The 57,671-nt window shown below is 61.9% G+C and carries 32 protein-coding genes (1 of these 32 only partly in view); 12 read left to right on the plus strand and 20 right to left on the minus strand.

What is annotated here, in order from left to right:
• The 8 genes from J3U87_RS15460 to modC all read left to right on the plus strand — a co-directional run.
• Window positions 1-418, plus strand: partial view of a glycosyltransferase family 4 protein gene (locus J3U87_RS15460; RefSeq protein WP_237383953.1) — the end only. It extends 803 nt beyond the left edge of the window; only the last 418 of its 1,221 coding nucleotides appear in the window; the start codon falls outside the window, past its left edge; the stop codon is at window positions 416-418.
• Between the two features lie 10 nt (window positions 419-428).
• A complete protein-coding gene (locus J3U87_RS15465) occupies window positions 429-1,376 on the plus strand; it encodes an NAD-dependent epimerase/dehydratase family protein (protein ID WP_237383954.1) in 948 nt (315 codons plus the stop codon).
• The gene (locus J3U87_RS15470; RefSeq protein WP_237383955.1) at window positions 1,366-2,406 is read left to right on the plus strand and encodes an MraY family glycosyltransferase; all 1,041 of its coding nucleotides are present in this window, start codon (window positions 1,366-1,368) and stop codon (window positions 2,404-2,406) included. The genes J3U87_RS15465 and J3U87_RS15470 overlap by 11 nt, the downstream gene beginning before the upstream one ends.
• Window positions 2,407-2,718: 312 nt before the next feature.
• Window positions 2,719-4,152 (plus strand): mannose-1-phosphate guanylyltransferase/mannose-6-phosphate isomerase, encoded by a 1,434-nt coding sequence (locus tag J3U87_RS15475; protein WP_237383956.1) that lies wholly within the window; start codon window positions 2,719-2,721, stop codon window positions 4,150-4,152.
• A gap of 226 nt (window positions 4,153-4,378) precedes the next feature.
• Complete coding sequence (locus J3U87_RS15480; RefSeq protein ID WP_237383957.1) at window positions 4,379-5,749, plus strand: nucleotide sugar dehydrogenase; 1,371 nt, start codon at window positions 4,379-4,381, stop codon at window positions 5,747-5,749.
• A gap of 307 nt (window positions 5,750-6,056) precedes the next feature.
• Window positions 6,057-6,806 carry a molybdate ABC transporter substrate-binding protein gene (modA, locus tag J3U87_RS15485; protein WP_420038269.1) on the plus strand — a complete coding sequence of 250 codons (750 nt, stop codon included), beginning with the start codon at window positions 6,057-6,059 and terminating at the stop codon, window positions 6,804-6,806.
• 13 nt (window positions 6,807-6,819) lie between these two features.
• Window positions 6,820-7,515, plus strand: a complete 696-nt coding sequence (gene modB / locus J3U87_RS15490; RefSeq protein ID WP_237383959.1) for a molybdate ABC transporter permease subunit — start codon at window positions 6,820-6,822, stop codon at window positions 7,513-7,515.
• 2 nt (window positions 7,516-7,517) lie between these two features.
• Window positions 7,518-8,627: a molybdenum ABC transporter ATP-binding protein gene (gene modC, locus J3U87_RS15495; RefSeq protein WP_237383960.1), complete on the plus strand. Its 1,110-nt coding sequence runs from the start codon at window positions 7,518-7,520 to the stop codon at window positions 8,625-8,627.
• A 102-nt stretch (window positions 8,628-8,729) separates the two neighbouring features.
• Here modC and J3U87_RS15500 read toward each other — a convergent pair whose 3' ends face one another.
• The 12 genes from J3U87_RS15500 to J3U87_RS15550 form a co-directional block, all read right to left on the minus strand.
• Window positions 8,730-9,200, minus strand: coding sequence for an Imm26 family immunity protein (locus tag J3U87_RS15500; RefSeq protein ID WP_237383961.1), 471 nt, complete (start codon window positions 9,198-9,200; stop codon window positions 8,730-8,732).
• Window positions 9,200-12,145 (minus strand): RHS repeat domain-containing protein, encoded by a 2,946-nt coding sequence (locus J3U87_RS35115; RefSeq protein WP_337249573.1) that lies wholly within the window; start codon window positions 12,143-12,145, stop codon window positions 9,200-9,202. The genes J3U87_RS15500 and J3U87_RS35115 overlap by 1 nt, the downstream gene beginning before the upstream one ends.
• 656 nt (window positions 12,146-12,801) lie before the next feature.
• Window positions 12,802-14,493, minus strand: a complete 1,692-nt coding sequence (locus J3U87_RS15510; protein ID WP_237383962.1) for a hypothetical protein — start codon at window positions 14,491-14,493, stop codon at window positions 12,802-12,804.
• 349 nt (window positions 14,494-14,842) lie between these two features.
• Entirely contained in the window at window positions 14,843-16,924 is a 2,082-nt protein-coding gene (locus tag J3U87_RS15515; protein ID WP_237383963.1) for a tetratricopeptide repeat protein, read from the minus strand.
• 235 nt (window positions 16,925-17,159) lie between these two features.
• Complete coding sequence (locus tag J3U87_RS15520) at window positions 17,160-17,885, minus strand: flagellar basal body L-ring protein FlgH (RefSeq protein ID WP_237383964.1); 726 nt, start codon at window positions 17,883-17,885, stop codon at window positions 17,160-17,162.
• 29 nt (window positions 17,886-17,914) lie between these two features.
• Window positions 17,915-18,853: a flagellar basal body P-ring formation chaperone FlgA gene (gene flgA, locus J3U87_RS15525; protein WP_237383965.1), complete on the minus strand. Its 939-nt coding sequence runs from the start codon at window positions 18,851-18,853 to the stop codon at window positions 17,915-17,917.
• Between the two features lie 15 nt (window positions 18,854-18,868).
• Window positions 18,869-19,654 carry a flagellar basal-body rod protein FlgG gene (flgG, locus tag J3U87_RS15530; protein ID WP_237383966.1) on the minus strand — a complete coding sequence of 262 codons (786 nt, stop codon included), beginning with the start codon at window positions 19,652-19,654 and terminating at the stop codon, window positions 18,869-18,871.
• A 40-nt stretch (window positions 19,655-19,694) separates the two neighbouring features.
• Window positions 19,695-20,474: a flagellar basal-body rod protein FlgF gene (flgF, locus tag J3U87_RS15535; protein WP_237383967.1), complete on the minus strand. Its 780-nt coding sequence runs from the start codon at window positions 20,472-20,474 to the stop codon at window positions 19,695-19,697.
• A 281-nt stretch (window positions 20,475-20,755) separates the two neighbouring features.
• Window positions 20,756-22,168 carry a leucyl aminopeptidase family protein gene (locus J3U87_RS15540; RefSeq protein ID WP_237383968.1) on the minus strand — a complete coding sequence of 471 codons (1,413 nt, stop codon included), beginning with the start codon at window positions 22,166-22,168 and terminating at the stop codon, window positions 20,756-20,758.
• Between the two features lie 231 nt (window positions 22,169-22,399).
• Window positions 22,400-22,954: an NUDIX domain-containing protein gene (locus J3U87_RS15545; RefSeq protein ID WP_237383969.1), complete on the minus strand. Its 555-nt coding sequence runs from the start codon at window positions 22,952-22,954 to the stop codon at window positions 22,400-22,402.
• Window positions 22,923-23,144, minus strand: a complete 222-nt coding sequence (locus tag J3U87_RS35120; RefSeq protein ID WP_474198108.1) for a SelT/SelW/SelH family protein — start codon at window positions 23,142-23,144, stop codon at window positions 22,923-22,925. Before J3U87_RS35120 ends, J3U87_RS15545 begins: the two co-directional genes overlap by 32 nt.
• Before the next feature lie 127 nt (window positions 23,145-23,271).
• Complete coding sequence (locus J3U87_RS15550) at window positions 23,272-23,760, minus strand: hypothetical protein (protein ID WP_237383970.1); 489 nt, start codon at window positions 23,758-23,760, stop codon at window positions 23,272-23,274.
• Between the two features lie 456 nt (window positions 23,761-24,216).
• On the opposite strand from J3U87_RS15550, the gene J3U87_RS15555 reads away from it, so the two are divergent.
• On the plus strand, window positions 24,217-24,870 hold the full coding sequence (locus tag J3U87_RS15555) for a glutathione S-transferase family protein (protein ID WP_237383971.1): 654 nt from the start codon (window positions 24,217-24,219) through the stop codon (window positions 24,868-24,870).
• A 95-nt stretch (window positions 24,871-24,965) separates the two neighbouring features.
• Here the strand turns inward: J3U87_RS15555 and J3U87_RS15560 are convergent, their stop codons facing one another.
• Window positions 24,966-26,564, minus strand: a complete 1,599-nt coding sequence (locus J3U87_RS15560) for a DUF1565 domain-containing protein (RefSeq protein WP_237383972.1) — start codon at window positions 26,562-26,564, stop codon at window positions 24,966-24,968.
• 933 nt (window positions 26,565-27,497) lie between these two features.
• Here J3U87_RS15560 and J3U87_RS15565 point away from each other — a divergent pair.
• Window positions 27,498-28,199 (plus strand): PQQ-binding-like beta-propeller repeat protein, encoded by a 702-nt coding sequence (locus tag J3U87_RS15565; protein WP_237383973.1) that lies wholly within the window; start codon window positions 27,498-27,500, stop codon window positions 28,197-28,199.
• A gap of 83 nt (window positions 28,200-28,282) precedes the next feature.
• On the opposite strand, the gene J3U87_RS15570 is transcribed toward J3U87_RS15565, so the two are convergent.
• The 3 genes from J3U87_RS15570 to J3U87_RS15580 form a co-directional block, all read right to left on the minus strand.
• Window positions 28,283-29,170 (minus strand): substrate-binding periplasmic protein, encoded by an 888-nt coding sequence (locus J3U87_RS15570; RefSeq protein ID WP_237383974.1) that lies wholly within the window; start codon window positions 29,168-29,170, stop codon window positions 28,283-28,285.
• A gap of 399 nt (window positions 29,171-29,569) precedes the next feature.
• On the minus strand, window positions 29,570-31,534 hold the full coding sequence (acs, locus tag J3U87_RS15575) for an acetate--CoA ligase (protein WP_237383975.1): 1,965 nt from the start codon (window positions 31,532-31,534) through the stop codon (window positions 29,570-29,572).
• 515 nt (window positions 31,535-32,049) lie between these two features.
• Complete coding sequence (locus tag J3U87_RS15580) at window positions 32,050-32,922, minus strand: DUF1684 domain-containing protein (RefSeq protein ID WP_237383976.1); 873 nt, start codon at window positions 32,920-32,922, stop codon at window positions 32,050-32,052.
• Between the two features lie 464 nt (window positions 32,923-33,386).
• On the opposite strand from J3U87_RS15580, the gene J3U87_RS15585 reads away from it, so the two are divergent.
• Window positions 33,387-35,873, plus strand: a complete 2,487-nt coding sequence (locus J3U87_RS15585; protein ID WP_237383977.1) for a TonB-dependent receptor — start codon at window positions 33,387-33,389, stop codon at window positions 35,871-35,873.
• A gap of 318 nt (window positions 35,874-36,191) precedes the next feature.
• Here the strand turns inward: J3U87_RS15585 and J3U87_RS15590 are convergent, their stop codons facing one another.
• On the minus strand, window positions 36,192-36,545 hold the full coding sequence (locus tag J3U87_RS15590) for a PEGA domain-containing protein (protein WP_237383978.1): 354 nt from the start codon (window positions 36,543-36,545) through the stop codon (window positions 36,192-36,194).
• 420 nt (window positions 36,546-36,965) lie between these two features.
• On the opposite strand from J3U87_RS15590, the gene J3U87_RS15595 reads away from it, so the two are divergent.
• Window positions 36,966-40,031, plus strand: coding sequence for a serine/threonine-protein kinase (locus J3U87_RS15595; RefSeq protein WP_237383979.1), 3,066 nt, complete (start codon window positions 36,966-36,968; stop codon window positions 40,029-40,031).
• 541 nt (window positions 40,032-40,572) lie between these two features.
• On the opposite strand, the gene J3U87_RS15600 is transcribed toward J3U87_RS15595, so the two are convergent.
• From J3U87_RS15600 to J3U87_RS15610, 3 genes are all read right to left on the minus strand, one after another.
• Window positions 40,573-48,381, minus strand: coding sequence for a beta-ketoacyl synthase N-terminal-like domain-containing protein (locus J3U87_RS15600; protein ID WP_237383980.1), 7,809 nt, complete (start codon window positions 48,379-48,381; stop codon window positions 40,573-40,575).
• Between the two features lie 77 nt (window positions 48,382-48,458).
• Window positions 48,459-55,808, minus strand: a complete 7,350-nt coding sequence (locus J3U87_RS15605) for a type I polyketide synthase (protein WP_237383981.1) — start codon at window positions 55,806-55,808, stop codon at window positions 48,459-48,461.
• A 38-nt stretch (window positions 55,809-55,846) separates the two neighbouring features.
• On the minus strand, window positions 55,847-57,481 hold the full coding sequence (locus J3U87_RS15610) for a PfaD family polyunsaturated fatty acid/polyketide biosynthesis protein (RefSeq protein WP_237383982.1): 1,635 nt from the start codon (window positions 57,479-57,481) through the stop codon (window positions 55,847-55,849).
• Window positions 57,482-57,671: the final 190 nt, after the last annotated feature.

The raw sequence follows: 57,671 nt of genomic DNA on the forward strand, positions 1-57,671 counted from the left end.
GTCGCTGCAACGGCTCGCCGAGGATTTGGACACCCTGGTGGTGCTGGGGCCGCGACCGAAAAGGGAGGTGGTGTTCTGGTTGCGGCGGGCCCTGGCCGCTTTGGTACCCCTGGCCGATGCGCCGATCCTGGCCACCTCGTCGCCCAACAAGCTGTTCGAGGCGCTGGCCGCCGGCGTGCCCGTCATTCAGACCACCGACGGTTGGATCGCCGAGCTCCTGGCCGATCACCGCTGCGGCTACACCGTACCGCCCCAGGATCCGGATGCTGTCATCGAGGCCTTGCGCCGCTTGGCCGACGATCCCGAAGCCCGCCGTGCCGCCGGGCGACGCGCCCGGACTCTGGCCCGCGAACAGTTCGATTTGGAGAAGCTGGCCGATCGCTATCTGGCCAGTTTGCACGAAGCCTATGGGAGCTGAGGTCTCTTCCGTGGTTCTTTCCGGCGCATCGGGGTTCCTGGGCGGATACCTTCGTCACGCCCTGGCTCGCGAGGGGCTGCCTTTGGTGACGGTCGGGCGTCGCTCGATCGCGCCGTCTTCGCCCCGAGACCGCCACATCTCCTGTGATTTGGGGAAGTCGGCACCCGAGCTGGCGTTGTCGGGCGCGGTCTATGCCGTCCACAATGCCGGCCTGGCTCATCGCCGTGCCCATTCGGACGCGGAGCGCGCGGCCTTTTTCGAGATCAACCGCGAGGGTACCCGGCGATTCCTCGCGGGATTGGATACGGGCCAGGCGCGGGTGTGCGGCCTCGTTCTGATCAGTACGGTCGCGGTCTACGGCCTGGAGGAGGGCCGCGGCATCGACGAGGACCAGTCTCTGGAAGCCGATGACCCATACGGTCGCAGCAAATGCGAGGCGGAACGACTGGCCGCAGAATGGGCCGGGGCGCGTGACGTGCCGCTCTGTATTCTGCGCTTGCCGCTCGTCGCCGGAACCCGACCTCCCGGCAACCTGGGCGCGATGATCCGGGCCATTCGTCGCGGCTACTACCTTCGCATCGGTGCCGGTAGCGGCCGGCGCTCCTGGGTCTGGGCGGCCGACGTGGCCGCATTGCTTCCGCGCGCATTGGGCCGGGCGGGGGTGTATCATCTCACCGATGGCGCGCATCCGGACTTTCTGGAAATCGAAACCGCCCTGCGCGCGCATCTGGCCAAGCCGCGGGGGCTGGCCCTGCCTGGTGGTCCCGCGCGCATGCTTGCGAAACTGGGGGACGGATTGCATCGCCTCGGCGTTCATCGTTTCCCGTTCGATGGCCACCGATTGCGTAAAATGGAGGCCCACCTCGTGTTCAGCGATGCCCGTGCCCGGCACGAACTGGCCTGGCAGCCCCGCGAGGTTTTGCCGCACGTCGCTCAGGTGTTTGGTGATGATGAATGAATGGATGATTCCCTCGATGGTCTTTGTGGTGTCCATGCTGGGCACCGGCTGGTTGGCGGTGTTCCTGCGTCGCCGGGGCCAGGTGGATGTGCCGAACGAACGCTCCTCCCACCGGGTGCCGACCCCGCGCGGCGGTGGATTGGCCGTGATTTTCGCCCTGGTCCTGGGCTTCGAAGTCACCCGCTTCGTCGATCAACTGCCGTTCGACGGCTTTTTCTATGTCGCCCTGGCCCTGGTCAGTTTGATGGGCTACCTGGACGACAAATACCGGCTCTCACCGATGTTGCGGTTGGTGATCTATTTCTCCGCCGCCGCCATCATCACCTTCTCGCGCAGTTGGATCGATCTCATTCCCCTGCCGCCGCCGTTCAACCTCGACTGGGGCTGGTGGCGTTATCCCATGTCCATGATCTGGATCGTGGGTGTCCTGAACCTCACCAACTTCCTCGACGGCATCGACGGCTATCTCGGGGTTCAAACCGTGATCGTCGGTTTGGGCCTGTGCCTGCTCTTCCAAACCGAGACCGCGCTTCAGATCGGCATGATCCTGATAGCCGCGGCACTGGGGTTCCTGGTCCACAACTGGCACCCGGCCAAAATTTTCCTGGGCGACGTGGGTTCGGTTTCCCTGGGCTTCATCTTTGCCGTAACTCCCTTTTATCTCGGCGGTGGGCCGATCGAGTATCGCGTCTTTCTGGTGGGCATGCTGCTCTGGTTTTTCCTGTCCGATGGAACCTTCACCATCGTGCGCCGGCTCATCGCGGGCGAAAAGATCTGGAACCCCCACCACAAGCACCTCTACCAGCGATTGACCGAGGTCGGCTGGAGCCATCGCCGCATCGTGGCGGTCGTGTTGGCGATGCAGGTGACGGTTCTCGTCAGCCTGCAGCATTTCGCCGCCCGGCCAGGATTTGGTCAATGGTGGGTGGTGGCCTTGGTCTTCGTGTTGTTTGGATGCTATTTCGGTCTCGTGCTGGCGGTCGAAGCCCGTCACAAGCGCCGCAAAAAGGTGGCCGATTCAGGGTCCTAGCGCGGCGTGAATCGAAACGGTCGCGGTCCATCGCGATCCGCTTTTTCACTCCCGCGGTGGGACGGGTGCAACCGTGCGGGCTTCGTGTTAGCATAATTTCTCCCGGAATTTCCAACTTCAAACGGTCCGCGGCCCGATGGGCCAGGCGATTCCGGCGTTGCGACAGAAATATGGAAGCCCTCGGATTCGGGATACGTTTCGTTCCAAAGAACCCGGGTTTTCTCACCAGGGATTTCACGCTCTCTTCGCCGCACCAAGTTGTCGAGTGCCGGTCGCGGCGATCGAGCGATTCAGATCACGGGATGGTAGGTCATGGCTTTTTATTCGGTGGTATTGGCGGGCGGAGGTGGAACGCGGCTCTGGCCGGTTTCCACACGGCACGCGCCCAAACCGTTCCGGTCTTTTTTGGGTCCCGACAGGCCCACGCTGTTTCGGATGACGATCGATCGCGCCTTGCGAAGTGCCGTCCCGAAAGCGCTGCGGGTCGTGTGTGCGCCCCATCTCAGTCCCCTGGTCGGCTTCGAGCTGGAACAACTGGGTTTCGCCTCGTCCTCGGTGGTCATCGAGGAGCCGGAACCGCGCAACACCGGTCCGGCCGTGTTGTTGGCCGCGTTGCACCTGGTAAGCCAGGATCCCCAGGCGGTGATGGCCGTGTTGCCGGCCGATCACCTCATTCGCCGCGAGGCCGACTACGACCGCGCCATCGCGCTCGCCGCCCGCGCGGCCGAGGATCGCAGGGTGGTTTTGCTGGGTCTGGTGCCCGACCGGCCCGAGACCGGCTTCGGCTACATCGAGAGCGAGCCCGGCGCGGCGCCGTTTCAACCCGTTCCGGTGCGGCGCTTCGTGGAGAAGCCGGACGCCCAAAAGGCTCGCGCCTTCGTGGAGTCGGGGCACTATTTCTGGAATTCGGGCATCTTCGTTTTTCGGGCCGATGTGGTCATCGAAGAGTTCGCGCGCTTCCAACCGGACATGGTCCGTGCGATGAAGGCCTTTTTGGCGGGCGACACATCGGCCTTCGCCCGGTGCGTCGACCTGTCCTTCGATTACGCGGTCCTCGAGCACAGCGAGCGGGTCACCGTCATCCCGGTGGACCTGGGCTGGAGCGACGTGGGCAACTGGTGGGCGGTTCACGAGCAATTTCCCCTGGACGAGTCCGGCAACAGCGCCCGCGGGTCGGTGGTGTCGCGCGACAGCCGCAATTGTCACCTGCACGCCGAGACGCGACCACTGGTAGTGCTGGGCATGGAGAATGCCGTGGTGGTGGAAAGCCAGGCGGGTGTCCTCGTCGCGGGTTCCCAGTGGATGCAGGAGGTGCGCGAGGCCGTCGACGACCTGCCGGTGGCGACGCCGTCTTCGGAGCCCGACGACGCGCCGGTCATCGAAGGAGAACACTGTCGACCCTGGGGTCGGTTTCGTATCCTGGATCAGGGTCCTGGCTTTAAAACCAAGCGGTTGGACGTGCTGCCCGGTCGCCGCACGTCGCTGCAGAAACACGACTATCGAGCCGAGAACTGGATCGTCACCTCCGGCCTGGCTCGGGTCACGCGCGGTGACGAGGTCTTCGAACTGAAAACCGGCGAAACCACCCACATTCCGGTCGGGTGCATTCACCGCATCGAGAATCCCGGGCAGGAGATGCTGTCCCTCGTCGAGGTTCAGGCCGGCGAACGGCTGCTGGAAAGCGACGTGCACCGCATTGCCGACGATTACGGTCGGGCCCCGGCGGAATGTGCCACATCCTCTTGATTTCCTGTCGGCTTCGCAGGGTTCCGCGTTCGTGTGAGATCTCCGTGAAAAAGCGGTGCGTGCCTTGAAATGGATCGCGAAACGCGGAGAGAATACGAGCGGCTTAACGGCTCCAGGCCTTGAACAACAAGATCTGGGCGGCCTTTCACACGCCTGGCGGTAGTGACGGAAAGCCAATGGCGCGCACGCGTCGTTTTACCCGATTGCGAAGAGGAGTACCGAGAAGATGCTGAACATCCTGGGAATTGGGGCCGGGTACGTGGGGGGTCCCACGATGGCGGTCATCGCCGACAAGTGCCCGGAACACAAGGTGACCGTGGTCGATATCAACGCCGAAAAGATTGCGGCGTGGAATTCCGATCACCTGCCGATCTTCGAGCCGGGACTCGATGCTCTCATCGAACGGGTGCGTGGGCGCAACCTGTTCTTTTCTACCGAGATCGATGAAGAAATCCGCAAGGCCGACTTGATTTTCGTGTCGGTCAACACCCCGACCAAGACCTACGGACAGGGTGCCGGCCTGGCGGCCGACCTGATGTACTGGGAGAAGACCGCGCGTCAGATTCGCGCGAATGCGACCGGCCCCAAGATCGTCATCGAGAAATCGACCGTGCCGGTGCGGACGGCCGTCGCCATGGAGCGGATTCTCAACGAAAAGGATTCGCCCATTCACTTCGACGTCTTGTCCTGCCCCGAATTTTTGGCGGAAGGTACCGCGATCCGCGATTTGGAAGTACCCGATCGCGTGTTGATCGGCGGACGCCACGACACCGACTCCGGCCGCGAGGCCATGAAGAAGCTGAGCGATATCTTTCGTCACTGGGTGCCCGAGGAGCGCATCATCCACTCCAACATTTGGAGTGCGGAGCTTTCCAAGCTGGCCTCCAACGCCTTTTTGGCGCAACGCGTGTCCTCGATCAACGCGATTTCCGCGATTTGCGAGAAGACCGAAGCCGACATCAACGAGGTCAGCCGCGCCATCGGTTTGGATCAGCGCATCGGCCCGCATTTTCTCAAGTCCTCGGTCGGCTTCGGCGGTAGCTGTTTCAAGAAGGACCTGCTCAACCTGGTGTACCTCTGCCAGTTTTACGGGTTGGAGGAAGCGGCCGAGTACTGGATGTGGGTCGTGAAATTCAACGATCACCAGATGAACCGGTTCGTCGACCGCATCCTCAAAAAGATGTTCAACACCATCAACGGCAAGCGAATCGTGCTGTTCGGCTTCGCGTTCAAGGCCAACACCGGCGACACGCGGGAATCGCCCGCGATCTACGTGACCAAACGCCTGCTGGAGGAGCGCGCCGAGGTGGTCGTCACCGATCCCCGTGCGTTGGACAACGCGCGACGGGATTTGGAGGGCATGCCCGTCACCTTCGCCGAAGACCCCTACGAGGCCGTGCGTGGGGCCCATGCGATCGCGGTCATGACCGAGTGGGATCTCTACAGGGACTTGGACTACCAGCGCATCTACGATGTCATGGAAAAACCGGCCTTCGTATTCGATGGTCGAAACATCTTGGATCACAAGGGTTTGTACGAGATGGGCTACCACGTCTTTCCCATCGGCAAAAAGGCCCTCAGCCATTTCGATCGTTGAGGGACCTGGCATCCCGACACCCTGAACGCCGAGGGGCGGGGCACTCCGAATGCAGGGGCCCGGTCTCGGATCGTGCGATGGTGCGATCCGGGTCGCACGCGGGTCCCAACCGGCATGGAACCCAGCCCTTTGGCGCCACACCGAGTTGAGCCTCGAAAGGACGTCGCGTGCGGGCCCCGGCGCCCCGGCAATCGGGGCTTGTGATGAAGCGCGGTATACTCCATCATAGTGCGAATGAACGCAAACCCTTGCGCTGGAGTGGGACGCGTAGCGGAGCCGGGGGATATCGATGATGGCGCGAAAACGAATGCTCCTTGTCGTGTTTTTGGTGGTTGGCTGCCCGTGGATCCTTGCCGGAGAAATCAAGGTGGCGGTGGCCTCCAACTTCACGGCTCCGATGAAGGAGATCGCGGCGGCCTTCGAACGATCTTCCGGCCATCGAGTGACCTTGTCGTTCGGATCCTCTGGTAAATTTTTCGCGCAGATCAAACACGGTGCCCCCTTTCAGGTGTTTTTCTCGGCCGATCGGGCCAAGCCGGAAGCGCTGGAGAAGGCGGGGCTGGTCGTCCCGGAAAGCCGGTTTACCTACGCCGTGGGAGCCCTCGCGCTTTGGTCGGTCAGGCCTGGATACGTCGACGATGACTCGGCCCGATTGAAAAAGGGGGACTTCCGGAAACTGGCGCTGGCCAATCCCAAGCTGGCCCCCTACGGGATGGCCGCCGTGGAAGTCCTGCAAAACCTGAAGCTGAAAGAGGCCACCCAGGCGAAGTGGGTCTACGGCGAGAACATTTCGCAAACCTACCAATTCGTGGGCTCGGGCAATGCCGAGCTGGGCTTTGTGGCCGTTTCGCAGATCATGGATAAAGGGCGGATCGCCAAGGGTTTCGCTTGGATCGTTCCCGGTGAACTGCACGATCCGATCCGCCAGGATGCGGTCCTCCTGAAGCGAGGTGCCCACAGCGATGCGGCGCGCGCGCTGTTGCATTTTGTTCGCGGCGAAAAAGCGGCGCAGATCCTCCAATCCTACGGCTACAAGACCCTGGCCGACGTGAATTGATCCAGGTGGGCCCATGAGTTTTTCCGAAGCGGATATCGCTGCCATCTGGCTGACCCTGCGTTTGGCCACCACCGTGACCCTCGTGTTGATGGTCATCGGCACCCCGATCGCCTGGTGGTTGGCGCGAACCCGGTCCTGGTGGAAAGGGCCCGTGGGTGCCGTGGTGGCCTTGCCGCTGGTGCTGCCGCCGACGGTGTTGGGATTCTATCTCCTGGTGGCCATGGGACCGAACGGGCCCATCGGGCAGGTGACCCAAAGCCTGGGATTGGGTACCTTGCCCTTCACCTTCTGGGGCCTGGTGGTGGGATCGGTGTTTTATTCCATGCCCTTTGTCGTGCAACCGATTCAAAACGCCATCGAGGCCTTGGGTGAACGCCCGTTGGAAGTGGCAGCCACCCTCAGGGCCGGGCCTTGGGACCGTTTTTTTACCGTCGTCCTACCCCTGGCCAAGCCAGGCTTCCTGACGGCGGCCATTCTCGGGTTCGCCCACACCGTCGGTGAGTTCGGGGTCGTCTTGATGATCGGCGGCAACATTCCGGGCGAGACCCGCGTGGTGTCGGTTCAGATCTACGACCACGTCGAAGCGCTGGAATACGCGCAGGCCCACGCCCTTTCCGGTGCGATGGTGATCTTTTCCTTTGTGGTGCTGCTGGTGGTTTATGGGTACCAGCGCATGCAGGCGCCACTGGGCATGAAGTACAGGGTTTGATCTTGAACACGCCTTCGGTGGACGCGAACAGGATTCACGCGCGCTTCTCCTTGGATTACCCCGACGCGAAAGGGCCCGCCTTTTCTCTCGACGTGGATGTGACGGTGCCAGGGAATGGGATCACGATCATTTTCGGCCAGTCGGGCTCGGGAAAAACCACGTTTCTTCGTTGCGTGGCCGGCCTGGAAAAACCGGATCGGGGACGGTTGGCGGTCAATGGAGACATCTGGCAGAGCGAGACCACCTTCTTGCCCACCCACAAACGTCCATTGGGTTATGTCTTTCAGGAATCCAGCCTCTTTCCCCACCTGACGGCCAAGGGCAACCTGGCCTATGCCCTGAAACGTTCCGGATCGGCGGTCACGAGCGAGCTGTACGATCGCGTCATGGGCATCATGGGGATCGAGCCCGTGCTGCAGCGCTATCCCGATCGGTTGTCCGGCGGGGAGCGCCAGCGGGTGGCGATCGCCCGGGCACTGCTGATTCAGCCTCGGCTGTTGCTGATGGACGAGCCCTTGGCCTCCCTCGATGCCGCCCGCAAACAGGAGATTCTGCCCTACCTGGAACGGCTGCGATCCACTTTCGACATCCCCGTGCTCTACGTCAGCCACGCGATGGACGAAGTGGCGCGATTGGCTGACCACACGGTGGTGTTGGATCAGGGGCGGGTCGTCGCCCAGGGCAATCTGACCGAGGTGTTTTCCCGCATCGATTTGCCGATGCGCTTCGGCGACGAAACCGGCGTCGTTCTGAAAGGCCGCGTGGTTGAACGGGATACTCGGTGGCATTTGAGTCGGGTCGCCTTCGACGGCGGCGAGCTATGGGTTCGCGACGGCGGCGATGCGCTCGACCGGTGGGTCCGGGTTCGGGTGTTGGCCAAGGATGTGAGCCTGGCTTTGGCGTCTCACGGCGACACCAGTATCCTCAACCGGCTTCCGGTCGAGGTGGCGGAGTTGTCGCAGGACCAGGACGAAGCGATCGCGCTGGTTCGTTTGAAGACGGGGCCGGCGTACCTGATCGCCCGCGTCACCCAAAGATCCGTGCACCAATTGAAGCTCGAACCCGGCAAACGCCTGTGGGCCCAGATCAAATCGGTGGCCATCGTTCGGTAGGCTGGTGCCTGTAGGTGGTGGAAAATTTTTATAGCCGACCAACTATTCAAAATGGGAAAAGGGCGGCAGGTATCGATTTGCTTACCGCCCTCTGCCTATAGATCATGCATCGAGCAGGTTTGAGAGCCGGATTTCGAGTGCACCGTAGCCGGAAATCCCATCTTCTGGTAGTAATTCGGCCTCGGCTTTTTCAATCAAACTGCATTCGATTTCCTGGTCTAAATCATGTTCGGAGTAAGTTATTCGATAATGTTTTCCTGAGATATCGTCAGTTCGCACGAACGACGGGACAGGCCAGTCCGCTCGGTTCCAGGATGGAATTGGTCCGATGACATGCCAATCTCCGTTGAAAAAACCTAAGTCTCCAAAATGCCTTATCCAAAATGCGTCATGAGGTTTCTTATCCTGAACTTCGGATAGGGCCGGAACTGTTTGGTACTTTCCCGGAAAGAAATAACCCAAAATGCCTCCGACTTTTACGGTCCTGACAACAAGGCCGGTACCATATCCAGACGTTCGAAGTGGGACCGCGAAAAAATCGCCCTCTTTATAAGGTACCTTTCTCCTCGGCATTATGGGTTCCTCATTTGTCGTTCCGCCTCGAGATATTCAGTTCTTCGGGGGTTTCGGTCACTGATCGGATTGCGCTTGTTCATTGGCGGGTTGTAATGATCATGTATCACCTGCTCTCTTCCTCGCTGTTCTGGGTAACTATCAGTTCGTCTATCCACCTTGAAGTCAAGATCTTTTGTTTCTGAATGCCTCCGGTGCTCACCTTCACGACGTTTTAGGTTTTTGCTTCGCCCGGTCCTCATAACTTCACCTGTTTCTGGGTCCTTTAAAACGTAGGTTCCACCTTTGGCGGAATCCGCCGCATCATCGACCTTGTCCAGGGCTTTGGCTGTATCCCCCGCATTATCCAATGTATTGGCCGCTTTGCGAAGGTCATTTGCCGTGTCGGTCTTCGTCGCGGCATTCGCCATCATCTTCCCGGCCCGCAACACCTTGATCGCCGTTCCCGCGCCGCCAGGCACGACTGGAACCGCTGCCGCCAAGGTGTCGACCACCACACCGCCGGCATCGATCGTGGCATCGAGCCAGTTGCCTTCGCGCGCATTGTGGACGAACGAGGCCACGCCGATGCCGATGTTGGCCACGTCCCATACGGTTTCCAGGGCCTGGCCGTCCGGGTCCACCGCGTTCACCGGGTTTTGGTGGGTGTAGGCGTACAGGTTGTAACTGTTTGGCTGGTATGGATTAAAATCACGGCCCGGATCTGGTTCTGTGAAGCAGCCGGCCACCGGGTCGTAGAACCGGGCTTTCATGTAGATCAGCCCGTTCGGATCTTCGTCGTGGCCCGTGAAGCCGTGTGCGCCCTTGTGACGGGCTTCGGCGATGAACGGCTGCCCGTAGGGTTCGTAGGCTGAGGTCGTGGCCTCGTTGGTTTCTCCATCCCAGGTCACGACTGGGTTGCCCAACCGATCGCGGAAAAAGTGGGTCTTTTCCTTGTTCACGAGCTTGCCGTTCTCGAAGTCTTCCTTTTCGAGATAGATGGCCTTGCCTTGCAAGGCGACGTACTGGCGCCGTTGCTTCAGCGCATCGGTTGTTCCTAGGGCGAAGTCTTCCTCGGTGATGATCCGGCCGTCTGCGTGGCGGATCGAGTACGTCACCCTTCCGGTATCCTCGCGGACGGCGGCAACCCGCTGGCCGAAGGCGTCATACAGGAAGAACTGTTCACCCGATCCCAAACGGTTCCCGTTGAGGCGCCGACTTGCCGTGATCCGGAAAACCTGGCCGGCTTGGTTGTACTGGACCTGATGGTTCGGTGTGTCCGTCAACCGGCCTTGCACATCGTAGGTGTAACCACCGTCTCGGTGAAACGGATTCCCCTGGCTGTAAGTGGCTGCATGGGCACCCACGGCCAACGTCGCATGCCCGGTGTGATAGCTCAGCGCGGTTCGGTTGGTGAGGTTCCCGACCAGGTCGTAGCCGTAGGTGATCGACGCGTTCCCGACGGCGAACGACTGCAACTGGCCCAGCTCGGTGTAGCCGTGACGAACCTCCGTCGCGGAAGGGAACAACCGGTCGTTCCGGGTGTAGGACGCCATGAAGCCCCACTCGTTGTAGGTGGTGAAGACACGTCGGTACAAGTGCCCCATGCTTCCGCGAAGCTCGCAGGTGGCCGAGCGACCCAGGGTGTCCGGCCACCAGTAGTTGAACAGCGAGGGACCCGTCCCCATGGCTTCCGCGGCAGCGACTTCGAGCGCGCCTTCATCGATCAACTGGTCCTCGGCAAGCGGGGGCCTGCTTCGCTCCTCGGCCGTGACCGGCTCCGCCATCCGCGCGAGTGCCGGCGCGCAGTTCCCCGACTGGCAATCGCCCAGATCCCAAATCGCCGCCAAAAGCTGACCGTTGTAGGGATTGTATTGGCCGTGATCGATCAGGTGTTCGAAGTCGGGGCCTTCGGGATGGTTGGGACCGAACCCATAGAACACGCCTCGTGGCGAACCGAAATAGTCGTAGGTGTAGGACTCGAAGGCCCCATGGGGATGCTGGAACCACCGTTCCCGGCCGATCTCGTCGTATGCCACATCGATTTCGTAAGCGCGAGTTCCTGAAAGCGCTTCAACTGAGAGGCCTCCGTTTTCCAGGCTGGAGCCATCCAACTGCGGCAAGGTGATCGTCATGCCCAAAAGCCGATTAGCACCGTCGAATGACTTGTACGTGTAGGTGACCGGTAACCCGCTGTCGGACACCTGAACCGCTTCGGTCAGGCGGTTGCGGGCATCGTAGGCGAAGGTCGACAGCAATGATTCGTTGGGTTCGTTTAGAAGGCGACCGTATGTCTCCCGCAATCGACCCAAGCCGTCGTAGACGAACCTGGTGGCGGCAGTGGGGTTCGCCTCGTCGCCTTGATACCGGCGCGCCAAGAGTCCGCGGTTGTCATAGGCGAATCGAACCGGCTCACCGATTTCGGGATGGGCCTCCTCGATCACCTGACCGAGCCAGGTGCGGATCGTCGTGCGGGCCAGCGCGCTATCTCCGAGGGGAAGAACCGTCGTCTTCAGACCCTTTGGATGCGCGGCGTACTGAAAAAACGTGCTTGATCCATTGGTGCCCGCCATGGTGATCCGACCCAGGAAATCGGTTTCCCGAACCCTTTCCAAGGTGCTGTCTGTGTCGTAGGCCGACACACGTTGGGATAGGACTGCGCCGCCATCGGCGGTTCGGCGATATCCGAACAGGGTGTCCTGCAGGATGCGGTTCGCTTCGGTCCAGGTGAAATAGATGCGGGTCGGCCGTCCGAAGGCGTCGTACTCGTAGGACCAATGGCCGCCGAGACCACTGGTCTTGCGCGCCACCAGGCCCAACAGCGTGTAGGTGGTGTCGCGTTCAAAGGTGATTCGGTCCAGCGTGGCAATGCTTTCGCGGGTTTCCCGACCCCACACGTCGAACTGCCGGAACAGAACCGGGATGGTGTAGCCCGACTTGGTCCGGGTCACGATGGGAAACGTCATCCCGGATCGTTCGTGCTCCGGCGCTTGAAGCCGGTAATAGCTCGTGATGTAGGGCGCTGTAGCCCCTGGCCGAGCGTATTCGGTCACCAGGTCGGCGGTGTCCGGCTGCTGGACCAGCACGACGCGGCCGTCATCGTCGTAATGGTAGGTCGTGGTGACGCCGTCGACGGTTTCGGTGGCCACCGAGCCGTCGGGGTTGAGGGTCCGGGTGGTGTCCACACCTTCGGGGTGATCGATGCGCGTCGGCACACCAAAGACGTAGTCGTGGAAACTGGTCAGGGCTCCGTTTTCACCACGAGTTTCCTGGAACGGCAATCCGCGGTCTGGGCCGCTCTGGTAATAGGTGAAGGTGTCGCGCTCGGATTCGGTCGTATGGCGCCAGCGCCGAACCTCCGTGGCGAAGGGAAAGGCCGCGTCTTGGTATCTGTAGGTGGTGCGGCCGATCGTTTCCGTGACCGCGCTTCGTTGGAACGTCTCGCGCTCCTCGGTAACAAGGCCGAGCACGTAGGGCGCGTCGAAGACGTGGTCGTGTTCGCCGAACTCCCGAACCACCCGGTGTGTGTAGTCAATCTCCCGGCGCAATTGGTGAGACCCGTTGCGTGCTTTGCGCGTGACGGCCGTCGGCTGCAGGAAATGCTGGTCGAAGTTCTGACCGTTCAGACCGTTCTCGTCAAACCAACTGTAGTGATAGTTGGTGTCGATCCAAACGCCATCCTCCAACTGGCTGTGCTGCCGCAGGGCATGAACCTGAATCGGGTCGCCGCCGGCATGGCCGCCGATGGTGCGTGGCGGCGTGTAGGTCCAAGCCTCCCGATAACTGGCATCGCTGAGGGTGACGGTGCGTTCACGCGGACGGCCGGCACATGGGCCTGGTCCCACGTCTGGAAGTAGGTTTCGAAGATGGGCGTGTTGACGTAACTGGTCACCCGCCGAAAGGTCTGGTCGCCATTGTGTTCCGTGACCGTGACGTCGATCCGGCCTTCCTGCTGCGGGTTGGTAGGTTCCTCGTTGGCCGTCCACTGGCGGTAGTCGAAGGTATAGCGACCACCGGCAAAGGTCATCTCGCTCAGGCGCACGTATGGCCGAGAAATGGTGTGGTAGACCTCGCAGCCGTCATCGCGAGGGGTGCGGCAATCACTGGTGTCTACCTCCAGGTGATGGAAGGCCTGAGAGGCGTAGTCGTACTGGACCGTGCCACCGGTGGGCAGGGCCATCGCGGTGACATAGGGAAAGCGTTGGCCGATGTCCTCGGTCGTGAAAACGGTCTCGTAGCCTTCGGGCGTGGTGACCTTGTGAAGGACCGTGAACGTCTGGTTTTCGATGTGAATGGACCGATACGCAAACGACTTCAGAAGTTTGGCGCCCTGGGCGGATTCGAGCGTGACCCGAATCAGTCGGTCGCCCTCATAGTGAAACTGCAATGCCCGACCAAAGGAGTCGGTGACGCGGTCGACCAGCGCCGAATCGGGCAAGGTCCCGTCGGGATCGCGGCCGCCAACATACGAAATGGAGATCGTGCGCTGGTTCGGAAGGCGGATTTCCACGGGGAAGAACTTGACCGCAGTCGCGTTGTGCCACTCGGTGACGCGCTGAACGGCCTGGAACTCGGTGCGCTGGCCGTTGGGGTCGAGCAGGTAGTAACTGTTTTGGGAAAACCCTTCGAGGGAAGTTCCGTCCAGCGTTCGCGCTCGTGTGATGCGGCGCAATTGGTCGTCGACGAAGTGGATGTCGGCATGGCGGGGCATGCAACCGTCGAAATCGCAAACGTCTTCGGGCCCTCCGTTTTCAGGATCGGCCTGAAACAGGTTGTCGCGGCCGAACACCGTGACGTTGCCAGCGGTATCGACGAAGCGAACGCGTTCCCAATCGACGGAGGCCGGACCGGTTCCGTTCCCGAACACGGCGTTGCGGGCCAGGATGTAGCCAAAGTTGAAGCGCCACCCGAAGCCCAAACCCTGGCCGGTCGGCGCCTCGTTCATGGGACATAGGCGGAAACCGCTTTCGTCGTCGCAGTACTTTTCCTGCGGCGACTTGTAGATGGGTTGCAGGTACATGCCCGGAACGCCGATGGGATCGAGTGCGATGTTGAGCTTGCCGGTAAACTCGTTGACGGTGGTGAAGGGCGCTGAAGTACCGAGGCCCAGACGATCGGAGTCCGAAGAAAGGGAGGCAACGCCATTTTGAGGCTCGGTCAAGGCAGGGTTGCGGCGGTTCGAGTCGTCGGCATCCGCGTCAGAGGCGGAGAGCGGGATGACCAGGAGGAAAAGAAATCCGGCAAGGGTGACGGCCATCGCCAGGCGACGAGATGAAGCAAATCGGTGGCGTTGAAGAAATGAATGGGAAGGCATGCTGTCAAACTCCCTTGAAAATCGATGGAATGAATGGAGGAGTTAAGGGCCGTGCAATGAGATAGATAAGGCTAAAGCCGGAAACGGTGGTTTCCGGGAGCTTGAAATCGCGATAGCGAAAGAATGGCTACGTCTCAAATCCAGAACCAAAAACGGGTAGACACAGGGCCTTACATAATGGGAGGCGGTGACTCGTCTGAAATGGTCTCGGGTGATCGAGAGTCCCCCCCAGATTCAGAAAACCGTGTCCTTCCTCATCTGAAATCGTTTGAGGTGACGAGAAAACCGGGGAATCGATGTCCAGCCATTGGCGTTGGGAGTGAAGCTAGGCGGCTTCGTGGATCGCTATTCACGCGTCAGGCGCGCCTTCGCGCGCCAGGCGGACCAGTGTTGCCTCGAATTCCTGGGCCGCTTGGGTGCAACGCAGCAGTTGCACCGATTTCGCCGCCACCGTTGCGCGCAGCTCTGCCCGTTTCTCCGCATCGTGGGCCAGCTCCAGGGCCAGTCGCAGCCAGTCGTCCTCGTCCTGTGCGATCGTTTCCGAAAAACCCATCTGGCGATAGCAGCCCAGCGTGAACCGCCCGCGGATGAATCGGCCCGGCAGCGTAACCACCGGCACACCCATCGCCACCGCTTCCATGCTGGTATTGCCGCCGCTGAAGTGCAGTGAATCCAACAGGACATCCGCTTCGCAAAGCAGGTTCAGGTAGTCGGAGTAACTCAGACGGGGGAGGAACACCAGCCGATCTCCGTCGACACCCAAGCGCTTTTCCAATCGGGTCCGCAAAAGGGTGGTCCAGTGATCGCGTTTTCCGCTGACCAGCACGAAACGGGCGTCCCGGTCTTCGGCTAGGAGCCGCGCGATCAGGTCGTCGAAGTCGGGATGGAGTTTGAACAGGTTTTGCGGGCAGAAGTAGAAAGGGGTGTCGGCGGGAAGCCCATAATGGGTCCTGGCCTTGCGCTGGTTCGGCTGCAGCACCGGCGGCTCGTAGGCACAAGGGATGTGGTCCAGCAAGATCAGCTTTTCGGTGTAATGCGCTTGGCCACCCGATTCCCAAAGCCTGCTGGAAAGGTAGGCGTCGATATTCGGCACGCCGGACGTCTCGCTGGTTCCCCAGGAGGTGCATTGAATCGGGGCCAACCGGAAAAAAGGCAGAAAGTAGTTCAGCGAGTCGGAGCCCACTTCCCAGAAATAGACCAAATCGAAGGCGGCTTGGCGAATGATTCGCACCGCGGCCGGCAAGTCTTCGGGAATGGCCAGCCATTGAAGCGCAGGAACCGGCTCCAGCGACGCGCGGATCTTTTCCAGGCTGGATGTGGGACCGACGATCGTCAAAACCGCGTCGCTAGCGCCCCATCGCTGGATGATGCCCTTGGTACAGCTCAGGAAAATACCCTCGTGACCGCGGGTCACCAGAAAGGCGATACGGGTGCGACCCGAGCGGTTGGCAACCAGGTTCTCGGGCTCCCGGTGATGGAACAGCTCGGCGTAGCGGCGTTTCAGGTCGCAATTGTCTTCCCCCTGATAGGCGAGGGGATACGGCGGGTGGGCGTTGCTTTTGGTGAGCTCCGCGGCGTACCGGCCCAGGTCGATCGGCGCGATCGAGCCCAGCGCTTTCTCGAATCGCTTGCGCCAATAGCCGATGGCCTTGCGGTTGGGCGGAATAACCGGACAGACCGCTTCCTTGCGGAGCTGCCACAAGTCGTGTTCGGGCCGCGTCTTCAGCGCTTGGGCGAACGAGCGCGTCGCCTCCTGGTATTTGCCCTGAAGTTGCTGGACCAGGCCCAGGTTGTTGAGGCTCTCCGTGGCGTTCGGCTGAACCGCGATCGCTTTTCGGAGCAGGAGCTCCGCCTCGTCCACCGCCTGCTCGCCCAGGTACACCGCCGCCAAATTGTTCAGGGCCCCGGCATCGCGAGGATTGAGCCGAATCGCGGTCAGGTAGCACTGTTTGGCCTGGTTCAGGTCGCCGCGGCCCCGGTACAGATTGCCCAGGTTGCTGTGGACCTCCGCGTAGTTGGGCTGTAGCGCCAAGGCCTGTTGGTAGGCCGCCATCGCTTCGTCGGCACGATCGAGAAAAACCAGCGCCGTGCCGCGGTGGTTGTGACCCTCGGGCAGGCGGGCATCCAGCGCCAGGGCTCGATCCGCCGCGGCCAGGGCCTCCTCGGCACGGCGCAACTCGAGCAACAGGGCGGCTCGGTTGGCGTGGAACAGGGCGACACGGGCGTTGGCCTCGATCGCCGTGTCGATCAGGCTCAGGGCTTCGTCGTGGTTTCCGCGGATACCTTCGATGCCGCCGAGCAGATGAAGCGCATCGGCATGCCGGGGCTGCCGTTCGAGAATGCGTCGATAGACTCGCTCCGCCTGTTCGAGTTCGCCCTTTTGATGGTGGGCCAGTCCCTGGCGCAGCCATATGTCGTGTGGTTCCGTCATGGTGCGGTGTCGAATCCTGCCGGTTTGATCACGTCGTTCATCATCCGGGCACGCGCCGTTCACGCGTGACTGAGAAAGGAGAGAAGCTTCCTGGGGGATGAGCGACGATGTGGATGCCTCATCCTACCCCTCCAGCCAATGTCGCGACCAGCGCAATTTTTGCCGGGTCCCTTCGGTGTACCGGTGCTGGGCGGTCAAGCAGGGGTTGTTCGGATCCGCTGCGATTGGATCGCTCTCAAAAGGGCCAGATGGCGTGCAGCACCCGCGAAAAGAAGCCGGGATTTTGCAGCCCGGAGACCACCCCGCGGCCGTGGTAATACACGTTCAAATCCGCGATCTGGCTGGACGTGATGCTGTTGTCCTTTTCCACCAGCAACGGATTGACGATCCCCGAAAGGTAGAATTGAACCTGTTCGCCGTTGACTCGCAAATGCTTCTGACCCTGGACCACCAGGTACCCGTTCGGCAAAACCCGGATGACGCGCCCGGCGACACTGCCCGTGAAGGTTTCGCTGCGTTGGGTGGAACCGTCGCCCGTGTGCGAGCTGTCGCTGGTGGCGCCCACCAGGGTTCCGTCGGTGGTCCCTTCGCCGAAGAACTGGGTGTGGGTTTTCTCGAGGCCCAACAGGTTCGGGATCTTCAACGACGCTTCGTTTTCCCGCGTCGTGGCGGTGCGCGCATTGGTCGTGGCGTTGAAGCTCTCCGCGATGCGGATCAAGATGATGTCGTTGAGGCGAAAGGCCTTGGTGTCCGAGATCATACCGGAGGCGATATTTTGATCGGTGAACAGCGAACCCGGGGCATAGATCTGTGGGCTGGGTGTTTCGTCGATCTCAAAGGGCTCGATGGTCGGGGGCGGACCGTCCAACAGGCCGTGATGGCGCATGCAGCCCGTGGTCATGAAGGTGCCCAGAAGCACGATGCCCCAGGTAATGAAGGTATTCGGTCTCGAGGTGATCATGAGCGGGCCTCCTTCCACAGGGTGCTACATCAAAGAGCCATGTCCACGTGGACCTGGCCGTCGCGGGCGACCTTGCCCACGAACATTTTTCCGGACTGCATGTTTTTCAACCGAACGGTCTCGCCGGCGCCGCCGTTGTCCAGCGACAACGCCTTCATGCGAATCGTCAACCCACCGGAGCGGGCGACGACCGTACAGGGTCGGTTGCGTTCCACCAGCGGAGTGATTTTGACGTGGTGTTGGGTCAGCATGGTGCCGGCACGAACCAGGGTCTTGGCGCTCAATCCGATGAAATCTTCCGGCGTCACCAGCGGTGCGGTCAGGCGATCCAGGCGTCGGTAGTCCCAAGAGACGTCCCGTTCCGTCAACGGCTGGCCTCGGTCGAGGTCGTGATTGACCGTCGCCACCAGCACTTCGGCACTGATGGTCGCCTGCACGATCAGGGTCTTGTGGATGTCGCCATCGATGATCAGGTCGACCGCCAGTGAATTGCGTCCGATCATTCCGCGATTCCCGCGCTGGCGAATGTCGAAACGCATCGAACCCTTGGGAATTTGGCGCAGGGAGGGCACCAGTACCCGTTCCAGGCGATAGGTATAATCGCCGTTTGATTGCGCATGCACCCAATCGCGAACCGCCGTTTCCAGGTGCGTCGAGGAAAAATCCATGCCCTTGCGGCTGACCAGGACGGCCTTGGCTCCGCGCCAGGCCACTTCCAGCGAGTGGCGCGTGCGGTTCAGGACCGTTTCGATCTGAATCGGTCGAATGACGCGCTTCTGTAGCACGGGCGGGCTGGGTGCGATGACCGGATTGCCGACGCCCTTGCGCTCGAGTGCGGCGAAGCTGGTATCCGAAACCAGGTCGCGCAGGTGAATTTCTTCGCCCTGGACGATCACTTCGCGTTTCAAATCCACTTCCACCGTCGCGCCGAAGGTGGTGAGGGTCAATAAAAGGGTCATCCACGTCATGGCCGCCTCACTTCTCTATCGCTTCAGGCTGGTGATCTCACCGAGTACCGTATCGGCTGTGCGCACGGACCGGGAGGTAACCTCGAAAGCACGCTGGCCGATGATCAGGTTGATCATTTCCTCGGCCACGTCCACGTTGGAACTCTCCAGGAAATTGGCTTGGATTTCGCCGGTGCCGGGGCTGCCCGGAACTGCGACGACCGCCGCACCCGAGGAGTTGGTTTCGGTGTAGATGTTGCCGCCCAGGGCTTTCAGGCCGCTGGGATTGATGAAGGTCGCCAACTGGATCTGGCCCGCGTTTTGGGGATCTGCTTCACCGATGTCGACCGTGACGGTACCGTCGGTGCCGATCACCACGCTTTTGGCTTCCTGGGGCAGGGTGATGTTGGGGGTCAGCAGGTATCCCTGGTTGTTGACGATCTGGCCGTTGGCATCCAGGGTGAAACTGCCGTCGCGCGTGTAGCCGGTGTTTCCGTCGGGCAGGGTCACTTGAAAAAAGCCCGGGCCGGTGATGGCCATGTCCAGCGATCGGTTGGTGTTCTTGAGGCTGCCCTGGTCGAACAGGCGGTTGGTGGCCACGACCTTGGAGCCCAAACCGATTTGCAGGCCGTTGGGTGTTTCGGTGGTGTTGCTGGTGCCGGAGCCTGGCGTGGCGAGGGTCTGGTACAGCAAATCTTGAAATTCGGCGCGAACCCGTTTGAACCCGGCGGTGTTGACGTTGGCCAGGTTGTTGGAAATCGTGTCCAGGTTCTTCTGCTGCGCGTTCATTCCCGATGCCGAAGTCCAAAGTGCTCTCATCATGGCGGTAACTCCTTCTGTTGCCCTTTATCGAATGCCGCGCTCAACGGCGGGGGCCGAGGCCTGAAATAGACCGTTCATTGATGTTGTCGATGGTGCGAATGGAGCGAGAATTCATCTCGTAGGCGCGTTGCAGCTCGATCATGCGCATCATCTCGCGCGCCACGTTCACGTTGCTCGTTTCCAGCGTACGTTGGAACAGTCGGGTTTCCCCGGGCGTCACCGGCACTTCCTGGATGGTCGGATCCAACGAGCTCAGCAGGGTGTTTTCCTCGGGAACCAGGCCGGCCTTGTCGTTGAAGGTCACCATGGCGATCTGTGCCACTTCGGTGCCGTCCTGATAGACGCGTCCATCGTGGTCTACGACCATCTCGCCGCCCTGGGGATTGAGCGTGATGCGGTTGCCCGCGACGTCGAGAACCTCGTATCCGTTTTTGTTGGCCAGATGCGCGGTGCCGGCCGCGGCGCCGTCTTGGGCGATCTTGAGGGTGAACTGGCCGTTGCGCGTATAGCGGGTCCCGAAAGGGGTGTTCAATTTAAAATAGCCGTCGCCTTCGATGGCGAGGTCGAAATCGTTGCCGGTCTGGCGGAGGGCACCCTGCTCGCTGTGAATGAAAACCCCGCCGGCCACGGGCTGATTGTTGGCGGCTCCGTTGAGCGGGTTCTGAGGACCTTCCTCGAGGGCCGCGTTATAGGTGCGAAAAAAGGGGGTGGTCTTGCGGAAGCCGTCGGTATTGATGTTGGCCAGGTTGTTGGTGACCGTATCAAGTTCCAGTTGCCTGGCGATCAGCCCCTGTGCGGCCGTGTAGAGTTCGGATTTCATGTGCCACCTCGCGGGAGGAGGTAGAACAAGAGACATGCCAGGATCCGGAAAATGCCGTGCTGTATTGTCTTATAATGCTGGAAACATTTGAATTACGTGTTGGTGGTTGCGAGGAGGAGTGGGTTGGGACCTGCGCTCGCTTTGAAATAGTACTTTGGGTAATTGGTTTGAAATAAGGGTGTTGCGTCGATCGGGTGATTGTGGGCTTGGGGCGGATCCCTCTCGCGGCAACTCTTTCCGAGCCGGAAAAAAATGCCGGGATGTCCCCGCCCCCGTTCGCGTCAGCTTCGATCGGTACCGAACCTCTTTTCCAAGTACCGGAAAACCGCGCGCAACGCGGTCGCTTCGCCGCCCTTGGGCGTGCCGGGAATGGCTTCGGTGCGCCAGCCGTAGACGTCCAGGTGGATCCAGTTCTTGTGGGGCTTGACGAATTCGTGGAGGTAGAGCGCGGCGGTGATGGCGCCCGCCATGCCGTTGGAGGCGCAGTTGCTCAGGTCGGCAATCGGGCTTTGCAGCATTTTCCGGTAGGGTACCCAGAGCGGCATGCGCCACAGCGGGTCGGCGACTTCGTTTGCGGCCGCGGTCAACCCGGTGGCGATTTCGTCGGAGGGTGTCCAGAACCCGGGCAGGTCCTGGCCGAGGGCGATGCGGCAGGCACCGGTGAGGGTCGCCATATCGATCACCAGGTCGGGGTTTTCCGAAACGGCTTCGGTGAGGGCGTCACACATGATGACGCGGCCTTCCGCGTCGGTGTTGTGAATTTCGACCGAGATGCCCTTGCGGGTCGGGATGATGTCGCCCGGGCGATAGGCCTCTTCGCCGGGAGAGTTCTCCACGGTAGGCACGAGCAGGCGAAGGCGGACGGGCAGTTGTTCGCTCATGATCAGGCCGGCAAGGGCGGTGGTCACCGCGGCGCCGCCCATATCCTTTTTCATCAGGCGCATGCCGGCGGCGCCTTTCAGGTCCAAGCCGCCCGTATCGAAAACGACCCCCTTGCCCACCAGGGTCAGCTTGGGATGGTTCGGGTTACCCCAACGCAGATCGACCAGGGCCGGTTCGCGTTTGCTGCCCTTGCCGACCGCGTGAATGGCTGGGAAGTTTTGGTCGAGCAGGTCGCGACCCTCGATGACGTGGACCTCGGCGCCGTGGTTCGCCCCCAGGTCTTTGATTTTTTGCGTCAGTTCTGCGGGGCCCAGATCGTTGGCCGGGGTGTTGATGAGGTCGCGACCGAGTTGCACCGAGGTAAGGGTGTTCACGACCTTGGATTCGCGCACGCGTTCATCGAGTCGCAGGGTGGGGAACTTTTTTTTGTCTTTTTTGCGCAGGTAGGGCAGGAACTGGTAGCTGGCGAGGCCCCAGCCGAGTGCGAACTGCTCGGATTGGGTCGGGCTCCAGCCCTCCGCGGGAGCGGCAAAACCCAGTTTTCCGGGTAGGGCCGCGGCCAGTTTGGCGCCCAAAAACAGATGGGCTCGCGGGTCCTCCGGCCACTTTTCGGTGCCGGCCCACGCCTCGTGGGCTTGGCCGTTGTGGTTGGGGACGACCAACACCTGGCCGAAACTACCCTCGAAGGAGCTGCTGTCGAGGATGTGGCGCAAAAAAGTATCGCCTTCTTCGCGTCTGCGCTTCCATTCGGCGCGGTCGACGAGGACGATCGGCACACATGGAGATTCCGGAGCCTGGGATACTGGAAACATGATTCCCCCCTTGGGATGACAAAGTGATTGGCGCCTATTTTAGCGCGGTCGCGACAAGGCGGCCAGAAGGTCCGGACCTGATCGAGCCCTCTTACCGGGACGGAACCATGGAGTCCGGCCGTCCCGAATCGCGAGGACTCGAAACGGCCCGGTTCTCTGTTCGACCGCCGGTGCATCGATGGTCGTGAAGTCGGGTTGGACTCTCGGCACGGCGGGGCCGAGAGTCGATGCTCAAGCCTGGGGAAGATCCAGTTCCGGCGCGACTTCCATAGCATGGGCCACGGCGCATTCGTAAACCGGTCGCTTGAACCAGATCGCGTTTTCGGCCGCGCCTTCGAGCGGCATCCAGCGCAGCTCGGCGAATTCTTCGTGGCTGGCCTTCGCCAGGTCGGGCGGGTCGTCGGGAAACAGGGCGGCAATGAAATAGTGTTGCTCCTGGCCGACTCGCGGTGCGAACTTTTTGCCCAGACGTTCGGGAAAACGGTAACGCAGGCCAAAGGGATATTCGTAAAGCAGGTCGATGTCCCGGACACCGATTTCCTCCGAGGCTTCGCGACGGGCGGCCTGTTCGGGTGTCTCGCCGGCATCCAGGCCCCCTTGCGGCCATTGCCAGGCTCCCGGGGTGTCGTGCCGTTCGCCGACCAGGATTTCCAGCCGGCCCTCGTGGAGGCGCAAGATCAGGATGGCGGCATTGGGACGAAAGGGGCCCACGCCGGGGCACAGCGATTCCAGCGGATCGGGAACCCGAGGCTCCCTAAATTCCAAGTATTCTCTTGATTTCATCATGTTCGGGAAACCTGCCCTCGCGGTGTTTGGAAAAAATCAGACGGCCATCCACCCACACGTCGAAAATGCCGCGCGAGCCGACTTCCAATTCACATTCGAAGGGTCCGAGCCCTTTCAGATATGCCGCCAGACCGGCGGCTCGAGGTTGGTAGTTTCAAACCCCGCAGTAGACGATCTTGAGTTGGTGCATGGACGGATCTCCTCTTCGTCCGGGAGGTGCTCGATGGAGAGAGTGTGTCGCCATTCTACACCAAGGTCCGGAATCGGCGAAGCCGAACGGATGGCTCTGCCGGGCGGACATGCCCATGGCGGTGCGCTCAGAAGGCCGCCCTGATTTCCGCCACTTTCTTGTCCAGCCAGCGCTCGAGCTCCCCGATTTTCTTTTGGAACGCCTCGAAACTGAAGTCCCCGTTCTTCCATTTCTTTTCCAGGGTTTCGTAGCGCTTCTCCGCCTCTTTGCGGAGTTGGTCCAGGCGTTCCTGGGCCTTGTCGCTCCAAGGTTCGCCGTCCTGGGCCTTCATGCGCTCGTCGATTCGATCCTTGATGCGCTTCCATTCGTTTCGAGCGCGATCACCGAACTTCTCCCACTCGATTTTCGCGAGCGTCTTGCTGATTTCCGGATTTTTCAGGTAGTCCATGGGGTTCCACTCGCGCGTGTCCACGACGAAGTCTTCAAAACCCATTTCGTCCTTTTCCACGATGTGAAGTCCGCTTTTGGTTTGAATGATCCGGTACGCGGCCAGGAAATATCCCACGCCCAGAACGAGCACGAGAAAGATCGTCAGTCGAAACGCCCACTTGAACACGGTGGCCTCCTGGGAAGTTGCATCGATGGGTGAGAGATGGTCGAGTGATCCCTAACGGGTATCCATCCAGATACAGGGTGCTTTTTAAAGGGCTCCCCTGGATCGGTCAGGTTTCCAATGCGAGCTGCTATCGGCAGTCAGGTATCAGATTTCAGCTAATAACCTTCGAACGAGCCTCTTGCCAAAGCCTGACGCCTGATGGCTGATACCTGCCCATCCAGCCAAACCATTTTGGGAGACACGATTTTTCCGTTTCTGGATGGGCACTGAAGATCAAGCGTCGATTTACCTTAGCACGGATGCTGGGCCCGCCCGGCTCCTTACAGCCCGAGGAACCCGGGCACATGCCACTTGGGGGAAATCGGCATGGTTCACTTGCATGGAATGGTGGTTCCGCTCGATGCCGTTTTGACGGTTTAATGGTCAAAACACATTCGACTCACGAGGAGTTCCATCATGATTCAGTTGTACACCGCCCCGACGCCCAACGGCCACAAGGTCAGTATCATGCTCGAGGAAACCGGACTGCCCTACCGAGTTCAGGCGCTCGATCTCGGTGCCAAACACCAAAAAGAACCCTGGTACCTGGAAATCAATCCCAACGGCCGTATCCCCGCCATCGTCGACACCGACAACGAGGATTTCGCGGTCTTCGAGTCCGGGGCGATCCTGATCTACCTGGCCGAAAAGACCGGACAATTCCTGCCGCGCGACCCCAACCTGCGATCGGTGGCCTTGCAATGGCTGATGTTCCAGATGGGCGGCGTGGGGCCCATGCAGGGCCAGGCCCATGTGTTCCTCAACTACGCCCCGGAAAAAATTCCCTTCGCCATCGAACGCTATCAAAAGGAAACGTTGCGTCTCTACGGGGTGCTGGACCGGCGCTTGGCCGACCGGGAATACCTGGCCGATGAGCTCTCGATCGCCGACTTCGCCACCTATCCCTGGGTTCGCAGTCACGCCTGGGCCGGGCTGGACATCGACCACCTGCCCCACCTGCGGGCCTGGATGGACGCCATGGCCGCCCGACCCGCCGTTCGGCGCGGGCTCGAGATTCCCAAGCGTCCGGAGTTGGAAGCCGTTCGCGAGGCCGGACGGAACATCATCTGAACCGGTTGTCGTTTCGATCGATACCATGAAGGAGGGGGTCGGTTCGGCCCCCTCTTCGTGGTCGAAATGCGGTGAACGGGTTTGTCCGACGCGCCTCAGTCGCAGGAACCGCGGTGGTTTTCAAGCTCGGTCATATCCAGCACGGTGACCCGATTGTCGTCGTCGAGGTCGGTCAAGTCGTCGTCGCTGGTCCAGCGCGAGGCCATCAAGTACAGGTCGTCCAGGTCCAGGTCGTTGTCGCCGTCCAGGTCGATGACCGCACCGCAGGGGTTGACCTCGACCGCGCCGACGTCCGCAACCGAGCCGCGTGTGTTGCCGAACAGGTCGTCGCCAGGACCTTCGGCGCCCGCACCGATGACGGCCGAACCGGGACCGGGCGTACCGTAGGTGGTCGCCAGACGCTCGAACTCCGCACGAATGCTGGTGGCGCCGCTGAGAAAGGCACTGCCGTTCCAGCGCGGAAGCGTGATGTTTTCCGGGGGCGGCATCAGCAGTGGATCGTCTTCGATGGCGTTGGCGTCGTCGGTCATGTTGATCAATTCGAATTGGTCGAAGGGAATGGCGTTGTCGTCGTTGAAGTAGAGATTGTTGTTCAATGTGAAGGAGTTGGTGTCGGCCACGGGTGTGTCCGAGAAATCCTGATTGTCGCCGGGGCTGCGCGAACCGAAGGTGCCCGCCTGATCCGACCAGATGTTGTTGATGAAGCGAACGTTGTCGTTGACCGGGTTCTGCCCCTCGCGCACCATCTGCACCGTATAGGCCAGACAGGGCAGATCGCCACTGATGGTGTTGTTGCGGATCAGGATGTCGGAACCGCCGCGGATCACGAACGACGAGCGCATGATGTGCGTCGCGTTGCCCAACATCAAGTTGTTCTCGATGGTGACGCCGACCGCTTCGTGAAACGCCAACCCTTCGTCTCCCAGGGTGATGAAGGAATGTTCCGCGAAGCCCTGCCAGTTCAGGAAGATGTTGCGGCGAATGTCGACATCGCCGACGGTGCTCAACTGTTCGCTGTTCTTCACAATGACGAAGCTGCCGAAGGAGTTGGTGTTGACGCGGCCGCTACCTTCGAAATCGTTGAAAAACACGTTGTCGGACACGCTGATGTCGTTGGCACCGTTGATTTCCACGTGCTCACCGGCCTGGGTTTGGGGGCCCTGATTGTAAAACACGTTGCCGCGTACGGCGATTTCGCGTGCGCCGCCGTGGATGCGGACGATGTCCTGACTGAAACTGTCGTGTATCACGTTGCCCGTCAAGGTGATGCGTTCGACGGCGTCGGTTCCGCCCGGCTCGCCGATGCCGTCGCGGATCTCGACCACGAAGGGATCTCCGCCAAAGGTCGTCTGGCGCATCTCGAAGCCTTGGAGGGTGATGCCCTTGGCCTGGGTGCAGACCACGACCGGCCCCTGGTTCTCGAGCACCGCTTGAAGCGGGTTCTGGGCCCGAACGAGGACACCCTGGGTGAAATCGCCGACCAGGGTGACCGTGCCCTCGTAGGTGCCGTCCATGACTTGGATCGTGGCGCCGTCGGGAACGTTGCCCAAGGCGTGGGTGATGGTGGCCCAAGGTTGGGCTTGGGTGCCCGGGTTGCCGTCGTTGCCGGTGGTGGCGACGAAAAAATCTTGGGCGGGTGCGAAAAAGGACATGAGAAAAAGTGTGGCGACATAGTATTTTAAATTGCTATTCATATCGATGATTCTCCTGGACATGAATAAGATAAAAAAGTGAGCTTGGGTCGGAATCGCGATCGACGTCGGCTCGGGCGAGGACTGCGCCCGAATCGACCACAGCGAACGTTTCGGGGAGGGCCTGTGGGGACTGCCTGAAGGAGGGCCTGCCGGCCATGGATCGTGGCTGTTCTGTCTATATCCGATTTCACCGGACCGCGGATAAGCGGATCGGAGAGAGGGCAATTACGGAAAAGCCCGGCATTGCCATAGGCTACAACTTTGAAATGCCCACATTTTAACTCGTGTCTTTGGGGAAACAGCGTTTTTTTGAAATGGTTCCTCGAAATCGGCGGGTCCCCAATGCAAACTGGCTTCGGCAGCCAGGCCTTAGGTGGCAGCCAATTAACTATGAACAAGTAACTTGCTGGGACATGACGTCTGAGGCCAGATACCGTGCCCATCCGGAAACAGGGATTCTTTGAAGGGTGATCTGGGGTCCCACAGGACAACCATTGCATCGGGGTTTCAGTCGTCAGATATCAGGTTTCGGCTAGTTGGCTGAAAATACGTTCCTTGTATGGAGATCAGCGATTCTTTCCGAATGAGATCCGGTTTGGGAGACGGAATCGAGATCCTCTTCATGGTTGGAAAAAGACAACGCCCTTCGGCGGGGGCTCCCAAAAAAGGTAACCGCACAGGTGGTCCAATTGATTCAGGGTTCGCTGTGTTGCCTTTTGGATTGAGAGTATGTAGTTGACATTATTAGATTTGTGTTTTTTAGACGAGGCTGGGCGAGCATGGCATTTCGATTGCCTTTTGGTCTTTCTGGCGACTCGACGCCCCCGCTTTTCGCACCCAGGCTGCATTCGATCTCTTTTGGGTTTGTCACCTTGGCGTTCGATTCGGGTCGATTCGCTATCGATTCAATCAAGTTTCCATAAGGAGTCAAGCATGATGCATGTTTGTCGCAACGTCGCTCTCCCCCTCTTGTGTGCCGTCCTTGCCGTGGTGAGTCTCCCTTTGGCCGCCGGCGAGCCCTCCGGCGTGCTCGCTTCTCGCGCGGTTCGTGGCACCGCACAGCCCACCGCGAATGCTTTTCCCTCCATCGCGGAATCCAGTTCCTATCGCTACTTCGGTGGCAGCGATATGCTGCTCAACGAAAAAGGCGATGCCATCTTCATGAAATCCAAGTACGTCGAAATGGTGGTCGGTGGCTGGCAAAGCGAACTCACCTTGACCGCCATCGGCAGTGATGGGGACGTCGCCTTCGAGCGGTCCCTCGGCAGTAGTGTCTACCAGGGCGGTGTCGCCCTCGAAGGCGATGTATTGGTCGTGGCCCTCAACCCCGATTTGGTCTACATCGCCGCCACTGGAGTCGAACCGGCCATAGATCGGACCATCGACGAAAAATTCACCATCGTGGCATTGAATGCAGAAACGGGTGAAGAAATCTGGCGCACGGAACTGTCCGGTAACGCCTGGTTCGTTTCTCCCGACCAAAACGGCGGTTGGCTGGTGCGGTACAGCGACAACCAGGAAACCGGATTCGAAGAGCATCTCGCCAAGCTGGACGGTGACGGGAACCTCGTCTGGGATCGCGTCACCGATGTGATCACCTGGGGTCCCTACGAAGACAAGGGAACGCGTCGCTGAGTCGCGCTCCGTTTCGATCCTTTCCTTATCGAATTGGTGCCCGAGGGTTTTTTCGAAAGCGCTCGGGCCTTTTTTAAATTGGGTTACTCGGGGGTTCTCGGCTGGGGATTGGGCGCGATGGGGATCGTTTCGGCCAGGTAGGCGTCCAGCAGACCCTCCTTTTTGAGTGTTTCGAGGCCTCGATTGAACCGAGCCAGGATTTCTCGGTGGCGCGGCACCTTCTTGGAGATGATCAGGTACATGGGAATCTGCGAAACGGGCTTCGGGTGATGGGTCAGGCGCCTGGATTCAAAACTGCTGAGATGGTACTTCCGGAGGTACAGGCCCACATGGCGCTCGATGGTAAACAGGTCGATCCGACCGGCCAACAGCTTGCGAAAATTCAGGATATCGCTGGACGCCCGCTCCATGGTGAGCAAGCCCTCGTTTTCCGCCTTCGTCAGCACGGGATAGGTGTAACCCAGGGTTCCGCCGATCCGCCAATGGCGTAGATCTTCCAGTTCCGTCCATTCGAGCGGCGTCGTTTTCAGGTGAAAAAAGACCTGGGTCGCTTCGAAGATCGGTTCGCTGAAGACGAAATCGTTTTCCCGTCCGGGCTGGTGGGCCCAAACCGAAGAGGCGTCCCAATGACCTTCCTTGACCAGCGAATAGGCCCGGGTCCAGGGGTAGAAGCTGAAGACCACCTCGATGTTCGCCAGTCGAAAGGCCTCCTCCACGATGCGGTTGGCCGAGCCGTAGTGGGGCAGGTTCTGGCCGTTGTAGGGCGGCCATTCGCCCGTGGAAATGCGCACGGTTCCCAACAATTCTCGGTCCCGATCCTGGAGATGGTCGCTTTGGTCCGTCGTCTGTCGGGCGGGGGCGGCGGCTTTCGAGTCTCGATTCGGCGAGCCCGGCGGCGGGTGGGATTGGCCCGCGAGGGGTAACCACATCAGCAAGGGGAGGAGCCGGAGAATTCTTCCGAGAAACCACATGTTCAGCTCCTACAAGGAATTACCCTCGTCGAGAAGGAAGCCATCGTCTGCCGCGTATTCTGTTTTTACCTTATCGATTGATTGATAATCTCCCTTTAACGTGGGCTCATCCAGACACGGCGTTTTTTGAAACGGTTCCCCTGGATCGGCCGGGCTTCCACTACTGTTCGGCATCGGCCTTCAGGTGTCAGATCCAGCTAATCGGCTGATGACAAGAACCTTGCGGAGGCATGCCGGTCGAGGCCCGGTAGCCTGCCCATCCAGCCAGGCCAACCTGGGGCTTGCAACCATTTCGTTTTGGGTTGGGCACGAACCATGAGCGGTGCTTCGGTGCCGGGCTGGTCAGGGCGGTTCTGAAGGAGCCGGGTCCTCGAAGCGACCCGGCTCGGCTCGACGGGATCAGCCGGGATTGGCTTCCACAAACGCCTGGTGGGCCTCGATCAGGCCTTCCACCACGCTCGGATCGGCCAAGGTGCTGGTATTCCCCAGTTTCTTGTATTCGTGCTCCGCGATCTTACGCAAAATGCGGCGCATGATTTTTCCACTGCGGGTTTTGGGCAGGCCTTTGACGAGCAGCACCACATCCGGTCGCGCGATTTTACCGATATCGCGACTCACCTGTTCGCGCACGCTGAACTCCACCACGTCGGGGTCCGTGCTTTCCGCGTCCCGGTTCAAGACCACGTAGGCGAAGATGCCCGTTCCCTTGATTTTGTGTGGATAGCCCACGACCGCCGACTCCGAGATCAATTCGGAGCCGTTGATGGAGGCCTCGATTTCCGCCGTGCCCAGACGGTGGCCGGAGACGTTCAACACGTCGTCCACGCGGCCGGTGATCCAGTAGTATCCGTCGTCGTCGCGCCGGCACCCGTCGCCGGTGAAATAGTAGCCCTTGTACGTGGAGAAGTAGGTTTGCAGATAGCGTTCGTGGTCGCCCCAGATGGTGCGCGCCATGGAGGGCCAGGGGCGGCCGATGCAGAGGTGCCCGCTGACACCGTTGCCTTCCTGAACCTCGCCCTTCTCGTTCACGATCACGGGTTGAATGCCGTAGAAGGGAAGCGTGGCCGATCCCGGTTTCAAGTCGTTGACCCCTGGCTGTGGAGTGATCATGATGCCGCCCGTCTCGGTTTGCCACCAGGTATCGACGATGGTGCAGCGCTCTTTGCCCACCTCGCGGTAGTACCACTCCCATGCTTCCGGGTTGATCGGCTCGCCGACCGTTCCCAGCACCCGCAAGCTCGAACGGTCGCTTTTCTCGACCCAGCTCGAGCCCTCTGCGGCCAAGGCCCGAATCGCCGTCGGGGCGGTGTAGAAGATGGAGACCTTGTGGCGTTCGATGACCTCCCAGTAGCGGCCTGGATCGGGATACAGCGGCGTGGATTCGAACATGATCGTGGTGGCTCCGTTTGCCAGCGGACCATAGATAATGTAACTGTGTCCCGTGACCCAACCGATGTCGGCCGCGCAGAAGTAGATATCGCCCTCGCGGTATCCGAACACCCGCTCGTGGGTGAACGAAGTATAGGTCAGGTAGCCGCCCGTGGTGTGCAGGACGCCCTTCGGTTTGCCGGTGGAGCCCGAGGTGTAGAGGATGAACAGGGGATCCTCGGCATCCATCCAGGTGGCGGGACAATAGGCGCGTTCCTTGGCCAGCTCTTCGTGGAGCCAGACGTCGCGGCCCGGTTTCATCTCCACTTCCACTTCGGTGCGGCGCACGACCATCACTTTTTCCACCGAGGCGATGCCCTCGACCGCTTTGTCGGTGATCTGTTTCAACGCGATGACGCGACCGCCGCGCAGGCCTTCGTTGGCGGTCACGACCACCTTGGCCTGACAGTCGAGGATCCGATCGCGCAGGGAGTCGGCCGAAAAACCCGCGAAGACGATGGAATGGATGGCGCCGATTCGCGCGCAGGCGAGCATCGTGAAGGCCAGCTCGGGAATCATGGGCAGGTAGATGCAGACGCGATCGCCCCGGCGCACCCCGCTGGCCGTGAGGGTGTTGGCGAGACGGCATACCTCGCGGTGGAGTTCGGCATAACTGATGTGGCGGTTGTCGGCGGGGTCGTCGGCCTCCCAGATGATGGCGGTCTGGTCGGCGCGATCCTTCAAGTGTCGATCGATGCAGTTGTGTGCGACATTGAGTTTGCCGTTGGCGAACCAGTTGACGGCGACCGAGTGGAAATCTCCCTGGCAGACGCTGTTGTACGGATGGAACCAATCCAGCCGTTGGGCGATCTTGTCCCAAAACGCGGCGGGATCGGCTTGCGACGCCTCGTATTCGGCCTGGTACTCGGCCATGCCCCCACTTTGGCCGGGTTCTGCCTTGGCGGGATAGACGGTTTTTTCTTCGTGAGCAGTCATAAGCGGAAACTCCTTAACGTGATCGATGGAATGTCGTGATGGGCATGCATATCAGGGATGGCTCCTGTGAGGGGGGAGCCTCGAGCCCTGAATGGAGACCACGGAGCAACCGCAAATCGCGCCGACTCCGGAGCGGATCGCCGACGATTCACGGTTCGTTGCGGGGTGGTGCGGCACGACCAACCCCCATTCCCGCAACCGTTCGGGAGCACCGGCTCGGACGCCGAGGCAGGACGGCCCCGGCAACCGCCTCCGGCGCGGTGGCGCGGCCTCGAGCGGCGTGTGGCAGGGCATGGCCCAAACGATGAAAGAGCACCATCTCGGTACCGATCGCGACGCGGTATCGGGGAGGACCTGCCCAGGGCACGCGACGGCGGCCGAAAAACGATGGTTGGGAAGTGGTTGGTAGCCTCTCCAGCTTACCCGTTTTCGCTTTTCTCGTGAACCGGGGAACCCAAAATATTGTCCAGGACCAAAACCGAACGGGTTCGATCGGCGGCGCGGGGAGCCCCCGCCTAATCGTGACTGCTGGGTCGGTAGGTGCGCTCACCGGCTTCGATGGGAACCCCGAGCCAGTTCTCCGCCGGAGGTAGCGGGCAAGTGGCATAGGCCGTGTAGGCACAGGGCGGATTGATGGCTCGATTGAAGTTGATGACCAACTTCCCGTCGGTGGGCAACGGCGTGTACAGGAAGCGCCCACCGCTGTAGGTGGTGGCGCCGGCCGTCTGGTCCTTGAACATGATGAAGAATTGGTTATCCTGCTTCGATTCCAGCGTTGGCAGAATTTCCAGCGGCAGGCCGTCGATTTCGAATTTCAGGACGCCCGGCACCCACAGCTCGATTTCGGTGTCGATGACCGTACCCACGATGAGCTTTTGCGGAGTTTCGAAGGGTTCGTACACCGCTTCCACGCGATACTTGTCCTTGGGTGCGTAAAACTCGAGCGATTTGAACTGCACCAGGCCCTTGGCCCGCATGTCGCGAATGCGAAGCGCCAGGCGGTCGCCCCGCTCGATCAGGAAGATGCGCAAATGGTTGTGGGCCAAGACTTCACCCATCGCGAGCCGACCATTGTTGCGAAGCTTGCCGTCCACCTCGGCCCGCTGACCTCGCTCCATGCGATAGGTGACCTTGCCGTCTTTGAGGGTGAAGGTACCGGCCTTGAGCACGGTGGAGTGGATGGGAAGCACGAAATCGTTGGCGGAGTCGGTGCCGAAGGTGTTGGCTCCCTCCTTCAACCAATAGAGCCCGACGAGGCTGAGCCAGCTTTCATCGGAGGTCATTTGCGCTTCGCGCTGCTTCTGCCAAGAGATTTCGTCCTGCTGAAAGGCCGAAAGCTGTTCTTGAGAAGCGAAACAAAAGGTGAACAGGCAGAAGAGAATGTTCACGGGAACCACCTCATGAATGTGAAAGTTACGCTAACCATTTTTAATGCCGTCCGCCCTGGCCGGCCACGAGACTCGCGTCCCTTCGATACGCTTGGTTTCATGTCGCCTATCATAACATGGCGGCTCCTCGCTGCCGATCTCTCTTCTGCCTCTCGCTTCCGTCGCGCCGCGGCGAAACCGCGACTCTTTTTGGTCAGAAAATACCCGATCTTGGCTCGGGAACCCGCAATTACCGCGAATTTTTGTTGAGGTAGTTGATGGATTTACGTAGACTGTAGACTTCTCGAAGTGTTTTTTCGTGAGGCGGGAGTATGACGGCGATTGACACGGATTCTCCTCACAGCCCCGTTATCGCTCGCGAGACGGGTTTCGCCTCTTGAATATCGGGAATTATTTTGGGTGACCAACCCAATTTCTAAATCACCGCACACATTTTGGAAATTCGTATGACGGGAGGCTTCCCCGTGCGTAGATGGGTAAAGTTTGGGGTGCTTAACACCCTGTTCCTGACGGGTCTGTCGCTGCTGGCCCAGGGACAAATCATTGGTAAAGTGCTTACGGAGGCGGGGCGTCAACCTGACGTTTCCATCACGGCGCGTAATGCTTCCGGCTCCGTCGAGCGTACGACGGTTTCCGACGACAACGGTTCTTTCCGTTTTCGGGATTTGGATGCCGACGATTATGTATTGACTTTTTCGGGCGAAGGTCTCGAAACCTACGTCCGGGACAATGTTAAAGTTCCCGACGGCCAGATCGTGGTCGTCGAAGTGACCCTGCAACCCACCTCCAGCCTGGTCAACGTACTGCGCGTTGCATCGGCTTCTCGACGCGCCGAGCGTATCGTTGAAGCCCCGGCGGCCGTGAGTTTCCTTTCCGCACAGGAAGTCGAGATTCAGGCAGGCCACGACCAGCTTCCTCGGTTGCTACAAAACAAACCGGGTGTCGAAATCGTTCAGAACGGTCTTTACGACTTCAACCTGAACGCACGGGGCTTCAACAGTTCGTTGAACCGCCGCATCCTGACCCTGATCGACGGACGCGACGTGTCATCCACGCTGTTGGGTACGGTCGAATGGTCCGCCCTGGCGATGAACATGGGCGAAGTCCAGAACATCGAATTTGTGCGCGGTCCTGGCTCTGCACTTTACGGGGCCAACGCTTTCAACGGGGTTTTGAACGTCACCACCCGTCGCCCGGTCGACCATCTCGGCGCCTGGGTTTCCGGTACGGTGGGTGAGCAGAACACCAGCCGTCTCGAAGCCCGTTACGCGGGAGAGTTCGGCTTCGGTTGGTCCTACCGCATCAACGGTAGTTGGGTCGAGGCCGATACCTGGTCTCAATCCCGTACCGATCCCGATGCCCTGGAATATCCCGGTTTGGAAGGTAACCTGGAACAGACGACGGTCGACGAAACCGTGACCAGAAACTTCATCGGCGCGCGTTTGGACAAGGAATTCCTTCAGGGTTGGGTGCTCTCCTTCGAGCTCGGCACCACCACCGCCGAAGACCAGACGGCCTTGACCGGTGTCGGTCGCTTCCAGATCGAGAAGGTCGAACGTCCCTTCTTCCGGGCCGGCTTCACCACCAACCACTGGACCGTCAAGTTCTGGCGCAACGAGCGGGACACGACCGAGGGCATGACCGCCCTCTCGCTGGATCCCAACTCGGTTTCCGGTAACCAGTTCTTCGAAGACTCCTACAACCAGCAATTGGAAGTTCAGGCCAACTACGACTTTTTCGACGAGCGTCTGAACCTGATCGCCGGTGGCGCCTACAGCGAACAGGAAGTGGATACCCTGAACCCGAACACCGGCGTTCAGTCGCTGATGGACGACAAGCGCGACGCGGACCAGCAGGCCCTCTACACCCAGTTGACCTGGAGCGTGATGGACAACCTGGACTTCATCGTGGCCGGCCGCTACGACGAATCCAGCCTGCACGACAGCCAGTTTTCGCCGAAAGGCGCACTGGTTTGGAAGGTCAATCCCAACCACACCGTTCGTTTGACCTACAACGAGGCCTTCCAGGCTCCGACGTTCTCGGAATTCTTCCTGCGTTCGCCCTCTTCCAACCTGGTGCCCTTCGGCGGGATCCAGGATCAGATTCAGGCGGGTTTGACCGCACAAGGTCTGCCCAATCTGCGTGATCTCGGTTTGGTGAACTGGAACACCGTTCCCGTTCTGGGTATCGGTAACGAGAACCTCGAACCGGAGGAAATCAAGTCTTTCGAGCTCGGTTACAAGGGTTTGATCAACGAGAAACTGTTCTTGACGATCGACCTGTTCGACTCCAAGCTGGAAAACTTCGTCACCGACCTGTTGCCCGGTGCCAACCCGGCCATCGGTGAGTTCTCCATGGCTGAAGACCTTTCCGCACTGGGTGCTGCGAGCGCCCTGGTCGTCGGCGTGTTCGAAAACACCCTGGCCGAGAACATCGGCGTGGGCCTGAGTAACTACACCGCCGGTCTGGTTCCCTCTTTGGGCGACAGCATCGCCGAAGGTCACCCCGTCGTGATCGTCTCCTACACCAACGCCGGTGAGGTTGACACGCAAGGTTTCGACATCGGTGGTCAGTACTACGTGAACGACAACTGGACGATTCTGGGTAACTATAGCTGGTTCGACTTCGACATCGTCGACCAGTTGCTGGGCGACAGCCTGGTTCCCAACGCTCCGGAAACCAAGTTCAACGTGGGCATCGGGTACAAGGACGACAAGTGGAACGGCACCCTCACCTACCGCTGGGTGGACGACTTCCTGTGGTCCGCCGGTGTGTACCGGGGCGATGTTCCCAGCTACGAAGTCGTGGATCTGGTGTTGTCTTACAACGTGCTCGATTCCCTGCGCTTCGAGCTGAACGGCAACAACATCCTCGACGATGAGCACTACGAAATCTTCGGTGGCTCGATCCTGGGTCGTCGCGTGCACTTCACCGCGAACTACCGGTTCTGATGCACGAGGGGCGCGCTTCGGCGCGGCCTTCCGGACAAACACGAAAAAGCGGCTCTCCTAGGGAGCCGCTTTTTTTATCGGTGTAGGACATGTGGGTCATCGGATCGAGGTGGTCGAAATGCGGATCACCGAGGTTCGGCTGACCGAGGTTCGGCTTTCCGAGGTTCGGCTGACCGAGGTTCGGCTGACCGAAGTTCACGTGGCCGAGGTACGGATAACCGGGGGGTGACCGTACGCGGTGGCTTTGGAAGGGGCTCGGCCCCCTGTTTCTCGTGGGCCGTGATCCGTTGGATAACGGAGCACACTAGACGGAGCTCACTAAAAGGTCACGTTCAGGTTGACCTCGTGGCCCGAGACCACGCGGACGCGTTCTCTGTAGACGCTGCCGTTGGATTTGAGGGTGATCGTATATTTTCCGGGTGCCAGATGTAATTTGCCGGGCCAGCCGTCGTATTGGCCGGCGTTGCCCACCAGCTTCCCATTGACGTAGACCTTGGCCTTCTTGCGATTGGTGTTGATGTCGATCGTACCGCGGCGCACGGGTTTCACGGTGTGAACCACGTGGACCTTGGGGGCGACCACGACGGGTCGGGTGCGGATCACGACGGTTCCGGCGCTGGCGCCAATGCTCGCGGTGAGAAAGAGTGCTGTTAAAATGAACGTTTTTTTCATGTCCAACCTCCGTCATTGTGTCGTTCTATTAAGGTCGACCAATCGTCATTCAGGGGCGTTTAACGCTTTTTTTCATCGGTGGGCATGGGTGACATGAATCACCGGGATCGGGGAGGCTTCTCTCCCAGTCCGCGATTCGATCAATCCGGTGTCCAATCCGGACATGGTTTTCGTTCGATTCGGCGTTTCATGGGATGGCCGGGTCGGTTTTCGCCGTTTCTCCCGTGTCGAGTCGAGCGATGTCTCTTTGGTCGCGGTGGCGCGGCCCACCGAGGTTCTTGTCGGGAGTGGTCGGGGTCCATCTCGTATGTCAAAGTGAGGGACTTTGCCGCCAATTCTTGATTTGCCAATCCCTTCCAAAGGTAAAATGAACCCGACGCCTTCGTTTTCACTTCCCCCGCTCCGACCATGAGGTAGCGCATGACCGAACATTTTTCTACGCGGTCGCACAGCGAATCCAGCGGACATTCGGAAGAATCGCTGTTTCCCCCCAAGCGCGGGGCACGCGATCGGATGGGGCAGGACGACCTGTTGGTGGGTCGTAAACTGGGGCGTTACCGCATTCATCAACTGGTGGGACGCGGCGGATTGGGGTCCGTGTACAAGGCCTACGACGAGAAACTGCGTCGCCATGTGGCGTTGAAGGTGTTGGACAAGCTGGGTAAGGACGACTGGCATCTCCAGGTTCTGGAGGAGGCCCAGGCCCAGGCCAGGGTCGAACATCAACATATTTGTAAGGTGTTCGACGTCAGTCAACTGGATGACATGACCTGCATTTCCATGCAGTTCATCAACGGCCGCACCCTCATCGATGCCGCCCATACGATGAACATGGTGCAGAAGGTACGCGTGCTTCAGCAGGTCGCCGAAGCGGTCCATGCGGCCCATCGCCACGGGATGGTTCACCGCGATTTGAAGCCCTCCAACATCATGGTCGAGGTGGATACGCGCGGCCAACTCAAGCCCTACGTGCTGGATTTCGGCCTGGCTCGGGATCTCAATCCCTACGGCGCTTCCAACGTCAAGAAAATCGCCGGATCACCGGCCTACATGTCGCCCGAGCAGGCCCAAGGCGAAGGCAGCCAGTTCAGCCGCCAGAGCGACGTCTACAGTCTCGGGGCCACCCTCTACCATTTGCTGTGCGGGGCGCCGCCCTTCAAGGCCGAGGGCAAGAACGACGTCATTTCCATGGTCATCAACGATTCGCCGGTGCCGCCGCGACGCCGCAACGCCGACATTCCCGCCGATCTGGAAACCATCGTGCTCAAGTGTCTGGAGAAGGATCCCGACCGGCGCTACGATTCCGCACTCGGTTTCGCTGGAGATCTGCAGCGCTTTCTGGTGGGTGATCCGATCATGGCTCGGCCGCCGTCGCTGTCCTATTACCTCAAGAAAAAACTGATCAAGCACCACACGGTGGTCGGTGTGGCCAGCGTGGCGATTTTTCTGTTCCTCTTGATGGGTGGGCTCAGTCTGCGCGCCCACTTCAAGAACAAGGAACGGGCCCGCCTGATGCAGCGCTTCGTCGCCCAAGTGGAGGGCATGGAGTGGTTTCTGCGCGTGGCGCACATGCTGCCGCGCCACGATATGCGGCCCCAGGAAGAACGGGTGCGCGAAATGATCGGAACCATTCGCAACGACATGGATGCGGTCGGCTCCTGGGGTGCCGGTCCCGGTCACTACGCTATCGGGCGCGGCTACCTGCTGCTGGAAGATTACGACCTCGCGCGCGAACACCTGGAAAAGGCCATCAGCTTCGAATTCGATCCGCCCGAGGTGTATCGCGCCCTGGGAGAGGCCTTGGGCGCGCTCTACGACCAGGCTTTGCGCAACATTCCCCTGATGGAGGATCGCGCCTTGCGCGAAGCCTACCGACGCGACATTCAAACCCATCTGCGCGACCCGGCGCTGGACGCCTTCAAGCGTTCCAGCGGGAGTTGGCTGGGCGGCCCGGATTACCTCGAGGGATTGATGGCCTACTTCGAGGAGCGCTACGAGGATGCGCTGCAGAAAACCAAGAAGGCGCATGCCGAAGCACCCTGGTTCTACGAAGCCAAACTTCTGGAAGCGAAAATATTTACCGCACTGGCCGAGCTCAACCAGACCAAGGGCAACTACGTCCACGCGCGCCAGAGTACCGAGCTGGCCGGCAAGGCGATTCGCGAGGTCATGGCGATCGCCGAGAGCGACCTCAGCGTCTACCTCATGGAAATGGACCGGCTACGCAACCTTTTCCAGCTCGAGAGCCGTGGTGGCGGCGACTCGGAGGCGATCTACAAACAGTTCAACGAGGTGGCGCTCCAAGCCCGCGCGGTGCGGCCCGAACACGCCGGACTTTGGGCCAAGCAAGGGGAAATGGCCTATTACTGGGGCCTTTACCAGTGGTACTACATGGGCCGGAACCCGCTGCCGGCGGTGCAATCGATCAAACACCAGTTGGTGCCCGTGCTCGAAGTGCAAATGGCGCATCCACCCCTGTTCGAAGCCGTCAGCCTTCTCTTCTTTCTGCAGGCCAGTTACGAGGTGGAGCGCGGCCTGAATCCCACCGAATCGTTCGAACAGGCGCTGGCCGCCCGAACGCGGCTCCTGGAATTGAAGCCCAACGACATTCCTTCCCACAACGCCATCGGATTGATCTACTGGAACCGGGCCGAGTACCTGTCGCGCATCGGCAAGGATCCCAGCGAGGACCTGGCTCAGGCCAGTTACCATTTCCACATGTTGCTCAGCTACGACGAGCGCTTCGTGTCGGCCTACAACAGCCTGGGCCTGGTCCACTGGACCCAGGCCGAATACGCCAAATCCAAAGGGCTCCAGCCGCTGGAGGAATTCGACAAGGCGATCGCCTTCTTCGCCAAGGCCATCGAAATCAACAAAATGGAATACGCCTACACCAACCTCGCCGCCACCGCCAACGCCAAGGCCGAGTACATGCGTCAGCAGGGTCTGGATCCGACCAGCGTGTTGGAGACCGTGCGTACCTACGTCACGGATGCCTTGCAGATCAACGAGGACGATCCCGATCTGCATACGGAGGACGGCAACGCCTGGCTGGTGGCCGCACGCTACGCGATCGACCGCGAGGTGAGCCCCAAAAACGCCTTCGAGCGAGCGATCAAGGCCTACGAGCGTGCCTTGGGCCTCAGCGAAGGGTGGTTCGGCATTCACGTGTCGATCGCCGAGCTGAACCAGATCCACGCCGAATGGCTGTTCGAGCGCGGCGATGTGGGCCTGGCCCGGTCCCAATTGGACAAGGGGCTGGTGCAGGTGGATCAGGCCCTGGAACTGAATCCACGGGCGGCCAGGGCAAAAGGGATCAAGGCCCAGTTGCTACTGTTGCGGGCGCACATGGCCAAGGACGAGGCGCTTCGTCGGCAGTACGCGGCACAGGCGGTCTTGTTGTTCGAGTCCGTGTTTGCCGTCATGAGTTCGGAGCAGGCCCAGTTCGCCAAGGACTACGAGGAAGCCAAACGACTGGTCCAATAGTGGATCGCTCGAATTTGGCCTCGAGGGTTTGGAGATGATCGACGGCACCCTCGATCATCTCCAAACCCTCGAGCTGCGGACACAAAAAAAGGGTCGAACCCTCGACCCTTGTGCTTTGCTTTGCGCGTCGAAACCTCCTTCTTCTTGTTGGGAATCACGCGTGTCACCGGATTCACTCCGTCCCAGTCGCGCCTTCCCATCAGGCTTCGCAGCTCCTTGGCCCTCGAGGTCTTCCCCGAGGCGTTCTTCTTCTTGCTCATGGCAGATGCCTCCATTGGTCGTTTCGGTACCCGTTGAGATACCAGCTTCAATATATATAGTAGAACAGAGTCAAAAAGCCAGCTTTTTGATGAGTTCTGCCGCAGAAGCATGTTGGGCCCGTGCGTTGATGAAGCTTTTCAAGCGCGGGCCCGAAGGCCCTACACTGGGCGCACCGAGCCCATCACGGGTATTCGGAAATCGTTGAACTTGTCGCTTTAGCTATTGTGCACAACTAAAAATGGATTTTATTTCGGGCTTTCGCTTCTCTCGAAACGCCTGCTCACTTGCCGGAGAAGTACCGGTACAGCTCCGTCAGCCAGGCGGCGTTGGGGCTTTTGCCGAAATCCGCGGAGCCGTTATTGACCGCTTCGATCAACGCGGTTGTCTCGGCGCAGGGCTCCCTCAGATCGTTCAAGGCCACCCACTGGGCCGCAACCGGTTCGGCCAATCCCGTGCGGTCGCGCAAGGCCGCGACGCGTTTGGCGAACTCCGGGCGCGGCGGGTTGGGTTGTTCGCTGTCCGACGATGGGCCGGTCGCGTTCAGGGCCTCGACCACGAAGTCGCGCCGTTCCTTGAGTGACAGCGGTTTCAGGGTTTCCGGCATGATCGGCCGGCCGAGGTAGATGTCCTGCACGGCGTAGTCCAACGGGAGCTCCAAACGCTCGGCCGACGGCTCCACCGGCAAACCGCCGGCGAACCACACGGGCACGATCGGCAGGCCGTGGTTGACGGCCAAATCGGTGAAGGCCGCACTGACGCGACTCACCGGTTGCCGGCAACTCAAGCTGCGGGTGCCCTCGACGTGGGCCATCATGTTCTTGGGCGTGTGCTTCATCTCCTCGAGCCAGCGCTGCAGGATCTCCGGCAAGGCGGCCGGATCTTCGCGCTCGAAGAAGACCATGGTTCCGGGATCCTCTCCGCCCGGGTAACTCATGTGGAACTGGCGCAGGCGGCCGATCCAGGTGTCGAGGTGCTGGGCCTTGGACAGGGTTCCGGTCGCCAGACGGGTCAGGCCGGAAATGACGAGAGTGAACACGACCGATTCGACCCCGACCTGGTGATTCGCCAGGTAAATAGCCGGTTTACCAATGACTTGAGAGAACTGCTGGGGATCTTCGACGACCAGGTCGCCCAGGAAGGAGCGAACCAGGGAGAAGTAGAGGTCCTCGACCGCCCAGGCCGATAGCCCCGAGTAGTTGCGCCAGAAATCGCGAATCGGGATGGTGTCCTGAAAGGCCGGGCCCGCGTCGCGAACCACCAGGGTGCCACCCTCGTCGGCGCGTTCGTAACGCCACCGGTTCAACGGCCGTTCCGCCAGCCAGGCCAGGGAACGGCTTTCGTCCAGACGCACGCGGGACGGGTGTACTCCCGTTTTGGCGGCGATGTGCTCCTGCACCACGATGTGACCGGCCTGCTCTTCGACCGATCCGGCTTGGTCGTAAATGCGTGCCACGGTGCCTGGCAGCCAATCGCTGGCACGCACGACGGCGGGATCGAGCCGCGTTTCCTCGCCACCCACCTCGCTCAGGGATACGCCCGTTTCACCGGCGCGGTCGCGCAGAAACGCACGGCGCATCAAGGGCGCCGCATGGCCGATCGGGCCCTTCGGCAACAGGACCTCCACCAGGGTCAAGGTGCACCAGGCCTTTCCGTCCGCGGTAAAGCGCGCTTCGAACTGCGGGAACCGTTTCTCGCCGTCGAATCCCGCGAACAGGACCTCGCAGCGCACTGCGCCGGTCGGGGCCGGCCCGTGGAAACGGGCCTGCGGAATGCGATAGGGGTATGCGATCCAATCGTCTTCGATGTCCGAGGACCAGGTGTAGAGCTGGTCGTGCGGCATCATGTGGGTCACTCCGTCCAGTAGCAGGGGATGCAGCACGCCGACGGGCACGGTGCCGCGCGAGGCGTCCAAGGTGGCCACCGCGCCGCGGTCGTCCTGGAACAGGTCGCTCATGATTTGAAAGCCGGGCCCGTGGAACAGGACGCCGGAAGCGTAGGGATCGGCGGGTCTGGCGTCGTCGGCCAGGACCAAGGGCTTCACCGCGGGCGCGTCCTCGTATGTACCCACCTGCAGGCTTGCACTCATCACTTTTTCGAAACGGGAAAGGGCCGGGTTGGCCGCTTCGCGCCAGGTTTGCAGTTCTGCCGCGAATTGGTTCTCTCCGTCCGGTTTGACCGAAACGCGAATCGTGGTCGAACCTTCGATGGTCAGCCAGCGATGGACCTGGAGCCCCTCGATGGCGACAACTGGTTGACCGGCCCGCTCCGCCACCGCCTGAGCCAGGTAGTCGGCCATGGACATCAACGGCACGGCCGGAAGGGTCCAGGTCGGGCGATGGTCCATCAGCCAGGTATCCACCTTCGGATCGAGCTGGAATTCCGCAATCGTTTCACCGGTGTCCCGTGCCGCGCTTTCCTTGCCCTTCTTCGCTTCGGGCGGGTTGTCGCTCGGTACGATGCGCATTCCCATTTTTTGGACGCCGTAAATCGCGCGTCCATCACACCACAACCAACCGTCACAGATCGCGTAGGGGTGACCATCCGCGTCGTGGCCGATTTCGGTGATCTCGATGTCGCTGGTGATCAGGCGGTTGCGGGGAACGACCTGGCCGCGATAACGCCACACCATGTCGTGACCGAGTGCCAGCGGCTCGAAACGCGCGCATTCGATGCCGGCACCCATGCCTTTTTCGATCATGTAGAACTGCAGCAGTTGGATCAGGGCTTCGAGGCCAAGGGAGCCGGGCTGTACCGGATCCTGGAAGAAATGGGCCTTGAAGAACCACTCGGCGGGATCCACATCCTTTTCGCCGCGAAGTTTGCCAAGGCCGGCGGAGCCACCTTCCGGCCAATAGCCGGTCACGCGGTCCAACATCAACAGCATCGGTTGAGGCAGGCGCGGAGCGCCGCTGCAGTAGACCGCGGGCCGTTCGGTCAGATCCACCTGAAACTCGCTCGGCTCGGCAATCGCCTCGGCGCGTGTCTTGGTCTCCGGCAGGCCGACCTGATTGGCCAGGGCTTCTTTCGGGAAGAACCCGAACACCGTTTTCAAATCGTAGATCGGTCGTTCGTCCTGGGTGCAAGTGACGTCGAAAGAGACGATGATCATGTCACCGGCTTTGGAAATATTGGTCAGCTTGCTGTGGGTCACCAAGGGACCGCCGCCTGGCAGCAGTTCTTCGTGAAGATGTCCGTCGCCGTCCAGGTTACGGAAGAACAGGTCGTCATCGCTGGTCAGGGCACTGCCGATGTAGGAGGCCAGCCAGCCGCAGGGCTGCAGGGCGGCTTCCAGCAGGACCGCGAAAGGCATGGTGGGCCAGCCGTTTTCGCTGAAATACCATTCCGATTCGGGGATGTCGTATTCGACCGTGACCGAGGAGCCGTTTTCCATGCCGCCCATCTTGCCGGTCACCTCGGTGATCCGCGACATGAAGTGGTACGGCGGTCCCGGCAGGCGCGGTACCTTGCCGTTGTCGAAGCGGGCGTACATGGGCCCGAACGCGTTCGAGGCCTTGTCCCAGGCGCAGGCCAACAGGCTGCGGTAATCGAAGCTGAACCCGTCGACCTCGGCGACCGGTTTCGGTTCGCGGTAGCTTTCGACCAGGTCCGTCCGAGTGGTCAACGGCCAATCGGGAACCAGTCGCAAGCCACAACGACGGGCGTGGAACGCTTTCAGGCCGTCGCAGGTACACAACAGATCGGCGTAGATCGTGGGGAAGGGTCCGTCGTGAATCTCTTCCACGAAGAGCTCGTAGGTCAACTCCTGGCTTTCCGGGGTGACCTGCCCGCGACAGCGCATTTCGATGGTCTCGCCCTCGACCGGCTCGAAGCGCCAGCCGTCCTTGTCCAGCGTGTACCCCAGCGAGGCCATGTAGAAGGCCATCGCCTGCAGGCAGCCTTCGAACATCAGGGTTCCCGGCATGCAGGGATCGTTTTTGAAGTGGCCGTCGAAGAACCACAGATCGGGTTTGATCTGTTGACGGGCGCGCAGGTAGCCGCGACGCCAGGGCCCGCCGTCGTAGGAAAGCTCGGTGATCTGGTCCAGGAACAGCATGCGACCGCCCTGAATGGCGGGCGTGCGGTTGTGGGTTTGGGCCAGCTCGAAGCCGGGGCCCATGCAGGCGAACAGGTTACCCTCGTCGGACCAGGCGCGAATCTGATCGGCAGTGAAGGCGTTGCGGTCCGGCGTGCAAACAGGTACGTCCAGCCGGGCTTCGGCGTCGTGCTCGCCTTCCTCCGGTGTCCAGAGAATGCCGGCCGATTGATCCAGTTCCTGGTCGCTGAAGAATCCGGCTTGGCCATTGCGCACGCTCATGCGGAGATTGCCTTCGCTGTCGTGGCAGTCGTATTTGAAGAACATGAGCCGGGTATCGCCGTGTTTGGCGTGGCCGTAGAGGTGGATGTCGTAGCGCAGGGTCTCGCCGACCGCGGGCAGCGGGCCGTGGTAGGTCAGGTCGCAGCCCAACAGGCGATAGATGCGCTCGCTCTTGTTGTGGAAATCGATGCCGAGCCAGGAAATCAACAACAGGTCGGCCTGACCCGATTCAATGAAAACACCCGCCGGCATGCGGCCCGTGTGCAGGTACCAGCGATCGGCCGTGACGTCGGTCTCCGTCCAAATCGTGCCTTTACCCATGGATTTGGCGACGGCGTCGATGCCGGTGACGCGATCGGCGAGCAGCAACGGCGGTTCCGGCATGCGGACCTGACGGTGGTAGCCGTCCTGACCTTCGAATTCGGGACCGAAGATCGAGGAAATCTTGCCGCCGGCGAGGACTTCCAGATCCGCTCGGCTGAAAGAGGGGCCGGGTAGCAGCTCGGGCTTGTGCTTGTCGTACTTGGGGTTGGGATCCGCCAAAACGAAGCCTTCCGGAGCCTTGGAAGACGGGGCTGCGGCCGGTTTGGGTGCGGCCGTTTCGGGTGTGATCGGTGTAGAGGTGTTCGCATCGATCCTGTTTGCCGCGGGTGAAGGTGCTGGTGCCGTGGGAACCGGTCGCGTCGCAGCCTTTGGAGAGGTGTGTTCCACCTGGATCGGCTGCGGTGCCGCTGGAGGTGTCGATGGGGAAAGAGATGTCGGCGCGACCGAAGACAGCGGAGGCGCGCTCGACGCTTGTTCGGCGGGTTCGCCGACCTGATGGTAGGAAGGCGCCGGATCCACGGCTTCGTTTACCGGAGCCGGGATCGGCATGCCGGACTGCATCTGCAGAAGCGCGTCCATGCTCGTACGCCGCATTTCCAGGAAGCGACGGTGGGCTTGGGTTTGGCTGGCGACGAACTGTTGATGGATGCGCGTCAGATCCGAATGCCACTTGCGATAGACCCCTTCCACATCGCGCGAGGGCTGGGTCTCTTCCGGGAAGGCGGTGGGTTGGGTTACCGGCACTTGCGGGTACTGTCCGAGCGTCGCGGTGGGAACGTTCGGTTCGGGTCGAACGGACTCGGCGCTGATGAAGGTGGCCGTCGCTGGAGCTGGCGCAACCGGAGATTCCGGGACACGAAGCGGCTCGGGAGGCGCAGCCTGCCGAGAAGCGGTGTTTTCGGAATCTTGAATGACTGGCGGAAGCCAAGGGGCGGGCTGCATCTGTTGGGTGCCGGTGGATTGCGACATGGGTTGTTGCTCCAATTTGGGAAGTTCGATTCGTGAGGGATGGGCGGCCAGGGTCACGGTGGGACCTTGGACGGGTTGCGGGGCCGTCAATTCGGTTGGCGGCATCGGCGGTCCGGCCGCACCGACGATCAACGCGGCGCTTGCGGAACCCAGGGCCTGCTGGGCGACGCGGACCCGGCGAGTGTCGCCGTCCCAGCGAACGGCCGGTTCTCCCGCACGTGGGCGAAGGCCGAAGGCGGTCGAAAGGACTGCGCCCGCGACGTTCAGCAGCCCGGCGGCCGCGTGGGTGTGGCCGAACGCGTCGGCGGCATCCATATCCGCGCCCAAATCGCGCGAACCCAGGGTCCATTCACCGTGCTCCGCCTGGGCGGGCAGGGTTGCCAGAATGCGATCCCCCGCCGTGCGTGCATCGTCGAGCCGTTTGAGAACCAGCATCACGGCGGCATCGCCCGGGGGTCGCTTGTCGCCGACTTCAGCCAGGGCCGCGCGATGCACGGACTCGCAGCAAAGATCCACCGCGGCAATCACGGCGGCGTCCACTTCCCCGGTGCGCAGGGCACGCGCGCCGATCTCCAAGGCGCGCAAGCCGGAGAGTTCTTCGGCGGAAACCGTGAATCCCGGTCCGCCGAGGTCGAATTGACTGCTGAGCCGGTTCGCCGGAATGTTGGGCATGGTGCCCAACACACCGCTCGCTTCCAGGGCGGGCAGCACCTCTTCGCGGGCCGCGTCGGCCCATGAACCGTCCGCCTGCAGTGCTGCGGCCCAATCGGCCAGGCTCCAGCGAAGCCCGTAGCGGGTGACTTCGTTGTCGGCACCCATACCGACCAGTATCGCGCTGCGCTCCAATGGTAAGTCGAGCGGATCCAGTACTTCACGGGCGAGGCGCAACATCAGGCTCTGCTGGGTCAGTGTTTGTTGAAAATCTTTCGGTGGAAACTTCAAGCCTGGCAGCGGCAGTGCGACGTCGGGTGAAGGCGCGGCGGAGGAACCATCGTCCTCGCGCTGGAGGGCGCTGGAGCCGCCGAACAGGACGTCGGCGAAGGCCGCGGTGTCGGTGCAGGCGCCGGCGCTGACGCCCAAGGCCACCACGGCCAGCTCGGGTGTCGGCACATGGGACACGGCCGCCTGGGTCGCTCGGCCCGGCACGTACTCCTCGACGATCAAATGGGCGTTGTTGCCGCCGAATCCAAACGCGCTGATGCCGGCGAGACGGGGCGTCTCCGCGTGCCAGGGTTCGGCCTGGGTTTGTAGGCGAAACGGCGTGTCGGCCAGGGCGGGGTTGGGCGCGTCGCCGGCGTGCAGGGTCGGTGGCAGGGTTTGGTGGGCCATGGCGCCCAGTACCTTGATCAGGCCGGCCGCCCCCGCGACGGTGATCAGGTGGCCAAGGTTGCTTTTCAGGGAGCCGATGGGAATCGGGCGGTCGGGATGCGCCGCGCTTCCGAAGACTTCGGCCAGGCTGGACAGCTCGGTGGCGTCGCCCACGCGCGTGCCCGTGGCGTGACATTCCAGAAGCGAGATTCGCTCGGGTGCGATGCCGCTCTGCCGGTAGGCGCCGTGAATGGCTCGGGCCTGACCGGATGCGGACGGCGCCAGCAGGCCGCGGCCACGGCCGTCGTTGGAAAGTCCCACACCGCGAATCACGCCCGCGATGGTGTCGCCGTCGCGAACCGCGTCGTCCAGGCGTTTCAGGGCGACCAGGGCGCAGCCCTCGGCCGGGATCAGGCCGTCGGCCTCGGCGTGGAAGGGGCGGCTGCGTCCCGTTTTCGACAGGGCGCCCAAAGCGCAGAAGCCCATGTGGATGAACAGGTCGTCGCTGCGGTTGACGCCGCCGGCCAGGACCAGGTCGGCACGGCCGTCGTGCAGTTGATCGCAGGCCAGTTTGATCGCGTACAGTGCCGAGGCGCAGGCGGCGTCGAGCGCGTAGGCGCCGCCTTCGAGCTGGAGGGCCTGGGCCAAGAGGTGGGCCGGGAGTCCCGACATGAAACGGTTGTGGGGATGGATTTTGCGAATGCCCAAATCACCCAACAACGCCGGATCGCGCCAGACGCCCGGTTGGCGCGACATCCAGTGGTGGATCGCGTAGTCCACCATCGAAGTCGTCGGGAAGGAGAGGTTTCCAAACACCGCCGCGACCCGTTTGTCGGTGCGGTCGGTCTGGCCCAGTGCCTCGCGACCGCAGTGCAGCAGCCAGTGGACCAGCGGGTCCAGCTCGGCGATGTAGTCGGCCGACAGCGCAAATCCGGTGGGGTCGAACCGTTGCTCGAACCCCGAGACGTAGCCGCCGCGATCGGACCAGGTGCGGTCGCGCGCGTTTTCGTCCGGTTTGCAGAGTACCGTGTCCTTGCGGGCGCGCCAGCGTTCCGGCGGGGCGCTGGCCAACAGGTCCCGGCCCGCGGCGATATGCCGCCAGAGTTCGTCCGGTGAAAGGGCGCCCGGCAGGACGCAGGCCTGCCCGACGATGGCGATCGGCGCAAAAGTCATGTGAATTCCTTGGGGATTCGAGCCTCGTTGGGGAGCGCGGCATCGCGAGGAGCCGCGCTCGATTTCGGTGGGCGGTCTCAGCTAGGCAGCAGGTGGGTTTCCACGTCGCGCATTTCCGCGACCACGTGTCCGCCGTCCTCGAAGACGATGTCGTGAATCGCCTTGTTGGCGCCCACCGCGCGGCTGCGCAGCAAGGCTTTCATGGCGCCGCTGGGCAGCTCGTCCGAGTAGGTCTTCAGCGTACCCACCGAGGTCGGCAGGGTGGCGCCGCCGAGCTTGTGTTTGCCCCACAGCAGCGCCAGTTGCAGGCCGCCGTCGAGTGCGGCCACGTCGGTGCGCCAGCCGCCGTGCCAGCCCTTGGTGGCGGTGCCCACCAGCTCACCGGCGATGCCTTCCTCGGAAACCCCTTCCAGGGAGCGAATCACCTGGAACTCGGGGCCGTGAAACAGAACCTCGCCGTCGTAGATCGGCGCGTCCCAGCCTTGCAGGTTGGCGGGGGCGTCGAGGGTCGAGGGCTTGTCCAGCGAGGGACGCATCTCGGCGGTGGCGCTGTAGTGCAGGCGATCGTTCTCGCCGCGCAGTTCCAGTGCCAGGGTGCAGCCGCTGCCGTTGGCCGTTTGGCGGCAGATCACGTGGAAGCGGTTGCCGCCGTTGGTGTAGCGATCGAGGCGAATGCCGCTCACCACGCGCACGTCGCGAACTTCCGCCAGCTTCAGGTTCGGCCGGAACGAGCGTGCCGCGCGGGCGAACCACTCCAGGACCATCACGACCGGTGCGACGGGCACGCCGCGAATGCTGTGGTCGACCAGGAAGGGATAGGAGCCGGCGTCCACGGCCAGCTCGAGGCGAAGGTCGCGATCGACGCCGCCCATCAGCGAGGTGGCCACGCGCGGTTCGCCACCGATGGTGATCTCCACTTCGTCGGGCGATCCCGACTGAAGTTCTTCCACCATGAAGCGCGCCCCTTCTTCGAGGCCGATGATCGGAATGCCCGCCTTTTGGAAGTGGGCTTTCAGGGCCGGGGAGACCATGCCGCTCTCCCACGGGCCCCAGTTGAACGATTTGACCAGGATGCCGCGGTGGGCGCGTTCGGCGTCGGCGACCTTGTTGAGGACTTCGTTGGCCATGGCGTAGTCGCACTGGCCCTGGTTGCCGCAGCGTCCGGCGACGGAAGAGAACAGCACCAGCGCCTTCAGCGGGTCGGAGGCCGTCGCGGCCAACAGTCGTTGCAAGCCCAGCACCTTCGTGTCGAACACGCGGTTGAACTGGTCCTCGGTCTTTTCCGCGATCAACTTGTCGGCCAGGACCCCGGCTCCGTGGACCAGGGCCGTGATCGGACCCCACTCGCCCCGGACCTCGTCCAGTGCGGTGGTGAGCGCCTGCTCGTCCAGGACGTCGACGGCCAGGTAGCGGGCCTGACCGCCGGCGATGCGGATCTCGCGCTCGGTTTCGCGAATTTCGCGGTTGGCCAGAATCCGCTGTACCCGGCGGTTGAGATCGACCGGGCTCAGGGTTTCGCCGCGGCCGGTCGCCGCTTTCAGCAATGCTTTCTTGAGGCCGGCATCGTCGCGAATGCCGGCGGCTTCTTCCGGTTCCACCTCGAGTGCGGTTCGGCCGAGCAACACGAAGCGGGCCTGGGTGGCTTCGGCCAGCGCGATCAGGGTCTTGGCGGTGACGCCGCGACCGCCGCCGGTGGCGACCACGACCGAGCTGTCGTCCAGAAGCGGCGCACCGGTTTCGACCGTCGCTTCGTGGCTGACCAGGGTCAGGCGCGTGCCGTCGGCGCGCAGGCCGACCTCGTGGCTGGGTCCGCCGTTGAGCAGCTCTTCCAGCAGGGCCTTGGCCAGTTCTTCCGGATTGCGGTCGGCGCGCTCCAGATCGATCGCCTTGCATTCGGTGCGGTTCCATTCGATCGCCGCGGTTTTCACGAGGCCGGTCAGGCCGCCCAGCCAGGCGCGTTTGCGTTCCGCGCCGCTCAGGCCGAAATCGCCGCCGGTGTCCTGGACGGTGACCAGGATGCCGCCTTTGCAAAGCTTGGGCGCCGCTTTCAGGGCACGGAACGCCTCGCGATTCACCTCGATCGCGGTGTGTTCGTCGGCCGTCTCGCGCAGGCCGCCCAGGAAGATGAGGCCGTCGGCGTCGGCGGGCACTTCATCGACCGCCTTGGCGCCGATGCCGCGTGCTTCGAGGGCCGCCGCCAGCGCTTCCGCCACGCCCAGTCCATCGCGGGTGATGACCAGGTTCCGGCAGTCGCGCAGTTCGGCCATGGCCATGCCTGCCGCGGGCGTTTCTTTCGCGCGCAGGATGAAGCGGCCCACCTCGACCGGTTCCGGCTGCGCCAATTCGGGGAGCAGGGTGACCGATGGTGCGGCCTTGACCGCTGGTGTCGCGGGGGCGGCTACCTCCATGGGGGCCGGTGTCGCGGCTGGTTGGGCCTGGGAGCCGCCCATGTAATCGACGATCTGGGCGAGGGTGCGCAGTTCGGCCATCTCGGCCGGATCGACCTCGGGCAGGTTGGGTTCCGCATCGCGCATGGCGGAGAGGATTTCGACGCGCTTGATGGAGTCGACACCGAGATCGGCTTCGAGATCCATGTCGAGGTTGAGCATGTCGGCCGGGTAGCCGGTCTTGTCGGCGATCACCGTCAGCATCAGCCCTTTCAGGTCGGAGCCGGCCGCGGCGGGTGCCGTCGGTGCGGGTGCGGCCTGTGCGGGGAGGTTGCCGCTCATGTATTCCAGGATTTGCGCGAGGGTGCGGAGCTCGGCCATCTCGGCGGGATCGACCTCGGGCAGATTGGGCTCGGCTTCGCGCATGGCGGAAAGGATTTCGACGCGCTTGATGGAGTCGACACCGAGATCGGCTTCGAGGTCCATGTCGAGATTGAGCATGTCGGCCGGGTAGCCGGTCTTTTCCGCGATGACGGCGATCAGCAGGCTTTCGACCTGAATGCCCGGAGCGGAGACCGGTGCACTGGCCACCGTGGTCTGGGGCATCTGGCGGCCCATGTACCCGGCGATGTCGCCGAGGGTGCGAAGCTCGGCCATTTCACCGGGATCGACCTCGGGCAGGTTGGGTTCGGCCTCGCGCATGGCGGAGAGGATTTCGACGCGTTTGATGGAATCGACGCCGAGGTCGGCCTCCAAATCCATTTCCGCGTTGAGCATGTCGGCCGGGTAGCCGGTTTTCTCGGAGACGACGCGCATCAGCAGGTCGTGGAGGCCGCTCGCCGAGGGTGCCGATCCGGTGGGCGCCGGTGCGGCCGGTGCCTGGGGCAGCCGTGCGCTCAGGTAGTTGGTGATGTCGCCGAGGGTGCGGAGTTCGGCCATTTCACTGGGGTCGACCTCGGGAAGATTTGGCTCGGCCTCGCGCATGGCGGAGAGAATTTCGACGCGTTTGATGGAGTCGACGCCGAGGTCGGCTTCGAGGTCCATCTCCTGGTTGAGCATTTCCACCGGGTAGCCGGTTTTCTCGGCGACGACACCCAGAAGCAGGCCGTGTACGTCGGTCGCGGGTGCGGCCGAGGCCATGGCGGGTGCGCTGGGCGCGACCGCAGCCGGTGCCGCTTGGGTTCCGGTGTCGCCGAGGTAGGCGGTGATTTGGGCCAGGGTCTGAAGCGCGGCCATTTCACTGGGATCGACTTCGGGAAGATTGGGTTCTGCTTCGCGCATGGCAGAGAGAATTTCGACGCGCTTGATGGAATCGACGCCCAGGTCGGCTTCGAGATCCATGTCCAAGCGAAGCATTTCCTGCGGGTAGCCGGTTTTGTCGGCGACCACGCGGAGCAACAGATCCGAGACACCGCCGTTCGCGGCCGCCACTGCTTGCGGCTTGGGTTCGGGCTTCGGGGTCACCGGTTTGGCCGGTGCGGCCTTCGGCGAAGGCGTCACGGCTACCGGGGCGCTCGTGGTTTCGGGAACCGCCGGCCGTGCGGCGCGCGGTGGCTCGACGGGCAGGGCGGGCTCGATCGAGGGGACGACGGGTGCCGGAGGCGCATCCACCGCCTTGGGCTGAAGGCTGGGCATCGATTGCGCGGCGACCGGCGCCGGTGCAAAGGCAGGCCGCGCCGTGCCGGCCTGGGCCTGAACCGAGCTGCCGCCAGCCATGGCGACGAGACTGTGCAGCGCTTGTTCGGCTGTCTGCAGGTAGGCCAGATGGGTATCGGCCATGGTCTGCTGGTAGGTCTCGTGGGCATGGGCGGTTTGTTGTTGCACGTCGCTGTAGGCGGCGAGCCAGGCGTTCATGGCCGCCGAGGGCGCGGCTTGGCGCGGCGCGGGTGCCGGCGATGGTTGCGTGCGCGCGGGCCTCTTCGGCTGGGGATTCGAGAACGCGGGAGTCGTGGGATTCTGGGTCATGGCGAGGTTGGCCTCCGATGCGGCTGCGGGCGAGCGCGGGGGTTCGGGTCGAGATTGGGCAGACGGTGCCGCCGGCTTGGGTGCCGGTGCGACGGGCTCGACTTTGGCGACGGGTCGAACCTCCTTGGGTGCCGGTACCTCCTCGGGATTGGGCTTGGGCAGGCCGGCCGCGCCCCCGGGCGGTGGGTAGGGCTTGTTGTAATTGGCGCCGTTGATTTCGATGGCGACCTTGGGTGCGGCGGCGTCGCGGGGGTTGGGTCGGTCCTCGAAATCGGACCACAAGGCGGCCGGTTTCATCGACACACCGGCCGCGGCCAAACGTGCCAGCGCGCGGTGCCAATGGGTGACCCCGTTGCGGCCTTTGCGGTCTAGCGAGATCGCCAGGTGCGGGCGACCCTCGAGAATGCGGCCCACCAGGCTGGTCAGGACCGAAGCCGGTCCCACTTCCAGGAAGACGCGAATGCCCGCCTCGTACATGGCCTCGATTTGCTCGACGAAGCGAACCGGCTTCGCCAATTGCTGGGCCAGCAGGCGACGCATCTGGCTGGGCTCGCTGGGATACTCGCTGGCTTCGCTGTTGCCGTAGACGGGAATGTGCGGTGCCTTGAAGTCGTGGGACTCCAGGAAGGCGGCCAGCGGCTCGGTGGAGGCGGCCACGATTTCGGAATGGAAGGCGGTGGCGACGGTGAGGCGCTTGGGCCGCATGCCGGCTCGCTTGAAGTGCGATTCCGCCTGGGCGACCGCTTCCTCGGTGCCCGCCAGCACCACCTGCTTGGGCGCATTGTGGTTGGCGACCACCACTTCCAGCTTCTCGCTCTCGATGACCTTGCGGACTTCGTCGATCGTGCTGCTGACGGCGATCATGGCGCCTGGCAGTTTGGCGGCTTCGGCCATCAGCTTGCCGCGTTCGCGCGCGATGGCCAGCACGCTTTCTTCATCCAGGGAACCGGCCGCGTGCAGGGCCATGACTTCGCCGAAGCTGTGGCCGGCGCTGGCGCTGGGCACGATTTCGGCCTGTTCGAGCAGGGCCAACATGGACAGGCTGGCCGCGCCGATCGCGGGCTGGGCCACGTTGGTGCGTGTCAGGTAGGCCTCGCGGGCCTTGCGGGCCTCGTCGTTGAATTCGGGAATCGGGAAGACCGCTTCGTGAAGGGCCTTGCCGTCGGCCAGCGGATGGTGGGCGCTGCGATCCCACACGGCCATGGCCTCTTCGAAGTTCATCGCCAGGTCGGCACCCATGCCGGGATACTGGCTGCCCTGACCGGGAAACAGGAATGCCACCGGTCCGAGCGCTTCGCCTTTCTCGTAGTGGAGCCCGTCCGCACTGTGCAGTGGCTTCTCGGGGTTTTGGCGCACATGGGTCAGCGCCTTGTTCAGCTTTTCGCGCAGGTCCGCTTCGTCCTTGGCGACGACGGCCAGGCGTGTTTCGCTGCGGGTCATGCCTTCCTGGCTGCGACGGGCCAGGAAGCTCAGGTACCCGGGCGTGTCCAGGTTGCCGAGTTCGGCTTCGACGGTCGTCGCCAGTTGGGCGGGCGTCTCGGCGCCGAAGAAGACCCACTCGTCGGGTACCTGGCGCAGGCGCGGTGCGCGCAGTTCCGCACCGGTGTATTCTTCCAGGGCCAGGTGGAAGTTGGAACCGCCGAACCCGAAGGAAGAGATGCCCGCGCGGCGTGGGTGATCGGGACGACGCACCCAGGGCCGTTTTTCCGTGTTCAGGTAGAAGGGACTCTGCTCCAGCTCCAGTTTCGGATTGGGTCGATCGACTTTGATCGTGGGTGGCAGAACCTTGTGGTGCAGCGCCATGACCGATTTGAACAAGCCGGCCGCGCCGGCCGCGGCCTTGGTGTGTCCGATCTGCGATTTCACCGAACCCAGGGCGCACCACTGACGCGATTCGCGCTCGGTTTCGTTGAAGACCATGCATAGCCCGCCGAATTCCGCGGCATCGCCGGCCTTGGTGCCCGTTCCGTGGGCTTCCACCAGCTCGACCGTCTCGGCGCCGAAGCCCGCTTCTTCGTAGGCGCGGCGCAGTGCCTGGGCCTGGCCGGCCGAAACCGGTGCGTAGACACTCTTCGAGCGGCCGTCGGATGAGGAGCCCACGCCGCGCAGCACCGCGTAGATGCGATCGCCGTCGCGTTCCGCGTCGGCCAGGCGCTTGAGCGCCACCATGCCGATACCTTCGCCCAACATGGTGCCGTCGGCCTGATCGGAGAAGGGCCGGCAGTCGCCGGAGGCCGAAAGGGCCGGCGTTTTCGAAAAGCACATGAACATGAAGATGTCGTTCATCGTGTCGACGCCGCCGGTAATGACCAGATCCGATTGACCCGCGCGCAGCTCGTTGACCGCCATCGACACCGCCGAGAGCGAGGAGGCGCAGGCGGCGTCGGTCACGCAGTTGGTGCCGCCCAGGTTGAGGCGGTTGGCGATGCGGCCGGCGATGACGTTGCCCAGCAGGCCGGGGAAGGTGGCTTCCTTCCAATCGGTGTAGTTGCTTCCGATCGATTCCGCGATTTCCTGAACGCGAGATTCGGGCAGGCCGGCTTCGCGCAGGGCCTTGATCCAAACCGGGCGCTGCAGACGCGCCACCATTTCGCCCATGAGCGTCTGGCCGCCCGTGGCGCCGAGAATGACCGAGATCCGACTGCGATCCATGCTCTCGAATTGGCCGTTCGCCGCGTCTTCCAGCACCTGGCGGGCCACGATCAACGCGATCAGTTGGGCCGTGTCGGTGTAGGGCACCAGGCTGGGCGGCACGCCCCAGGTCATGGGATCGAAGACCACGTCCGGCAGGAAGGCGCCGCGTTTGGCGTAGGTCTTGTCCGGCACGGAGGGATCGGGATCGTAGTAATCCTCCACCAACCAGTGAGAGGACGGGACATCGGTAATCAGGTCCTTGCCACTCAAAATGTCACGCCAAAAACCCTCTTTATCCTGCGATCCGGGAAACAAGGCGCTGACGCCGACCACGGCGATGGGTGGAAATTTAGCGTGATCGTTCGACGGCTTCGGATGGGACGGCTCGGGTCCGGGTTCCGAGGGTTGGGATGAAGGGGACGACGATTCGTTCGACGACATAACGGCTCCTTGGAAATGGCTCACCGGTGGGGGCGGGCTCAAGCGGTAAGCGGACGCGGTTGGTAACGGAAGGCCTGCTCGGGCACGGCGACGCCGTAGCTGCGCAGTTGATGGGCTCGAGTCACGACCGCGGCCCCTTCCAGAAGGTTGTAAGCGATTTGAGTCACGGTGCGGTTCTCGGGACGCGCCAAAAACGAGTCGCGCGTCCAGTCGTTGAAGGCGCCCATGGCGGGCCCGCACCAAATTTGATAATCCATCAGGCGATCCGGCGTGCCGGCGATCGCCCAGCGACTGGAGAGACCCAGGTAGGCGCGGAACACCAGCGCCATGCGATGTTTCGGATTGGCTTCCGCCTTTTCCACTTCGCGCGGGTCGCGTTCGGCCCAGAAGTCGCGGGTATCGGCCCAGGCTTGCTCCAGGCTCTTTTTGAAGAAATGTTTTTCCAGATTGGCGCGTTCCTTGGCGGGCAAATCGTCGAGGCCCGGATAGGCGCTGTAGAGCTGGTAGAGTTTGTGGGCGCGAATGCCGAACATGGTGCCGCGTTTCAGCACCTGAACCTCGACGCCCAGCTCGAACATGTCGGCGGCGGGGGCCATGATCACGTCGGCCATGCCGGCACCGGCCAGCAATTGCTTGCCCGATTCCGAGAGTCCGGACTCGATCGCCGCCTGGTTGACCGATCCGGTCAGGACGAAGGCCGCGCCCAGGGCGAAGGCCGCGGCGACCGCGGAGGGGGTGCCCAGGCCACCGGCCGCACCCAGGCGAATGGGGCGATCGTAGCCGTAGCGCGCCATACATTCGGCGCGAACCTCGGCGATGCAGGGGAACAGTGCGGCCAAGGGCCGGTTGTCGGTGTGGCCGCCGGAATCGCTTTCCACCGTGAAATCTTCGGCGAGCGGAAGGTGGCGGGCCAGCTCGGCTTCCTCGGCACTGATCTGGCCGGCGGCGACCAGGTTGTTCAACATGTCACCGGGCGGCGGCGACATGAAGTGACGCGCCGTTTCCGGCCTGGAAATCTTGGCGAACAGGAAATTCTTGCGTTGAATGCGTCCCGAGGCATCGCGTTTCAGGCCGGACACCGCGTAGCGCACCACGTGCGGGGTGAGCTTCATGTAGGCCGAGGCCGATACGCGGCGGACGTCGCGGCGCAGGTACAGGTCGACGACGGCGGCTTCCAGGCGCGGCTCGTTGGGGGAATGGATCAGGTTCGAGCCCCAGGCGGCGCCGATCGGATTCAGCTCGGCTTCGATGCGGTCGAGTGCCTGTTCGATGCGGTCGGGATCCAAACCCGCGGCCCCGAAAAAACCCAGCATCTGCGCCTTGCCCATGGCGATCACCATGTCGGCGGTCGCGATGCCGTTGGCCATGGCGCCGGCCACGTAGGGGAACCGAACCCCGTGCGCTTCCAGAAACGAGCGGTCACCCAACCATTCGGGGAACAGCGCGGGCAGGCTCGCCAAGAGCGGGAAGGTGGTTTGCCGGGACTGAGGTTGGTCGGCGGAAACCGGGGTTCCCCGAAAGCCGAGACCGATGCGGCCCCGGTCGTGTTCGCGCAGAATGAAGACCGGTTCGCGCACGCGCTGCACGGCCTCGGCGATTTGGTGCGGCGCGAAAAGGGGCGGTGTGGGGCCGGAAGCCCAATGGCCGATGTAATGGAACGGGTTTTGGGTCATATGACATAACTCTCAGAGGCGAGGCCGAATTCGGCGTCTCGCGTTGGAAATGATGGAACTCGTGAGCGAGCCGGAAATCCGGCCGCCAGGTAGGCCTCTACGGGTCTCGTGGCACCGAGCGCACATCGAACCACCGGTGTCTTGGAGAGGGGCGGATCGAGAATCGGAAAAGGGCACGAAAGGACGCATC

The organism is Sulfidibacter corallicola (genome assembly GCF_017498545.1).
GTDB classification, from domain to species: Bacteria; Acidobacteriota; Holophagae; order Acanthopleuribacterales; family Acanthopleuribacteraceae; genus Sulfidibacter; species Sulfidibacter corallicola.

Excerpts from the sequence above, each read along its gene's own strand:
- J3U87_RS15470 (WP_237383955.1), top strand. The coding sequence starts at position 1,366 with ATGATGAATGAATGGATGATTCCCTCGATGGTCTTTGTGGTGTCCATG.
- J3U87_RS15475 (WP_237383956.1), top strand. The coding sequence starts at position 2,719 with ATGGCTTTTTATTCGGTGGTATTGGCGGGCGGAGGTGGAACGCGGCTC.
- J3U87_RS15480 (WP_237383957.1), top strand. The coding sequence starts at position 4,379 with ATGCTGAACATCCTGGGAATTGGGGCCGGGTACGTGGGGGGTCCCACG.
- modA (WP_420038269.1), top strand. The coding sequence starts at position 6,057 with ATGCTCCTTGTCGTGTTTTTGGTGGTTGGCTGCCCGTGGATCCTTGCC.
- modB (WP_237383959.1), top strand. The coding sequence starts at position 6,820 with ATGAGTTTTTCCGAAGCGGATATCGCTGCCATCTGGCTGACCCTGCGT.
- J3U87_RS15500 (WP_237383961.1), bottom strand. The coding sequence starts at position 9,200 with ATGCCGAGGAGAAAGGTACCTTATAAAGAGGGCGATTTTTTCGCGGTC.
- J3U87_RS35115 (WP_337249573.1), bottom strand. The coding sequence starts at position 12,145 with ATGACGTTTCCCATCGTGACCCGGACCAAGTCGGGCTACACCATCCCG.
- J3U87_RS15510 (WP_237383962.1), bottom strand. The coding sequence starts at position 14,493 with ATGCCTTCCCATTCATTTCTTCAACGCCACCGATTTGCTTCATCTCGT.
- J3U87_RS15515 (WP_237383963.1), bottom strand. The coding sequence starts at position 16,924 with ATGACGGAACCACACGACATATGGCTGCGCCAGGGACTGGCCCACCAT.
- J3U87_RS15520 (WP_237383964.1), bottom strand. The coding sequence starts at position 17,885 with ATGATCACCTCGAGACCGAATACCTTCATTACCTGGGGCATCGTGCTT.
- flgA (WP_237383965.1), bottom strand. The coding sequence starts at position 18,853 with ATGACGTGGATGACCCTTTTATTGACCCTCACCACCTTCGGCGCGACG.
- flgG (WP_237383966.1), bottom strand. The coding sequence starts at position 19,654 with ATGATGAGAGCACTTTGGACTTCGGCATCGGGAATGAACGCGCAGCAG.
- flgF (WP_237383967.1), bottom strand. The coding sequence starts at position 20,474 with ATGAAATCCGAACTCTACACGGCCGCACAGGGGCTGATCGCCAGGCAA.
- J3U87_RS15540 (WP_237383968.1), bottom strand. The coding sequence starts at position 22,168 with ATGTTTCCAGTATCCCAGGCTCCGGAATCTCCATGTGTGCCGATCGTC.
- J3U87_RS15545 (WP_237383969.1), bottom strand. The coding sequence starts at position 22,954 with ATGATGAAATCAAGAGAATACTTGGAATTTAGGGAGCCTCGGGTTCCC.
- J3U87_RS15555 (WP_237383971.1), top strand. The coding sequence starts at position 24,217 with ATGATTCAGTTGTACACCGCCCCGACGCCCAACGGCCACAAGGTCAGT.
- J3U87_RS15560 (WP_237383972.1), bottom strand. The coding sequence starts at position 26,564 with ATGAATAGCAATTTAAAATACTATGTCGCCACACTTTTTCTCATGTCC.
- J3U87_RS15565 (WP_237383973.1), top strand. The coding sequence starts at position 27,498 with ATGATGCATGTTTGTCGCAACGTCGCTCTCCCCCTCTTGTGTGCCGTC.
- J3U87_RS15570 (WP_237383974.1), bottom strand. The coding sequence starts at position 29,170 with ATGTGGTTTCTCGGAAGAATTCTCCGGCTCCTCCCCTTGCTGATGTGG.
- acs (WP_237383975.1), bottom strand. The coding sequence starts at position 31,534 with ATGACTGCTCACGAAGAAAAAACCGTCTATCCCGCCAAGGCAGAACCC.
- J3U87_RS15590 (WP_237383978.1), bottom strand. The coding sequence starts at position 36,545 with ATGAAAAAAACGTTCATTTTAACAGCACTCTTTCTCACCGCGAGCATT.
- J3U87_RS15595 (WP_237383979.1), top strand. The coding sequence starts at position 36,966 with ATGACCGAACATTTTTCTACGCGGTCGCACAGCGAATCCAGCGGACAT.
- J3U87_RS15600 (WP_237383980.1), bottom strand. The coding sequence starts at position 48,381 with ATGACTTTTGCGCCGATCGCCATCGTCGGGCAGGCCTGCGTCCTGCCG.
- J3U87_RS15605 (WP_237383981.1), bottom strand. The coding sequence starts at position 55,808 with ATGTCGTCGAACGAATCGTCGTCCCCTTCATCCCAACCCTCGGAACCC.
- J3U87_RS15610 (WP_237383982.1), bottom strand. The coding sequence starts at position 57,481 with ATGACCCAAAACCCGTTCCATTACATCGGCCATTGGGCTTCCGGCCCC.